At 71.2% G+C, this 55,831-nt stretch carries 52 protein-coding genes and 1 tRNA gene (2 of these 53 running past the window's edge); 25 read left to right on the top strand and 28 right to left on the bottom strand.

Annotation, left to right across the window (positions count from 1 at the left end; genetic code table 11):
- Window positions 1-920, bottom strand: partial view of a DHA2 family efflux MFS transporter permease subunit gene (locus ACYUD3_RS25315; RefSeq protein ID WP_470974020.1) — the 5' end (the start) only. Its footprint begins 1,120 nt before the window's first position; only the first 920 of its 2,040 coding nucleotides appear in the window; its start codon is at window positions 918-920; its stop codon lies off the left edge, out of view.
- A 209-nt stretch (window positions 921-1,129) separates the two neighbouring features.
- Here ACYUD3_RS25315 and ACYUD3_RS25310 point away from each other — a divergent pair, with 209 nt between their 5' ends.
- Window positions 1,130-2,077, top strand: coding sequence for a peptidoglycan-binding domain-containing protein (locus ACYUD3_RS25310; RefSeq protein ID WP_470974017.1), 948 nt, complete (start codon window positions 1,130-1,132; stop codon window positions 2,075-2,077).
- Window positions 2,078-2,168: 91 nt separating this feature from the next.
- On the opposite strand, the gene ACYUD3_RS25305 is transcribed toward ACYUD3_RS25310, so the two are convergent.
- Window positions 2,169-2,819, bottom strand: a complete 651-nt coding sequence (locus ACYUD3_RS25305) for an HAD-IA family hydrolase (protein ID WP_470974014.1) — start codon at window positions 2,817-2,819, stop codon at window positions 2,169-2,171.
- Window positions 2,820-3,057: 238 nt separating this feature from the next.
- Window positions 3,058-3,639, bottom strand: a complete 582-nt coding sequence (locus tag ACYUD3_RS25300; RefSeq protein WP_470974011.1) for a TMEM165/GDT1 family protein — start codon at window positions 3,637-3,639, stop codon at window positions 3,058-3,060.
- A gap of 436 nt (window positions 3,640-4,075) precedes the next feature.
- On the opposite strand from ACYUD3_RS25300, the gene ACYUD3_RS25295 reads away from it, so the two are divergent.
- Window positions 4,076-4,720: an HNH endonuclease family protein gene (locus ACYUD3_RS25295; RefSeq protein WP_470974008.1), complete on the top strand. Its 645-nt coding sequence runs from the start codon at window positions 4,076-4,078 to the stop codon at window positions 4,718-4,720.
- A gap of 397 nt (window positions 4,721-5,117) precedes the next feature.
- Here the strand turns inward: ACYUD3_RS25295 and ACYUD3_RS25290 are convergent, their stop codons facing one another.
- Window positions 5,118-5,303, bottom strand: a complete 186-nt coding sequence (locus tag ACYUD3_RS25290; protein ID WP_470974005.1) for a hypothetical protein — start codon at window positions 5,301-5,303, stop codon at window positions 5,118-5,120.
- Window positions 5,304-5,668: 365 nt separating this feature from the next.
- Between ACYUD3_RS25290 and ACYUD3_RS25285 the strand changes: the two genes are divergently transcribed.
- Complete coding sequence (locus tag ACYUD3_RS25285) at window positions 5,669-8,722, top strand: AfsR/SARP family transcriptional regulator (RefSeq protein ID WP_470974002.1); 3,054 nt, start codon at window positions 5,669-5,671, stop codon at window positions 8,720-8,722.
- Here ACYUD3_RS25285 and ACYUD3_RS25280 read toward each other — a convergent pair.
- The 3 genes from ACYUD3_RS25280 to ACYUD3_RS25270 all read right to left on the bottom strand — a co-directional run bounded on the left by ACYUD3_RS25280 (window position 8,708) and on the right by ACYUD3_RS25270 (window position 11,712).
- Window positions 8,708-9,616 carry a hypothetical protein gene (locus ACYUD3_RS25280; protein ID WP_470973998.1) on the bottom strand — a complete coding sequence of 303 codons (909 nt, stop codon included), beginning with the start codon at window positions 9,614-9,616 and terminating at the stop codon, window positions 8,708-8,710. The two genes, ACYUD3_RS25285 and ACYUD3_RS25280, sit on opposite strands and share 15 nt — an antisense overlap.
- A 311-nt stretch (window positions 9,617-9,927) precedes the next feature.
- The gene (locus tag ACYUD3_RS25275) at window positions 9,928-10,863 is read right to left on the bottom strand and encodes a methyltransferase domain-containing protein (protein WP_470973995.1); all 936 of its coding nucleotides are present in this window, start codon (window positions 10,861-10,863) and stop codon (window positions 9,928-9,930) included.
- Window positions 10,864-11,178: 315 nt separating this feature from the next.
- Window positions 11,179-11,712 carry a helix-turn-helix domain-containing protein gene (locus tag ACYUD3_RS25270; protein ID WP_470973994.1) on the bottom strand — a complete coding sequence of 178 codons (534 nt, stop codon included), beginning with the start codon at window positions 11,710-11,712 and terminating at the stop codon, window positions 11,179-11,181.
- Between the two features lie 516 nt (window positions 11,713-12,228).
- On the opposite strand from ACYUD3_RS25270, the gene ACYUD3_RS25265 reads away from it, so the two are divergent.
- Together ACYUD3_RS25265 and ACYUD3_RS25260 are read left to right on the top strand one after the other, a co-directional pair.
- A complete protein-coding gene (locus ACYUD3_RS25265) occupies window positions 12,229-14,154 on the top strand; it encodes an FAD/NAD(P)-binding protein (RefSeq protein ID WP_470973992.1) in 1,926 nt (641 codons plus the stop codon).
- A gap of 92 nt (window positions 14,155-14,246) precedes the next feature.
- Window positions 14,247-14,696, top strand: a complete 450-nt coding sequence (locus tag ACYUD3_RS25260; protein ID WP_470973989.1) for a DoxX family protein — start codon at window positions 14,247-14,249, stop codon at window positions 14,694-14,696.
- Window positions 14,697-14,819: 123 nt separating this feature from the next.
- Here the strand turns inward: ACYUD3_RS25260 and ACYUD3_RS25255 are convergent, their stop codons facing one another.
- Entirely contained in the window at window positions 14,820-15,353 is a 534-nt protein-coding gene (locus ACYUD3_RS25255) for a superoxide dismutase family protein (RefSeq protein ID WP_470973986.1), read from the bottom strand.
- Between the two features lie 196 nt (window positions 15,354-15,549).
- Here ACYUD3_RS25255 and ACYUD3_RS25250 point away from each other — a divergent pair, with 196 nt between their 5' ends.
- On the top strand, window positions 15,550-16,173 hold the full coding sequence (locus tag ACYUD3_RS25250) for a DedA family protein (RefSeq protein ID WP_470973984.1): 624 nt from the start codon (window positions 15,550-15,552) through the stop codon (window positions 16,171-16,173).
- Between the two features lie 25 nt (window positions 16,174-16,198).
- Here the strand turns inward: ACYUD3_RS25250 and ACYUD3_RS25245 are convergent, their stop codons facing one another.
- Window positions 16,199-16,429 carry a DUF2277 domain-containing protein gene (locus tag ACYUD3_RS25245; RefSeq protein WP_470973982.1) on the bottom strand — a complete coding sequence of 77 codons (231 nt, stop codon included), beginning with the start codon at window positions 16,427-16,429 and terminating at the stop codon, window positions 16,199-16,201.
- A 147-nt stretch (window positions 16,430-16,576) separates the two neighbouring features.
- On the opposite strand from ACYUD3_RS25245, the gene ACYUD3_RS25240 reads away from it, so the two are divergent.
- Together ACYUD3_RS25240 and ACYUD3_RS25235 are read left to right on the top strand one after the other, a co-directional pair.
- Window positions 16,577-17,491, top strand: coding sequence for a ketopantoate reductase family protein (locus ACYUD3_RS25240; protein WP_470973980.1), 915 nt, complete (start codon window positions 16,577-16,579; stop codon window positions 17,489-17,491).
- 85 nt (window positions 17,492-17,576) lie between these two features.
- Window positions 17,577-17,900 (top strand): hypothetical protein, encoded by a 324-nt coding sequence (locus tag ACYUD3_RS25235; protein ID WP_470973977.1) that lies wholly within the window; start codon window positions 17,577-17,579, stop codon window positions 17,898-17,900.
- Window positions 17,901-18,025: 125 nt separating this feature from the next.
- Here the strand turns inward: ACYUD3_RS25235 and ACYUD3_RS25230 are convergent, their stop codons facing one another.
- The 3 genes from ACYUD3_RS25230 to ACYUD3_RS25220 all read right to left on the bottom strand — a co-directional run bounded on the left by ACYUD3_RS25230 (window position 18,026) and on the right by ACYUD3_RS25220 (window position 19,433).
- Complete coding sequence (locus tag ACYUD3_RS25230; RefSeq protein WP_470973975.1) at window positions 18,026-18,721, bottom strand: DUF305 domain-containing protein; 696 nt, start codon at window positions 18,719-18,721, stop codon at window positions 18,026-18,028.
- Between the two features lie 88 nt (window positions 18,722-18,809).
- Window positions 18,810-19,238 carry a DUF6153 family protein gene (locus ACYUD3_RS25225; RefSeq protein ID WP_470973973.1) on the bottom strand — a complete coding sequence of 143 codons (429 nt, stop codon included), beginning with the start codon at window positions 19,236-19,238 and terminating at the stop codon, window positions 18,810-18,812.
- Window positions 19,239-19,361: 123 nt separating this feature from the next.
- Window positions 19,362-19,433 (bottom strand) — tRNA-Val (locus tag ACYUD3_RS25220).
- Window positions 19,434-19,619: 186 nt separating this feature from the next.
- Here ACYUD3_RS25220 and ACYUD3_RS25215 point away from each other — a divergent pair.
- The 3 genes from ACYUD3_RS25215 (at window position 19,620) to ACYUD3_RS25205 (ending at window position 22,573) form a co-directional block, all read left to right on the top strand.
- Window positions 19,620-20,396 carry a DUF4097 family beta strand repeat-containing protein gene (locus ACYUD3_RS25215; RefSeq protein WP_470973971.1) on the top strand — a complete coding sequence of 259 codons (777 nt, stop codon included), beginning with the start codon at window positions 19,620-19,622 and terminating at the stop codon, window positions 20,394-20,396.
- 87 nt (window positions 20,397-20,483) lie between these two features.
- Window positions 20,484-21,968 carry a hypothetical protein gene (locus ACYUD3_RS25210; RefSeq protein WP_470973970.1) on the top strand — a complete coding sequence of 495 codons (1,485 nt, stop codon included), beginning with the start codon at window positions 20,484-20,486 and terminating at the stop codon, window positions 21,966-21,968.
- 83 nt (window positions 21,969-22,051) lie between these two features.
- A complete protein-coding gene (locus tag ACYUD3_RS25205) occupies window positions 22,052-22,573 on the top strand; it encodes a DUF4383 domain-containing protein (RefSeq protein ID WP_470973967.1) in 522 nt (173 codons plus the stop codon).
- A gap of 77 nt (window positions 22,574-22,650) precedes the next feature.
- Here ACYUD3_RS25205 and ACYUD3_RS25200 read toward each other — a convergent pair whose 3' ends face one another.
- The 3 genes from ACYUD3_RS25200 to ACYUD3_RS25190 form a co-directional block, all read right to left on the bottom strand.
- Window positions 22,651-23,835, bottom strand: a complete 1,185-nt coding sequence (locus ACYUD3_RS25200; protein ID WP_470973966.1) for an amidase domain-containing protein — start codon at window positions 23,833-23,835, stop codon at window positions 22,651-22,653.
- A 138-nt stretch (window positions 23,836-23,973) separates the two neighbouring features.
- Window positions 23,974-25,260 (bottom strand): polysaccharide deacetylase family protein, encoded by a 1,287-nt coding sequence (locus ACYUD3_RS25195; RefSeq protein WP_470973963.1) that lies wholly within the window; start codon window positions 25,258-25,260, stop codon window positions 23,974-23,976.
- Between the two features lie 55 nt (window positions 25,261-25,315).
- A complete protein-coding gene (locus ACYUD3_RS25190; RefSeq protein ID WP_470974218.1) occupies window positions 25,316-27,451 on the bottom strand; it encodes a transglycosylase domain-containing protein in 2,136 nt (711 codons plus the stop codon).
- A 325-nt stretch (window positions 27,452-27,776) separates the two neighbouring features.
- Here ACYUD3_RS25190 and ACYUD3_RS25185 point away from each other — a divergent pair, with 325 nt between their 5' ends.
- Window positions 27,777-27,998: an FmdB family zinc ribbon protein gene (locus ACYUD3_RS25185; RefSeq protein ID WP_470973960.1), complete on the top strand. Its 222-nt coding sequence runs from the start codon at window positions 27,777-27,779 to the stop codon at window positions 27,996-27,998.
- Between the two features lie 65 nt (window positions 27,999-28,063).
- Here the strand turns inward: ACYUD3_RS25185 and ACYUD3_RS25180 are convergent, their stop codons facing one another.
- From ACYUD3_RS25180 to ACYUD3_RS25170, 3 genes are read right to left on the bottom strand one after another with little or no spacing between them, the layout of a single operon-like run.
- On the bottom strand, window positions 28,064-28,870 hold the full coding sequence (locus ACYUD3_RS25180) for an HAD family hydrolase (protein ID WP_470973957.1): 807 nt from the start codon (window positions 28,868-28,870) through the stop codon (window positions 28,064-28,066).
- Complete coding sequence (locus ACYUD3_RS25175; RefSeq protein ID WP_470973954.1) at window positions 28,870-31,293, bottom strand: phosphoribosyltransferase; 2,424 nt, start codon at window positions 31,291-31,293, stop codon at window positions 28,870-28,872. The genes ACYUD3_RS25180 and ACYUD3_RS25175 overlap by 1 nt, the downstream gene beginning before the upstream one ends.
- A 28-nt stretch (window positions 31,294-31,321) precedes the next feature.
- Window positions 31,322-32,485 carry an HpcH/HpaI aldolase/citrate lyase family protein gene (locus tag ACYUD3_RS25170; protein ID WP_470973951.1) on the bottom strand — a complete coding sequence of 388 codons (1,164 nt, stop codon included), beginning with the start codon at window positions 32,483-32,485 and terminating at the stop codon, window positions 31,322-31,324.
- Window positions 32,486-32,670: 185 nt separating this feature from the next.
- Between ACYUD3_RS25170 and ACYUD3_RS25165 the strand changes: the two genes are divergently transcribed.
- Window positions 32,671-33,429, top strand: a complete 759-nt coding sequence (locus ACYUD3_RS25165) for a TerD family protein (protein WP_470973948.1) — start codon at window positions 32,671-32,673, stop codon at window positions 33,427-33,429.
- A 57-nt stretch (window positions 33,430-33,486) separates the two neighbouring features.
- On the opposite strand, the gene ACYUD3_RS25160 is transcribed toward ACYUD3_RS25165, so the two are convergent.
- The 6 genes from ACYUD3_RS25160 to ACYUD3_RS25135 all read right to left on the bottom strand — a co-directional run bounded on the left by ACYUD3_RS25160 (window position 33,487) and on the right by ACYUD3_RS25135 (window position 38,053).
- On the bottom strand, window positions 33,487-34,230 hold the full coding sequence (locus ACYUD3_RS25160; protein ID WP_470973945.1) for a TerD family protein: 744 nt from the start codon (window positions 34,228-34,230) through the stop codon (window positions 33,487-33,489).
- A 124-nt stretch (window positions 34,231-34,354) separates the two neighbouring features.
- Complete coding sequence (locus ACYUD3_RS25155) at window positions 34,355-35,503, bottom strand: DUF475 domain-containing protein (protein ID WP_470973942.1); 1,149 nt, start codon at window positions 35,501-35,503, stop codon at window positions 34,355-34,357.
- Between the two features lie 162 nt (window positions 35,504-35,665).
- Entirely contained in the window at window positions 35,666-36,241 is a 576-nt protein-coding gene (locus tag ACYUD3_RS25150) for a TerD family protein (RefSeq protein ID WP_470973939.1), read from the bottom strand.
- Between the two features lie 91 nt (window positions 36,242-36,332).
- Window positions 36,333-36,908 carry a TerD family protein gene (locus tag ACYUD3_RS25145; RefSeq protein WP_470973936.1) on the bottom strand — a complete coding sequence of 192 codons (576 nt, stop codon included), beginning with the start codon at window positions 36,906-36,908 and terminating at the stop codon, window positions 36,333-36,335.
- Between the two features lie 120 nt (window positions 36,909-37,028).
- Window positions 37,029-37,487 carry a peroxiredoxin gene (locus tag ACYUD3_RS25140; RefSeq protein ID WP_470973933.1) on the bottom strand — a complete coding sequence of 153 codons (459 nt, stop codon included), beginning with the start codon at window positions 37,485-37,487 and terminating at the stop codon, window positions 37,029-37,031.
- 140 nt (window positions 37,488-37,627) lie between these two features.
- A complete protein-coding gene (locus ACYUD3_RS25135; RefSeq protein ID WP_470973930.1) occupies window positions 37,628-38,053 on the bottom strand; it encodes a DUF3052 domain-containing protein in 426 nt (141 codons plus the stop codon).
- Between the two features lie 329 nt (window positions 38,054-38,382).
- On the opposite strand from ACYUD3_RS25135, the gene aceE reads away from it, so the two are divergent.
- Entirely contained in the window at window positions 38,383-41,115 is a 2,733-nt protein-coding gene (gene aceE, locus ACYUD3_RS25130; RefSeq protein ID WP_470973927.1) for a pyruvate dehydrogenase (acetyl-transferring), homodimeric type, read from the top strand.
- A gap of 89 nt (window positions 41,116-41,204) precedes the next feature.
- The gene (locus ACYUD3_RS25125; RefSeq protein ID WP_470973923.1) at window positions 41,205-42,005 is read left to right on the top strand and encodes a potassium channel family protein; all 801 of its coding nucleotides are present in this window, start codon (window positions 41,205-41,207) and stop codon (window positions 42,003-42,005) included.
- Between the two features lie 186 nt (window positions 42,006-42,191).
- On the opposite strand, the gene ACYUD3_RS25120 is transcribed toward ACYUD3_RS25125, so the two are convergent.
- Window positions 42,192-43,835 (bottom strand): MFS transporter, encoded by a 1,644-nt coding sequence (locus ACYUD3_RS25120; RefSeq protein WP_470973921.1) that lies wholly within the window; start codon window positions 43,833-43,835, stop codon window positions 42,192-42,194.
- Window positions 43,836-43,901: 66 nt separating this feature from the next.
- Here ACYUD3_RS25120 and ACYUD3_RS25115 point away from each other — a divergent pair, with 66 nt between their 5' ends.
- The 3 genes from ACYUD3_RS25115 (at window position 43,902) to ACYUD3_RS25105 (ending at window position 46,751) form a co-directional block, all read left to right on the top strand.
- Window positions 43,902-44,528 carry a TetR family transcriptional regulator gene (locus ACYUD3_RS25115; RefSeq protein ID WP_470973918.1) on the top strand — a complete coding sequence of 209 codons (627 nt, stop codon included), beginning with the start codon at window positions 43,902-43,904 and terminating at the stop codon, window positions 44,526-44,528.
- Between the two features lie 92 nt (window positions 44,529-44,620).
- Window positions 44,621-45,838, top strand: coding sequence for an alpha/beta hydrolase (locus ACYUD3_RS25110; RefSeq protein WP_470973915.1), 1,218 nt, complete (start codon window positions 44,621-44,623; stop codon window positions 45,836-45,838).
- Window positions 45,839-45,896: 58 nt separating this feature from the next.
- Window positions 45,897-46,751, top strand: a complete 855-nt coding sequence (locus ACYUD3_RS25105; protein ID WP_470974215.1) for a DUF4429 domain-containing protein — start codon at window positions 45,897-45,899, stop codon at window positions 46,749-46,751.
- An 8-nt stretch (window positions 46,752-46,759) separates the two neighbouring features.
- Here the strand turns inward: ACYUD3_RS25105 and ACYUD3_RS25100 are convergent, their stop codons facing one another.
- Window positions 46,760-47,212, bottom strand: a complete 453-nt coding sequence (locus ACYUD3_RS25100) for a MerR family transcriptional regulator (protein ID WP_470973912.1) — start codon at window positions 47,210-47,212, stop codon at window positions 46,760-46,762.
- 86 nt (window positions 47,213-47,298) lie between these two features.
- On the opposite strand from ACYUD3_RS25100, the gene ACYUD3_RS25095 reads away from it, so the two are divergent.
- A complete protein-coding gene (locus tag ACYUD3_RS25095; RefSeq protein ID WP_470973909.1) occupies window positions 47,299-48,138 on the top strand; it encodes a serine hydrolase domain-containing protein in 840 nt (279 codons plus the stop codon).
- A gap of 50 nt (window positions 48,139-48,188) precedes the next feature.
- Window positions 48,189-49,889, top strand: a complete 1,701-nt coding sequence (locus ACYUD3_RS25090) for a serine/threonine-protein kinase (RefSeq protein ID WP_470973906.1) — start codon at window positions 48,189-48,191, stop codon at window positions 49,887-49,889.
- On the opposite strand, the gene ACYUD3_RS25085 is transcribed toward ACYUD3_RS25090, so the two are convergent.
- Window positions 49,883-50,539: a pirin family protein gene (locus tag ACYUD3_RS25085; RefSeq protein ID WP_470974213.1), complete on the bottom strand. Its 657-nt coding sequence runs from the start codon at window positions 50,537-50,539 to the stop codon at window positions 49,883-49,885. The two genes, ACYUD3_RS25090 and ACYUD3_RS25085, sit on opposite strands and share 7 nt — an antisense overlap.
- A 103-nt stretch (window positions 50,540-50,642) precedes the next feature.
- Here ACYUD3_RS25085 and fasR point away from each other — a divergent pair, with 103 nt between their 5' ends.
- From fasR to fabF, 5 genes are all read left to right on the top strand, one after another.
- Window positions 50,643-51,842: a fatty acid biosynthesis transcriptional regulator FasR gene (fasR, locus tag ACYUD3_RS25080; RefSeq protein ID WP_470973903.1), complete on the top strand. Its 1,200-nt coding sequence runs from the start codon at window positions 50,643-50,645 to the stop codon at window positions 51,840-51,842.
- An 89-nt stretch (window positions 51,843-51,931) separates the two neighbouring features.
- On the top strand, window positions 51,932-52,843 hold the full coding sequence (locus tag ACYUD3_RS25075) for an ACP S-malonyltransferase (RefSeq protein WP_470973901.1): 912 nt from the start codon (window positions 51,932-51,934) through the stop codon (window positions 52,841-52,843).
- Between the two features lie 12 nt (window positions 52,844-52,855).
- The gene (locus tag ACYUD3_RS25070; protein ID WP_470973898.1) at window positions 52,856-53,857 is read left to right on the top strand and encodes a beta-ketoacyl-ACP synthase 3; all 1,002 of its coding nucleotides are present in this window, start codon (window positions 52,856-52,858) and stop codon (window positions 53,855-53,857) included.
- 79 nt (window positions 53,858-53,936) lie between these two features.
- Entirely contained in the window at window positions 53,937-54,185 is a 249-nt protein-coding gene (locus ACYUD3_RS25065; RefSeq protein ID WP_470973895.1) for an acyl carrier protein, read from the top strand.
- 97 nt (window positions 54,186-54,282) lie between these two features.
- Window positions 54,283-55,554 (top strand): beta-ketoacyl-ACP synthase II, encoded by a 1,272-nt coding sequence (gene fabF, locus ACYUD3_RS25060; RefSeq protein ID WP_470973892.1) that lies wholly within the window; start codon window positions 54,283-54,285, stop codon window positions 55,552-55,554.
- A 114-nt stretch (window positions 55,555-55,668) separates the two neighbouring features.
- On the opposite strand, the gene ACYUD3_RS25055 is transcribed toward fabF, so the two are convergent.
- On the bottom strand, window positions 55,669-55,831 hold the 3' end of the coding sequence (locus ACYUD3_RS25055; RefSeq protein WP_470973889.1) for a DUF3145 domain-containing protein. It continues 332 nt past the right edge of the window; 163 of the gene's 495 nt are visible here — the last part of the coding sequence; its start codon lies beyond the right edge, outside the window; its stop codon occupies window positions 55,669-55,671.

The raw sequence follows: 55,831 nt of genomic DNA, 5'->3' as shown, positions 1-55,831 counted from the left end.
CCCTGCACGACCTGGAGGAACGTCGGCAGGTACGTCATCGCGCCGAACATCGCGAAACCGACGATGAAGCTGATGACGGCGGCCAGGGTGAAGGTCCGCACCCGGAACAGCTTCAGCGGCAACACCGGTTCCGCCGCCCGGCGTTCGACCGCGACGAAGGCCACCGCGAGCACAACTCCCAGCGCCAGCAGGCCGATCACCTGTACCGAGCCCCACGCCCAGGTGGTGCCGCCGAGCGAGGCGACCAGGACCAGGCAGGTCGCGACGGCGGCGATGAGGAACGTGCCCAGGTAGTCGATGACGTGATGGGTCGTGCGGCGCGGGATGTGCAGGACGGTCGCGATGACGGCGAGCGCGACGACACCGACGGGCAGGTTGACGTAGAACACCCAGCGCCAGCTGAGGTGTTCGGTGAACAGTCCGCCGAGCAGCGGGCCGAGGACGCTGGTCGCGCCGAAGACCGCGCCGAACAGGCCCTGGTAGCGGCCTCGTTCACGGGGCGGGACGAGGTCGCCGACGATCGCCATCGACAGCACGATCAACCCGCCGCCGCCCAGGCCCTGGAGAGCGCGGAAGCCGATCAACTCGGCCATGTTCTGCGCCATTCCGCACAGCGCGGAGCCGACGAGGAAGATGACGATAGCGGTCTGGAACAGACGTTTGCGCCCGTACTGGTCGCCGAGCTTGCCCCACAGCGGGGTCGCGGCGGTCGAGGCGAGCAGATAGGCGGTGACCACCCACGAGAGGTGTTCGAGGCCGCCGAGGTCGCTGACGATCGTCGGGAGGGCCGTCGAGACGATCGTCTGGTCGAGGGCGGCGAGCAGCATGCCGAGCAGCAGGGCACCGATGGAGACCATGACGTTTCCGCCAACATGCTCCTGACCGGGAGCCTGTGCGGGCGTCTGTTCGTCCAAGGTCATGGAGACCTCCCGGGTCTCTCGCGGCCACCATGGGCCCGGTTGTCCTCACCCCATGGTGGTCGGTGTGCCCGGTTATGGCCTGTCGAGGCAGGTCCCGGAGTCAGGAAGGGGAGGGTTTCGGCCACCGCGGGGCGCGGTGCCGTGCCGTCGTGCCGGGCGGGTGAGGGATCTGCATAATTTCTGGAGTTCCGATGGGGAGGGGCGAACAGGTGAACGAACCGACGCCGTACGGGCATCCCTGCCCGGAGTGCGGGGCCCTGCGCGCCGCGGACTCCACACCGGCCTGCGACTGCGCCGAACGCGCCACCGAGGCCTTGCGCGAGACCCGCCTGGCCGAAGCGGCGGCGGCCGAGGACTTCGATCCCCTACGGATACGCCCCTACGTGGAGCTGGGGCCACGGGAGGAGACCCCCGTAGAGGCGACCATGACCCTGCGCCCGATCCCGGCACCCCCCAAACCGAACCCCGGCCCCGAACCGACCCCCGAGCCCGCAACGAACCCCCACCCCGACCCCGAGTCCATCCCTGACCCCGACGACGAGAAACCCGACAACTGGCGCCGCCGCTCCATCCTGATCGCCGCCGGCGGCGCGGTCGTAGCGACGATCACCGCCATCGTCTTCGCCGGCGGCCTCTTCGCGTACGACGCCCCCACCCGCGGCGCCTCCGCCCCGGACGACATCCGCGCGGCCGTCCCCGCCCCGTCGAGCCCGCTCACCACCCCGTCCGCCCCGGCGGAACGATCCGCCACCATCCCCCGTACGACCCCGACACCTCCCGCGAACGCGAACGCGAGCGCGCCCCCGGCCCCCTCCCCCACCCCTTCCTCCGCGACGGCCCCTTCACCCACGGCCTCCCCCAGCCCCAGCGCCTCCCCCACCTCCGACTCCATGGAGAGCCAGCGCCAGAGCGCCACCTCGTCGGCGGCCCCGGTCCTGCGCAGAGGCGACACGGGAACCGCCGTGAAGGAACTCCAACTCCGGCTGAAACAGGTCTACTTGTACACCGGCGAGGCGGACGGCACCTTCGGCGAGGACGTGGAGAACGCCCTCAAGAACTTCCAGTGGTCCCGCAAGGTCACCGGGGACGAGCTGGGGGTCTACGGGGCAGCGACGAGGGAGAAGCTGGAGAGCGAGACGGAGACACCGTCCCCCTAAGGGACATCCCTCCCCCTAGGGGACGCTCCCCTTACGGGACAGCCCTCCCCTTAAGGGACACCCCCGAGAACCCCCAGAACCCCCAGAACCCTCAGAACGTAAGCCGAACCCCCCCGCCCCACTCCTCCACCCGCACCTCACGCAGATCCCGCACCCCCACATCCACCGCATGCCCCGCAGCCCGCTCCCCCACCCCCACCACCCGCATCCCCGCCGCGACCCCCGCGGCTATCCCCGCCCCGGAGTCCTCGAACACGACACACTCCCCCGGCTCGACCCCCAGCTCGGCCGCCGCCTTCAGGAACCCCTCGGGATCCGGCTTGCTGGCGCTGACCGACTCGGCGGTGATGCGCAGGGCGGGGAGGGGGAGGCCGGCGGCGGTCATGCGGGCCGTGGAGAGGGGGACGTCCGCCGAGGTGACCAGGGCGTGCGGGAGGCCGGCGAGGGCGGTGAGGAAGGCGAGGGCGCCGGGGACGGGGACGACACCGTCCATGTCGGCGGTCTCCTCGGCGAGCATGCGCGCGTTGTCCGCGAGGTTCTCCGCCATCGGCCACTCGGGCAGCAGCGCGGCCATGGAGGCGTGCCCCTGACGGCCGTGCACGACGCTCATGACGTGGTCGCCGTCGAGTCCCTGCCGGTGCGCCCAGCGGCGCCAGACGCGTTCGACGACGGCGTCGGAGTTGACGAGGGTGCCGTCCATGTCGAGCAGGAGGGCGCGGGCGGTCAGGGCGGTGGCCGGCATGCACAGCTCCAGGCGAGGGGGCGGCGAAGGACAAGGTGGCTCCGCCCGCCGGTCAGGGAAAACGGGCGGAGACCACTTTGTTTCTCCACGGTACAAAACGAAGCGGGGTTCCCGCCAGCGCCCCGGGGAAGCGTTCATTTCCCGTTCAGTACGGCACGGCGCCGACCTGCCCGTACGCCCCCGGGGCTCGCGCGGCGTTCAACCGGGCCGGGACCGGCGGGCCCCGCGCAGCGCCCGGTCACCCGGCGATCGCCTCCCACAGGCTCCACACGCCGAGCGCGAGCATGAGGACGGCCGCGATCTTGGTGATGAGGGCCAGCGGGACCTTCTTCATCAGGGCCTTGCCGCCGACGATGCCGAGTCCCGCGACGGCCCACAGGCCGAGGACGGCGCCGAGGCCGACGGAGAGCGGGTCGTCGTAGCGGGCGGCGAGGTTGGCGGTCATGATCTGGGTCAGGTCACCGAACTCGGCGACGAGGATGAGCATGAACCCGGCGCCGGCGACCTTGAAGAAGGACTGGTTCTCGGGGCGGCGCACCTCTTCCTCCCCCTCGTCCTTCTTCAGCAGCAGCATCGCGGCGCCGCCGAGGAAGAGCACGCCGGTCACGGCGGACACGAGCTGCTTGGGCAGGAGGGTGAAGACGCTGCCGGCGGCCACCGCGAGGACCACGTGGACGGCGAAGGCGGCGGCGACGCCGGCGAAGACGTAGGAGGCGCGGTAGCGGGTGCCGAGGACGAGGCCGGCGAGGGCGGTCTTGTCCGGCAGTTCGGCCAGGAAGATGACGCCGAAGACGAGCGCCGTGACGCTGATGCTGATCAAGGTTCCTCAATCGGTCGGGGCGGCCCGGCCGAGAGCGTCGATCTTGCGATCAGGGGTCACCTCGGCAGGACAGCACACATAGGCATCCGCGCCGTGGGGCACGGATGTGCACTGCTTGCCGAAGGTCTCGCTGGCGGGTCCCTCGCGGGCCTGCCTCCGGGCGCCGGCTCAGCTGAGCTGAGCAGTATGTCGACGGTCCGGCGAAGAGCTACTCCCCTTCTGCGCCGCCCATCGTACGCGACGGTGCGGACAGGGCCGTAGGGGCGAAAGTCCCGGAGGTCCCGGGGGCGGATTCACACATCACCCGCGCACCCCCCTTCCTTTGTCATGGATGCGTCACTAGCTTCTTACCGCTCGCTCACCTTCCGGCAACACGGCACCGCGAGCATTCCCTCGCTCGCACTCCAACACCCCCACCTCCCCAAGGGAGTTCGCTATGCGAAAGCTCTACGCGCGTGGACGGCTCGGCGTCCTCGCCGCTCTTACCGGTCTCATAGCCTCGGTCGGCGTCCTCAACGGCCCGACCGCGTCGGCGGCGCTCCCCACCCCCGTCAGCGCCGCGACCGCCCGCAGCTACCTCTCCCAGCTGACCGTCGCCACGGAGAACCGCACCGGCTACAGCCGGGACCTCTTCCCGCACTGGATCACCATCTCCGGCACCTGCAACACCCGCGAGACCGTCCTCGTGCGGGACGGCGACAACGTGGTCACCAACTCCGCGTGCGCCTCGACCAGCGGTTCCTGGTACTCCCCGTACGACGGCGCCACCTGGACCGCCGCCTCCGACCTCGACATCGACCACCTGGTCCCGCTCGCCGAGGCCTGGGACTCCGGCGCCAGCGCCTGGACGACCGCCCAGCGCCAGGCGTTCGCCAACGACCTGACCCGCCCGCAGCTGATCGCGGTGACGGACAACGTCAACCAGTCCAAGAGCGACCAGGACCCGGCCGAGTGGATGCCGCCGCTGGCCTCCTACCGCTGCACCTACGTCCGCGCCTGGGTCCAGGTGAAGTACTACTACAACCTCTCGGTCGACTCCGCCGAGCGGACCGCCCTGACGAACTACCTCAGCAGCTGCTGAACTCCGGCCGCCTGAACGGGTCGTAGACATGCCCGCGGGCCGGTCACATAAGAGGTACGCGACGCCGTACGTCTTATGCGGACCGGCCCGGACGGGTACAGCCTCGGGTTACGGGCGCGTTTCGGGCAGGGGGAATCCCCGGCCTGTGCCGCTGATGAGGTCACTGATGATCTCGCCGAGGAGGGAGATAGGTGAGGCTTGCCTCGGTCGGTGCGCCAGGTCCGCTGTGCGGACGGCCTTCCGTCAATCACCGAGGAGACGGGCGGCGGAAAGGTTCGACAGAAAGCTGTCGGAACGCTGTTACGCCCGGCCGGCTATTTTCGGCATTTTTGCGCTTGATTTCCCGCAGTCGTGCCGCCAGGCGGCACGGACAAGGAAATCCGGCATTGCCCGCGGGTCAGGAACCGGTGCTGTTCCAGTCGTCCGTGGTGTAGGTGACGGAGTCGTCGCCGGCCGCGCTGACGTGCGTGGCGAGGGCCGGGCCTGCCACGCCTGAGAGGGTGAGCGCGAGGGCCGCGGCGCCGAGCAGACCAGCCATGGCGCGGTGCGTGCGATTCCCCAACTTGCTTTCGCTGTAAGGCATTTGACTTCCCCTGTCACTGCTGGAGCGGGTTGACGGGATTACCTTCGCGAGAGCCCGTCAGCGCTCGATCAGCGCGGAATGAGATGCCGATCTACAGCCGATGAGTGACCTTGTGATCCGCGTGCGGCAGAGGGGGTGTCCGGCATTCCGGACCGGGGCAGCATGTGCCCGGGTCACTTACCGGAAGTCAGAAAGTACGGCGCAGAATTCATCACTTACCGGTGATCTTCACGCCATCTCGACCCGGCCCCAAGAAAAAACCGAACGCCCTGCTTGAACCTGCAAGCACTCAGCTAGGATGATCATCCGATCCGGCTCCGCTCGGATGCCCAGGACAGGCGGATTCAAACAGTGAGGTGACCCCGGTGGCGGTCCTCTACGTGTCCCTTCTCGGCCCTCTGGAAGTGCACCGGGACTCGACGAGACTGGACCTGGGCAACCCGCAGCAGCAGGCGCTGTTCACCGCACTCGTGCTGCGCCGGGGCAGGACCGCGTCGGCCGCCGATCTGATGGAGGCGATCTGGGGCGAGGAGGTTCCCGCCTCGGCCCTGACGACCTTGCGCACCTACGCATGGCGGCTGCGCAAGATCCTGGAGACCAACAGCAAGTCCCCCCAGTTCCTGGTGTCGGTGGGGGACGGCTACCGGCTCGCGGTCACCGACGAGCAGGTCGACTGGTCCCAGGCAAAACGATTCAGCCGCGCTGCGGGAACCGGCATCGCCGAAGGCGACCCGCAACGCGCCCTGAGCCGGCTCGAACAGGCCCTCGCCCTGTGGCGCGGCGAGCCCCTCGCCGGCATCCCCGGCCCCTACGCCGCCCTCCAGCGCGACCGGATCACCGAGACCCGCCTCGCCCTGGAGGAGGAGCGCCTCGACATCCTCATCTCGCTCGGACGCGGCCAGATGAGCATCCCGGAGCTGGTCGAGCTGGTCGGGCGCTACCCCTTACGCGAGCGGCTGTACGCGCTGCTGATGCGCGCCCAGGCCCAGTCGGGGCGGCGGGCGGACGCGCTGACGACCTTCCACGACGCGCGCCGGCTGCTCATCGACGAACTCGGGGTCGAGCCGGGCGCCGAACTGGCCGCCGTGCACCAGCAGGTGCTCAGCGGCGAGCTGGACGCCGTACCGGAACCGCCGCCGCCGGCGGATCCCGGGGCCGGACCGCTCGCCGACCCGCCCCCGCCGGCGCCCGCGTCCGCCCACTTCCTGCCCGCCCAACTCCCGCCGGAGCCCGCCGACTTCATCGGGCGCGCGCATGTCGCGGGCGCGCTCACCTCGGCGATGAACGCCGACCGCAGAGCGACGCTGCCCGTCGTGGTGCTGGCCGGGATGGGCGGCGTCGGCAAGTCCTCGCTGGCCCTGCACGTCGCCCACCGGGTGCGCGAGGCCTACCCCGACGGCCAGTTGTACGCCGACCTCGGCGCCTCGCAGACCCCGACCGCGCCCGAGGTCGTCCTCGCCGGTTTCCTCAAGGCGCTCGGGGCGCGGGCGGAGGACATCCCCGAGTCGCTCGCCGCCCGAACGGCCATGCTGCGTACGGTCCTTGACGGCCAGCGCGTGCTGATCGTGCTGGACGACGCCAAGGACGCCGCGCAGGTACGGCCGCTGCTGCCGGGCAGCGCGCTGTGCGGGGTGCTGATCACCAGCCGGGCCCGGCTCGGCGGCCTGCCGGCCTCGCTCCAGGTGGAGCTGGACGCGTTCTATCTCGACGAGGCGCTCGAGCTGCTGACGCACGCCATCGGCACCGAGCGGGTGCAGGCCGAACTCGGCGCCGCCTCGGCCCTGATGGAGTCGTGCGCGTTCCTGCCGCTCGCCGTGCGGATCGTGGCCGCGCGGCTCGCGGCGCGCCCCCGCTGGAGCATCCGGTCGCTGGCGACCCGGCTCGCGGACGAGCAGCGGCGGCTGAGCGAGCTGAAGGCGGGCGACCTCACCGTGTCGGCCGTCTTCGATGTGACGTACCGTCAGCTCACCCCGGAGCAGGGGCACGCGCTGTCCCTGCTGGCCTGCGTCAGCAGTCCGGACCTGGCGCTGGCCAGCGCGGCGGCCCTGCTGGACCTCGAACTCCTGGACGCCGAGGACCTGTTGGAGTCGCTGGTCGACGCGGCCGTGCTGGAGGCGGCGGCGGCCGGCCGGTACCGCTTCCACAGTCTGCTGCGGACGTTCGCGCGGGAGAAGCTGCCGAGCGACGAGCACCACGACCCGATGTGGCGGCTGCTGCACTCGCTGCTGGCGTCGGCCGTGAACGCCTTCGGGCACGCCGTGCCCGGCGATCCGGTCGAGGACGTGCTGTCGATGGGCGTGATGCCGGGGCTGCGCTTCGACGATCTCGCGCAGGCGCGGGAGTGGGCGGTCACCGAGGCGCCGACCGTGCTCGCGGTGGTGGGGCAGATCTCGGCGTGCTGGGTCCACCCGACCCAGGGCTCGAGGGCGTGCGAGCGGGAGTGGCTGATCTCGGCGGCGAATCTGCTGATCTCGCTGAGCGCCTACTGGGCCGACACCAGCCATATCGACTGGGCCGCCGCCATCAACGTCCTCACCCAGGCCGCCGGGGACGGATTCGACCTGCGGGCCGAGGGGCGGGCCCGGTTCCTGAACGGCAACATCCACCTCGCCAAGGCCCAACTCGCCGAGGCCGTCCAGCAGTCCACGCTCGCCGTCGGGCTCGCGCGGCGCACCGAGGACCATGTGATCCTCCGCCAGGCCCTCAACGACCTCGGTCTGGCACACCAGTTGAGGGGCGAGTTCGCGGAGGCGATCAGCTGCTACAACGAGGCGATCGAGCTGGCGCGGCGGCTCGGGCATGTCACCGGCGAGGTGGCGACGACCCTCAACTCCGCTCTCCTGCACGTCCATTCGGGGCATCCGAAGCAGGCGATCGCCGTGTGCGAACGGCTGCTGTCCGACCCGCACGCGCTGCGCGGGGACGACGCCGGGGCCTCGTACTCCTTCTATGTGCTCGGGCTCGCGCACCACACGCTCGGGGAGCATCAGCAGGCCGTCTTCTGGTACGAGAAGTCGCTGTCCGTCGCCATGGAGCTGGGGCTCGCGATGCGGGAGGCGTCGGCGCGGTTCCGGCTCGCCGACTCGCTGCGCGCCCTCGGCCGCGCGGAGCTGGCCGCCGTCGAGGCGCAGCGCGCGGTGGAGATGTGCAAGAAGGCCCGCGACGCCCGCAATCTCGCACAGGCGCTGATGATCCAGGGCCGGGTGCGGCTGGACCTCGCGGACGCGCCGGGGGCGCGGGCGGCGCTGGTGGAGGCGCACCGGCTGATGGCGGAACTGCGGCTGCCGGAGGAGCAGCAGGCGGCGGATCTGCTGCTGCTGGCGGAGGAGCTGCTGGCGGAGGCGGTGCGGGAGGAGGTCGCGGAGCGCACCGTGGGAGCGGTTGCAAAGGTCTACGGCACCCCCTCACCCCCGCCGTGAGGCGACCGCCAGCAGGTTGACCCCGCGCGCGCCCGAGTCGGGGTCGATCAGCAGTTCGCGTTCCATCTTGAGGACGTTGGCGTACACGTTCTCCTCGCTGAGGGCGTCCTTGTAGCCCTCGCTGGAGGCGGGCAGGACGAGGCAGGGGAAGCCGGCCAGGGCGTCCAGGTCCAGGTCCAGGGAGAGGTGGAGCAGGCGGAGCTGGCCCGGGGTGAAGAGGTGGGCGTGCGGGGTGTCGGGGGCGTGCGGGTCGAGTCCCGCGAGGCTGCGCAGGGCCGCCTGGAAGTCGCCGGTGCCGAGGTACTCCAGGGCCGTGTGCCAGCGGCTGGGCAGCAGGGACACCAGCAGGCCGCCGGGCGCGAGCAGCGCCGCCAGGGTGCGCAGCCCCTCCTGCGGATCGGCGAACACGCTCAGCGGCGAGCGGTCGTGCAGGACCAGGTGGTGGACGCCGGCGCCGAGTACGTCGGCCAGGTCGCGCGGCGCGGCGGCGACATGGCGGACCCGGTGGTCGTAGCCGGCGCGGACGGACAGCGTGTGGGCGGTGCGGGCGGCCTCCGGGGTCGCGGCGAGGAACACGCCGTTGCTGTAGGGGTGTTCGGCGGTGATGCGGCGGGCCCACCGGTCCGCGTGGACGCCGGTGACGACGAAGGCGAACGACTCGGGGAGGCGGGGGAAGACGGACTGTTCGAGCGCGGTCCACAGTAAGGCGTCGGTGAGCCGGTCGTAGAGGCCCCGCGCGAGGCCTTCGCCGTCCGGGCGGCGCTCGCTCCGACTCGCCTGGGCGGAAGGGGAGTTGTGGAGGTCGAGGGGGCGACTGGGCTTGCCCGTACCGGGGTTGGGGCTCCCGGCGTCCCAGCCCGCCCCGCCCGTAGCGGAGTTCAGGCCTGCGCCCACCCCAGTTCCCCGACTGTTCATGTGCCGCCGGACGCTGTCCACGCCGCCGCCTCCCCTGCTGTCACGGTCCACCCCGTTGCCCCGACTCACCACGGCACACCGGCCGTTGCCTTTGACACCCCCGGGCTCCCCCGCCGTCCCGGACGTCATGGAGTCGGAGGTCCGCCGGTGCGCGCGGGGTTCGTCCGCCCCGGCACGCCGGCCACCGCTCTCAGTGGGTCTTCGCGGGGAAATCCTATGGCCGCACCGCCTGTCCCCTGACGGTCGGGGCCCCTGGTACGGGCGCCGGAGCGGACCCGGGAGCCCGCCCCTCACGCCCGGCTCCGGGCCGCCACCAGACGCCGGACGCCCGAGCAGGACGCGACGACCGAGAGGTCCAGGTCGGCGAGGAATCGCGTCAGTCCGGACCGGTCCGGGAGGAACAGCACCGAGTGATGGACCTCGACGGCGGCCGGATCGGCGGCGGGCACCGTGAGGAAACGCCGGACCACGTACCGCCCCGCCGCGGCTCGGGGCAGCACGAAGCTCTCCGCGAGGAGCAGGTGGTCGCCGGCGCGCAGGAGGGAGCCTCGCGGGTGGTGGACGGCGCTGCGCGGGGCGCCGAGGCCTGCGCCGGCGTCCTCGGCGAGCAGCAGGCCGAACAGGACCGCTCCGCCGGGGGCCAGCCGGGTCAGGAGCGGGGCGAGCAGCGCGCGGGCGGCGTCCGGGGCGAGGGTGTTGAAGGTGTCGTGCGACAGCAGCAGCGTGTCGAACTCCCAGTCGGGCGGCAGGAGTCGGGGGTCGGTGGCGGTGCCGAGGCGGAAGGTGTAGCCGGGGGCGTCCCGGAAGGAGTCCACCGCGTGCGCGACGATCGCCGGGCCGGGGTCGGTGCCGAGGTAGCGCCGGACGCCGAGGGCGCGCAGGGCGGCGGCGTACCGGCCGGGGCCGCACACCGGGTGGTGGACCGCGGTCGGCGTGCGGTCCAACACCTCGGTGTACCAGTCGAGTTGGCGGCGGATCAGGCGGTGCGGTGCCGGATCGACTTGCCCGGTGCTCAACAGGCTTGGCCTGTCGGCGAGTTGGGCGCTCAGCAGGCGGCGGCTGAAGGCGGGGTCGGTGAAGGGCGGCGCCGGTAACCGGGTGAGCGCGTGCGGGGACAGGGAGCGCGGATCGGGGGCGTCAGGGAGGATCGCCTGGGCGCCGTACCGGAGGAAGTGCCCGGACAGGCGGCGCAGTTCCTCGGGGGTCCGCTCTGTTTCCGCTCGCATGTTCCTGGCGTTTCCGCTCGCGTTTTCCGGGTGTGCCATCGTTCCTTTCGCGCGCGGGCCGGGTCAACGGCGTTGCGCGATCGCGTACTTGGGGTGGTCGCACCTCTTTCTCTGGAGGGCGTCGCCGCCGGTCAGGGGAAACCCGGCGGCGACGCCGGCTGGTGGGGGCCCGGGGGCCCGGCCCGCCCGCCGCGTGGGGACGACGGGCGGACGGATGGGGTGAGGGCTTGCTCAAGGCCTCACGCGGGGCTCGCTCAGGGCTGCTCGGAGCCCCGCCCGGGCAGGGCTCGCCCGGAGCCTCGTACAGGGGCTCGCTCAGGGCCTCGGCCGGGGATCTCGCCACGGGTCCGGGGCTCTCGCCGTCCGCTGCTGGGGCAGTCCGTCCCGCTGCGGACGGGCGGCGGCGGGGGTCGGGCGGGCGGGTACTACCGAGCCGGGGGGCCGGGCGGCGCCGAGCGGGCGGCCGGGGCCCTGCGGTAGTAAGGGTCGCCTGAGCGGCTGCGGCCCTCCTGTCATCGGTGGCCGCGCGGCCGTCGGGGGCATCCCGCTCCGGTCGGGCAGCCGCAGCCGGGAGCCCAGCGCCATGCCCAGCTGGAACCGGTTGTCCACGCCGAGCCGGTCCATCAGCGAGCGCAGGATGTTCGTCACCGTCCGGGGGCTGATGCCCAGGCGGTGCGCGGCGCTCGCGTCGGTGTGGCCTGCGTAGAGGAGGCTGATCAGCTTGCGCTGTCGGTCGTCGAGGTTGAGGGCCGGCGGCGCTGCCGCGTCGGGCGCGCGCCCCGGTCCCCGGCGGGGGCGCGCGTCCGGCGGAACGGGCCTGACGGCCGCCGGAAACTCAGGAGCTGCCATGGCGCTTGCCTCTTCCCTTCGTCCGGGCAACCCGGTCGTCCGGGCTCCGTGGGGGGCGAACTTCGGTGGGGTCAGGCAACCTGACGCCTTCACCTTGGGGCAGGCCGATCGCAGCAGGATCAGCGCCGGATCAGCGAACGCTTGCAGTGCAGCGTGCGGGGGCCGCGGACGGAACGGGGACAGCGCGGGGCGGGCGCCGGCGAGGCTCCCCAAGCCCCCTAGGGAGGCTCCCCGAGCACCCCCCACCCCGCCAACTCTTCACAACTCACCCCCACTCACCCCCACCCCTCGCGAACTCCCCACCCCCAGCGCCGCGTTGGCAAAGGTTTGCGCGCGATCCCCCGGCCCGGGAACCGTGACGCGCGGGGCCCGCGTTGGCTTCCGTGACGGGCGAGGGCAATGATGTGGCGGACCGTCCGCCGCCCCGGTCGACGGCCCGTTCCCCTACCGGGGGTGCCAGCGGGGCGTTCCGCTCCCTTGCGCCCCCACACGCCCGGGAGTTCACCTTTGTCCTCTGTGTTCTCTGTGCCGCAGCAACGGGCGAACGCCGAACCGGCGTCGCTCCAGGTCGCCCTCGTGGGCGCCGGACCGCGCGGCACCAGCGTCCTGGAACGCCTCTGCGCCTCCGCGCCGCAACTGCTGCCGCCGGGAGCGGCGCTGACGGTGCACGTGGTGGACCCCGCCCCGCCGGGCGCGGGCCGGGTCTGGCGCACCGGACAGCCGGGGGAACTGCTCATGAACACGGTCGCCTCCCAGGTGACCCTGTTCACCGACGACAGCGTGACCTGCGCGGGCCCGGTACGGCCCGGCCCGAGCCTGCACGAGTGGGCGGACGGCGCGATCGGCCCCGACGACTACCCGACGCGCGCGCTGTACGGCCGCTACCTGGAGTGGGTCTTCGCCCGCACGGTCCGCGAGGCGCCCTCTTCCGTGCGCGTCGAGACCCACCGCGCCCGCGCGGTACGCCTGGCGGACGCCGGTGACGGCCGGCAGATCCTGACGCTGGACGACGGCCGCGTACTGAAGCCGCTCACGGCCGTCGTCCTCGCCCAGGGCCACCTCCCGCTGACCCCCGGCGCCGAACAGCGCCGGCACGCCGGGTACGCCGAGCGCAACGGACTGCGCCACATCGCGCCCGCCAACCCGGCGGACGTCGACCTGACCGTCATCTCCCCCGGCGAGCCGGTGCTGTTGAGAGGACTCGGGCTCAACTTCTTCGACCACATGGCCCTGTTGACGACCGGCCGGGGCGGCAGGTTCATCAGGGAGGACCCCGAAGACCCGGACACCCAGGGCGTGTTGAGGTACGTCCCCTCCGGTGCTGAGCCCCGCCTGTACGCCGGTTCGCGGCGCGGAGTCCCGTACCAGGCGCGCGGCGACAACGCGAAGGGCCCGTACGGCCGGCACATGCCGCTGCTGCTGACGCCGGAGGTGATCGCGGGGCTGCGGGAGCGGGCGGAGCAGGGGGACGCGCCCGATTTCCTCACGGACATATGGCCGTTGGTCGCGAAGGAGGTCGAGACCGTCTATTACGCGGCCCTGCTGGGGCACCCGGACTTCGCCGGACGGTTCCTCGCCGCCGGGCACGGTTCGCCCGAAGAGGCCCTGATCCTGGACGAGTTCAAGGTGACGCCGGACGTCCGCTGGAGCTGGGAGCGGATCTCCCGCCCTTATACGGAACGGGAGTTCAGCGGTCCGGAGGCCTGGCGGGCCTGGCTGCTGGGGTACTTGAGGCAGGACGCGGCGCAGGCGGCGCTGGGGAACGTGGCCGGTCCGCTGAAGGCGGCGCTGGACGTGCTGCGGGACCTGCGCAACGAGGTGCGGCTGATCGTGGACCACGGCGGGCTGCGGGGCGCCTCCCGGCGGGACCACCTCGACCGCTGGTACACGCCGCTGAACGCGTTCCTGTCGATCGGCCCGCCGCGCCGCCGGATCGAGGAGCTGACCGCGCTCGTGGAGGCGGGCGTGGTGGAGGTGCTGGGGCCGGGGCTGGCGGTGCGGGAGGCGGACGGGGCGTGGCTGGCGCACTCCCCGGAGGTACCCGGGTCCTCCGTCCGTGTGACCACCGTCATAGAGGCCCGGCTGCCGGAGCCGGACCTGCGGACGACGGCCGATCCGCTGCTCGCGCGGCTGCTGGCGGACGGCGATTGTCGGCCATATGTGACGGGCGGTCACGACACCGGCGGACTCGACGTGACCCCCCGCCCCTATCACCTGATAGACCGTCAGGGCAAGCCGCATTCAAGGAGGTTCGCGTTCGGGGTGCCCACGGAGGGCGTGCACTGGGTGACGGCCGCGGGCGCGCGGCCGGGAGTGGATTCGGTCACCCTCGCGGACGCGGACGCGATCGCGAGGGCGGTGCTACGTGCGGCGACGGGACGGGCGGAAGAGAAGTCCGAGGCGAGCCCGTGGCCAAATGTTGAACTTGCAACTATCGATTAGGCATGCCTAACGTGGGTGACTCATTCGGTATCCCCTTCCCCTCGGCCGGACCCTGACCGGGCCGGCCGGACAAGACCGAAGGAGTCCCCCACATGACCGGACGCATCCACAGCGCCCAGCCATATGCCATCGGCCTGTTCCGTGTCGTCGTCGGCCTGCTCTTCGCCTGCCACGGCGCCGCCTCGCTCTTCGGTGTCCTCGGCGGTGCCGTCGGCACCAAGGGCGGCACCATCGACGCCGGCGTCTGGCCCGGCTGGTACGCCGCCGTCATCCAGCTCGTCTGCGGCACCCTCGTCCTGCTCGGCCTCGGCACCCGCGTGGCCGCGCTGATCGCCTCCGGCTCGATGGCGTACGCGTACTTCAACGTGCACCAGTCGATGGCCCTGTGGCCGATGGAGAACGGCGGTGAGGCGTCGGCGATGTTCTGCTGGGCGTTCTTCATCCTGATCTTCACCGGCGCCGGGGCGTTCGGCCTCGACACCCTCATCGGCCGCAAGCCGGCGGAGCGGGGCGGGGCCGAGCGGGAGAAGGTCGCGGCCTGACCCGCCGGTGACGATCCGTCCCCGGCCCAGCGCCGTGCCGGGGGACTTCAGCCACGAGGGCGCCCCCTGCCACGAACAGGGGGCGCCCTCGTCGTCGTAGGGGTTCAGCGGGTCGTACGCGGCTCAGCGCGTCGTCCAGGCGAACGGGACCGTGAAGCAGCCCACGCGCGCGCCGTGCGTGCCCGGGACGTCGTGGATGACGACCGAGCCCGCCTCGCCCTCCCGGAAGCCCCAGCCGTGCTTGGCGACGGCCCTGGCGTCGCCCGCGCGGTCGGTCGTGAAGTCCAGCCAGACCTCGTTGTCCGCGTTGACGTGCGCCGCGTCCGTGCCCGGCACGTGCTGGTAGTGCCCCCCGGCCGCCGCCGGGTCGGCGCCGCAGGGCTTCTGGTGGACGTGGACGCCGTACGCGTGCCCGGCGGGGAAGCCATGCACCTTGATGCCCACGACGGTGGCGCCGGCGTCGGCCGTGCGCTGGAAGACCTGGACGTACGCGCCGGCCGGGACCAGCTCCTGGTCGTAGGTGAGGGCATTCGAGGGGACGAGGGCGGTCGGGGGCGCGAACCGGGCGTCGGTGCGCAGGGTGAGATCGCGGGCCTCGCCGGGCCCGGCCGCGAGGAGGGCCGCCGTGAGGGCTCCCGCGGTGATCGCTGCCAGCATGGTCGTTCACCGTTCCTGGGGTGTCGTGATGGGTTTCCCCCTGTCGTCCGTGCTACGGGATCAACGAGCGGGCCGCCGCCAGGGCACGCCATTCGGATGAAGATCACGGGTTCGTCACATCCGCCCCCGATGAACCTCCTGTCACTCCTTGGGCGTACGCTGTATGGCTGTCATCGGGGGGAATCAGGGAGTCACGGTGTTGGAAAGTGTGGGGTCGCTGACCAGCGGCCCTTGGATCTACGCGCTGGTCGCCCTGTCCGTGCTCCTCGACGTCTTCCTGCCCGTGCTGCCCAGCGGAGTTCTCGTCATCACGGCGGCGACGGCAGCGGCGGCGGGCTCCGGGGCGGCCGTCGCGGGACAGGTCCCCCAGCACGTCCCCGACATCCTCTTCCTCATCCTCTCCGCGTCCTGCGCGTCCGTCCTGGGCGACCTGGTCGCCTACAAGCTGGCCTCGCGCGGCGGGGAGCGGCTGGACCGCGCGATCGCCCGTTCGCGGCGCCTGACGACCGCCCAGGCGCGCCTGGGCGACGCCCTGGCGCGCGGCGGCGGCCCCCTCTTCGTCCTCGCCCGCTTCGCCCCCGCCGGCCGCTCGGTCGTCTCCCTCGTCTCCGGCGCCGCCCACCGCCGCGTCCGCGACTTCCTCCCCTGGTCGGCCCTCGCGGGCGTCTGCTGGGCGGGCTACAGCGTGGCGCTCGGCTACTACGGCGCGCACTGGCTGGGGGCGAGCTGGCTGTCCACGGCGGTGTCGCTGCTGGCGCTGTTCGGGGCGGGGTCGGGGGCGGTCTTCTTGATGCGGCCCAGGGCGGCCTCGGCGTCGTAACGGGGCTCGGGAATTCGTACGACGGTCAGCTCGCGCTGGTCCTCCTGCCTCCCCGTATCTCCAGGCCGTCCAGCAGCTCGGCGGTGGCGCGGGCGATCGTCCGCACGGCGTGGTCGAAGACCTCTTGGTTGTGCGCGGCCGGGGCGCGGAAGCCGGAGACCTTGCGGACGTACTGGAGGGCGGCGGCCTGGATCTCGTCCTCGGTGGCCCGTTCGGGGAGGACGGGTGGGCGGAGGGTCTTGATGCTGCGGCACATAGGGCCAGTGTCGCTCTTGTGCCGCCGGTGAGGGGGCTCACCTAGGGAGCTTCCTTCGGGGCCCTTCCCGCGCGCGGGAGACGCTGGGACGATCATGGGCATGGCGGCCACCGTCTCGGGGCCGACCGGCGAAAGGACTTGTTCACCATGACGGACGACAAGCTGACCGTGGCGGTACTGGGCCCCGGCGGGGTGGGCGGCCTCCTGGCCGGCCTGCTGGCGCGCGAAGGACACCGGGTGGTGTGCCTGGCCGGCGAGGGAACGGCAGGGGTGCTGCGCACCGAGGGACTCCGGGTGCGCAGTGGGCAGTTCGGGGACTTCCACGCGCGCGTGGAGGCCGATACGGAGTTGCGGGTTCCGGTGGACGCGGTCCTGGTCACCGTCAAGCACACGGCCCTGGAGCCGGCCCTGGCCCGCGTACCGGCGTCCGCCCTGGGTGACGCTCTCCTGGTCCCGTTCCTGAACGGCGTGGAGCATCCGGCGGCCCTGCGCGCGCATCACCGGGAGGACCTGGTGGCGCCCGGGGTGATCCGCGTGGAGTCGACGCGGGTGTCCCCGGGGGTCGTCGAACACACCAGCCCCTTCACGGAGATCGACCTCACGGGCGTCCCGGAGTCCCGCCTGCTCCCCCTGACGACGGCCCTGTCCGAGGCGGGCCCGCGTACGAGGTTCCTGCCCGGCGAGACCGAGGTGCTCTGGGCGAAGCTGGCGTTCCTGGCCCCCTTCGCCCTCCTCACGACCCGCCATGCCGCCCCCATCGGCGACGTCCGCACCACCCACCGGGCCGAACTGGCGGCCCTGACCGAGGAGACGGCGGCGATCAGCACGGCGGCGGGCGCCCCCGCGGACCCGGCGGCCACCCTGGCCCGCTACGACGCGGTCCCGCCGGGCATGAAGTCCTCGATGCAGCGCGACGCGGAGGCGGGCCGCCCCCTGGAACTCGACGCGATCGGGCGGGCGTTGCTGAGGGCGGCGGAGCGGTACGGGGTGGCGGCGCCGGTGGCCGCGCGGGTGGTGGGTGAGCTGGAGGAGGCCCACCCGAAGCGGAATCGCATCCCGTAAAGCGAACAGTCGTACGACTCACTCGTTCGCGTGAACCCCTCGATGAACTCGCTTCTGAAAATCGAACAGGCGTAGCATTAGCCTCGTGGCTGAGACCTATGACTTTCCGAGCGACCTGCGCGCCGGTCAGGAGGAGCTGCATCAGGTCAGGGCCGAACTGTCGGCCCTGCTGAAGCGGTTGCCCTGGTCGGTCGAGCCGCTCGACGGCTTCAAGGACGGCGGGGGCTGGCGCAAGGTGGAGCGCCCCGCCTCCCCGGGCTGGTCGGCCGACGAGCAGGCCGAGGTGGAGAAGCTGCGCCGCCGGGAGCATGAGCTGGCGGTCTTCGTGACCGGCCACCGGTTCTGGACGGAGGTCGGGGCGGGGGACCGGGTGGAGGCCCGGATGCGGTTGAAGCGGGCGGAGGGGTGATGAGGGCCGGCTCCGGAGCTGTGGGGCCGGCCCTGGACTGTGGGGCCGGCCCGGAGTCAGGGCCGGCCCAGAGGAGCCGGCCCTGGGGAGCCGGCCTCGCATGGCCGGCCCCCCTCACCCAAGGGCTACAGCAGCCCCTTCATCTCCTTGATCTCCGCCTCCTGCGCGCTGATGATCCGCCCGGCGAGCGTCAGAGCGGGACCGTACTTCCCCTTGTCCTTCTCGACGGTCGCCATCGCGACGGCGCCCTCATGGTGCTCGACCATCATGGCCAGGAACTTCCGGTCGAACTCCGCCCCGGACGCCTTCTCCAGCTCCGTCACCTCGGCGGCGCCCATCATCCCGGCCATCCCGGAACCGCCGGTCATCCCGGAGCCGGTCATCCCCGAGCCGGTCGCCCCCGACCCGCCGGTCATCCCCGAGTGCCCGGAGTGATCCGCCCCGGCGGAAGCCGCCGGCACCTCCTCGCCCCACGCCTTCAGCCACCCGCTCATGGTCTCGATCTCCGGGTCCTGAGCCTTCTTGATCCGCTGCGCGAGATCCTTGACCCGCGCCGACGAGGCCCGCCCGGCGGCGAGTCCGGCCATCTCGACGGCCTGCCGGTGATGCGGGATCATCCCCTGCGCGAAGGCGACGTCCTGCGCGTTGTGCGCCCCGGCCGCCACGGAGGCCGAGGGAGAGGCGGAACCGGAAGCGGAAGCCGACGCGGACTCACCGCCACCGCCGCCACAAGCGGCGAGCGCGAGCGCGGCGGTCACCGCGACGGCCGCGTAACGGACCGGGCGCAGCCGCCCGTTGATGCTGTTGTCGATGCTGCTCATGCGTGAACTCCTGCATGTGAAGAGACCGTTCGGACACGACGGCGCACCGCACCACCCGAAAGGGGGCGGCCCGGCGCGCGAACTGTCTCTAGATCCGCAGGAGTTGGAGTTCAGCAAGGGAGGGCGGCGCCCGCGCCCCCTCGGGGTCCCCGGCGAGTCCGGCGCACCGGACTTCCTGCGGTACGCCGACGGCGACCGGGTCGGCGACCAGCGCCCCCAGTACCGGCGCCCCGCTCAGCCCCGCCGCCGAACAGGTCGGGTCGGCGTGCATGACGTGTCCGCCGCCGCAGTGCCCGTCCCCGGCACAGCCGCCGTGGACAACCTCACCGGAGCCGACGGCAACTCCGCCCATCGCAGGGCCACTTGCCGCCATGGCCGACGTACCGCCGCCGTGCCCGGTGCCGTGCGCCCCGCCGGGCGCCAGCCCGTGCATCGCGAGGAGTCCGGCCAGCACCCCGAGGACACAGAACGCGCGCCGCAGGACGGCGGCGGGGCGGTGTCGCTGGGGTCGGGTCACGGGGTCATCCTAGGGAACGCCTGTGCGCGCCACGGCGACCGACCCCCCGCTCGGCGCACCCGGCCGCCCCGCCGGACCCACGGCAAAGGCCCCCACCAGCGACGATGAGGGCCTTGCGACATGTGGGCGCGGACGGTTTCGAACCGCCGACATCCTGCTTGTAAGGCAGGCGCTCTACCCCTGAGCTACGCACCCGTCCCCGGAGTTCACGCACCCGGGACGAGTCGACAGCCTACCCTGCCGGGGGCGCGGTCCCGCAAACCCGTGCCGCCGGGGGTTATCCCCACCCCGGAGACGGGAGCGGGCCGGATCGCCCCGCACCCTCAACCGGCCTAGTTTCAGGGGCAGATCACGCCGACTCCGCCCAGGGGGACCCCCGCCATGACGGCCCGCACCCGCACCACCGCCCGCACCCTCCTCGCCACCACCGCGGCAGCCCTCCTCGCCCTCACCGCCACCGCCTGCGGCGCGCGGCCCTCCGACGACAAGGACCCCGACCACCGCACCTTCACCTTCAGCGGCCCCACCCTGACGATCGACTCCGACAACTCGGCGCTGGAGGTCGTCGCGGCCGACGGCAACAAGGCGGGACAGGTCGAGGTCACCCGCTGGTTCACCGGCTCGGTCCTGATCGGCAGCGACCCGAGACCCACCTGGTCCATGGACAGGAGCACCCTCACGCTGCGCCGGCACTGCTCCGGCATCGTCGTCGACTGCGCCGCCAAGCACCGTGTCCAGGTGCCACGCGGTGTCTCCGTGAAGCTGATCGGCGAGGACGGCGGCATCAAGGCCACCGGGTTCCGCGACCCGCTCGACATCCGCTCCGAGGACGGCTCGGTCCGCGTCAGCGACACCTCGGGCCCGCTGAACGTGCGCACCGACGACGGCTCCGTACGCGCCGAGGTCTCCTCCCGCGAGATCACCGCCCGCACCTCCGACGGCTCGCTCCGGCTGACCCTGACCGCCGTACCGGACCGGATCGACGCCCAGGGCGCCGACGGGAGCGTCACGATCGAGGTGCCGGCGGCGACGTACAAGGTGAGCGCGAAGGCCGACGACGGCAGTACGCGGGTGTCGGTGCCGCGCTCCGGCGACAGCGCCCACGAGATCACCGCCCGCGTCTCCGACGGCAGCCTCACCATCCGGCCGCGCCCCTGACCCGTATCGCGAACCGACCGCCCCGTGTGTTCGTCCTTCACCGGTGGGACAATGAAGTCCGGGCCGACGACTGCACGGGAGAGGGATGTGACGGCGACACCATCACAGCCGAGTTCGCCGCCGAGCGCACAGGACCGCCCCTACAGATCACACCCCCTAAGGGACGCCGCTCCCCTAAGGGCCACCCTTCCCCTAAGGGACGCCCTCCGCCCCCTAAGGGCCCCCCTCCCCGTAAGGGCCGCCCTCCGCCCCCTAGGGGACACCCTCGCGCTCCTCGCCGCCCTCCCCCTCCTCAGCGCCCTCGCCCTCCCCGCCGCCTTCGCCGGTGGCGGCACCCGGCGCTGGTTCGGCGGCCGGGCCGAAGGGCAGCGGGCGGAGGCGCAGGCCGCCAAGGACGCCGCCGCAGCCGCCTTCTACGAACTGGACACCGCCCAGCGCGACCTGCGGATCTCCATCGAGACGATCACCGCGGTCGACGACTCCCCGGCGGCCCGCCGCGCGATCACCGACTTCCAGCAGCTCGGCCGGCGCATCGACGAGGTCAGCGGCCAGTACATCACCGCCGTGGACGCCCACGACCTGGACCGCGACGACCTGGAGGCGTCCGCCGCCGCGCAGGCCCGCACCCAGCTCACCCGGGCCAAGGACGAGCTGGTCCGCGCCAAGCAGGACCTCGACCGGTACGCGAGCGGCCTGGGCCCGCTGCTCGGGAAGGCGGAGACCCAGCTGGCCCGGCTCGCCCCGGCCGTCGAACGCGGCCGGCAGGCGCTCCTTGCCGCCTCCAACGCGCTGGACGCCGTACGCGAGAGCGGTCTGAAGGCCGACGATCTCGCCGCGCGGCTGGCGGCGCTGGGGCCCGAGCTGACGAAGCTGAACCAGGGGGCCGGGCAGCACGGGGTCGCGGAGACCCTGGAGCGCGCGGAGCGGGTCGCGCGGGACGCGGAGGCGATCCGCGCGCAGGCCGGGCGGCTGCCGCAGCAGGCCGCCGACATCGATCACCGGCTGGTGTCGCTGCGCACCCGCGCCCAGGCGCTGACCACCCGTGCCGCGCAGGTCGACCCGGTGCTGAGCGAGCTGCGCCGCCGGTTCGCCGCCGCCTGCTGGCAGGACCTCCAGCGGGTGCCGCAGCAGGCCGCCGAGAACGTCCGGCAGGCCGAGGCGAAGCTGACGGAGGCGCGGGCCGCGCGGGAGGCGCAGCGCTGGCCGGACGCGACGGCGCTGCTGACGACCGTGCGCGCACTGCTGAACGCGACGGACGAGTCGGTGTCGGCCGCCGGGGAGCGGCTGACCAGGCTGAACGCCGTGCAGAAGGATCCGCAGCAGGAGATCGAGCGGACCCGGTTCGCGATCCGGGACGCGCAGCGGCTCGCGATGACCGGCCGCAGTACCCCCGATCCGCGGCACGCCCGGCCGCTGGACGACTCGGTGGCCCGCCTGGACCGCGCGATCGCGGGTCTTGAGGGGCGTCACCCGGACTACTGGCACTTCCTGACCGAGACGGAGGGGGTGCGGGAGACCGTGGCGGGCGTCGTCTCGCGGATCAGGGAGGAGCGGGGGACGCCGGGGCACTGAGCCGGCCCCGGTGACCTGGGGCGTTGCCCTCGCGGAGGGGCGGGCGGACACTGAAAGAGCCGCACCGAGTCGAGGAGGCGGAGATGGCTCTTCACCTGCCGCACGCCCACGGACCCCGTTTCCACTTCGACCGCCGCCGTGTCCGCCTCGACGACCGGCTCCCCGTCGACCACCGGCTGAACCAGGTCTACCGGGCCGGCGCCGGCCTGATGGGCGTGTTCCTGCTCGCCTTCGGCATCCTGGGCGTCATCGACAGGATCGGTTTCTTCGACACGGGCGGGGACACCGTGTGGGGGCTGAGCACCAACGGCGCGCTGAGCTGGCTGTCGATCGCGGCGGGGCTGCTGCTGCTCGCCGGGATGACCGTCGGCGGGAACTTCGCGTCGACCCTGAACATGACACTCGGCGCGCTGTTCGTCCTGAGCGGCTTCCTCAACCTGGGCCTGCTGGGGACCGCGCAGAACTTCCTGGCCTTCAAGATCCAGAATGTGCTGTTCAGCTTCGCGGTCGGGCTGCTGCTGATGGTCTTCGGGATGTACGGCCGGGTCGGCTCGGCGCTGCCGCACGACAACCCCTACTGGAGAGCCCGCCACCCCGGAAGGTGACGGGCTCTCGCACCCCGTAGACCCTTGGGTCCCCTAGGACCCCCAAGTCCCTCAGGTCCCCCAGGGCCCTCAGGGGATCAGGTGCGGTACGCGTAGTAGTACGCGTTCGGGTACGACGCGAGGACGCTCGACAGGGAACGCCGGTAGGTGTTCGTCGAGTGGTACGTCAGGTACGGCATACCGTTCGAGACGTACGAGACGATCATGGTGTGGTCCTTGGAGCCGTCCCGGTCGAAGTCGACCTGGAGGACGTCGCCGACCTGCATCTGGTAGACGTTCGCGAGGGCCGTGGTGCGCTTGGAGTTCTGCGCGTACCAGGACCACTCGTTGACACCGACGAACGAGTACGACTGGATGTCGCTGTTGCCGAACCACTTGGTGTAGTCGTACACGTACCCGGGCTCGTGCTTCCAGCCGCCGGCCTTCAGGGACTGGCTGACGAAGTTGGTGCAGTCGCCGCCCGCGCCCTGCCCGTTGAAGTTCGGGTAGGCGGTGTTGTAGTTCGACCAGTACTGCTCCGCGTACGTGGCCATCGCCTTGTAGTCGTACGTGCCCGAGGTGAGGTTCTTCGGGACGGCGGCCGGGTTGCGGGTGGTCGCGGCGCGGGCGGCGGCCGGCATGTCGGTCGCGGCGGCGGCCGGCTTGACGGTGGCGACGGCGGGGGCGGCGACCTGGTTGACGGCCGTGCCGCCGGTGTCGGTCGCGCGGACGCCGGTGAGCTGCCAGTCGCCGTTCGGGCCGGCCTGGAAGGTCAGCTGGTGGTGGGCCTGGAAGCCGGTGGTGGCGGGCTCCTTGCCGGTGACCTTCTCGTAGGTCAGCGTGGTGGTCTCGGTGACGTCGGCCTTGGCGGTGCGGCCGGTGACCTTGACCTTGTCGAGGGCGACGCTGGTGGCGCCCTTGCTGTACTTCTCGCCGAGCTTGGCCAGCTGCGTCTTGCGCTGGGTCAGCCGGCCGAGGGTGCTGCTCTCGGCGCTGTTCTGCTGGGACGACAGCTTGACGCGCCCGTGGAAGCCGTGGGTCAGCGGCTTCGGGGACGTACCGGTCTTCGTGTCGTCGACCAGCGCCTCGGTGCGGTCGGTGAAGACCGCGTCGGCGAGCTTCTGGAAGGTCGCCCGGGTCCTGGCGTCCACCGTCGGGTCGGCCGGGGTGGCCGCCCCGGCGGACCAGTTCGGGAGCAGCGCGACACCCGCGGCGACCGAGGCGGCGGTCGCCGTGAATATGGTGACGCGACGCCGCGAACGGCTCAATTTCCTTGACTTCACTGATAGTTCCCCTCTTGCCCCGGCGGGAGGGATGCCGGGGTAGCGGAATCCTTGCATGCCGTGTGTGGCTCTTGTGAAGAAGGTCGGCCCGGCGGGCGGGAGAGTTATCAGACCGTCACTGGGCCGCACGCGAAACGGTCATTGCACCACCGTCGACCAGTCCGGCGACTGGGCCGGGTCCAACGTCCGCAGCCGCGCCAGGGTTTCGGGGCTCTGGACGTCCATCCAGTCGGCCAGCTCCCTGAAGGACACGCACTTGACGTCCTTCTTGGTGCACATGTTCTTGATGGCGTGGTCGACGGCCTTCATGTAGATGCCGCCGTTCCAGTCCTCGAAGTGGTTGCCGATGAACAGGGGCGCCCGGCTGCCGTAGTAGACCCGGTTGAAGCCGGCCATGTAGGAGTCGATGGTCTGCTGCTGCCAGCCGGCGTACTTCGCGGGGTCGCCCTCGGTCTCGCCGTTGCTCTGGTTGTAGAGGAAGTTGAAGTCCATCGACAGCGCCTGGATGTCACCGAACGGCAGCCCCTGGAGCGGGAAGTCCCACATCCCGTCCTTCTTGGCGGGCCAGATCTGGAAGCCGCCGGGCGAGGAGGCGTCGTAGCGCCAGCCGTAACTCTTCGCGGCCTTCAGCAGGTTGTCCTGGCCTTCGAGGCAGGGCGCGCGGCCGCCGGTGACTTCTTTCCTGAAGTCGAAGGGCAGCGGGTCGATGCTCTTGAAGCCGGTGTTGGTCTTCCAGTTCTCGACGAACGAGTAGAACTGGTCGATCTCGCTCTTCCACTCCTCAACGCTCCAGTCGCCGCCGCCCTTGGCGCCGCAGAAGTGCCCGTTGAAGTGGGTGCCGATCTCGTTGCCCTCCTCCCAGGCCCGGCCGAGCTGTTCCAGCGTGGTGCGGATGTGCTCGTCGGTGGCGTAGCTGATCGCCGCGCTGCCCTGGGAGTGCATCGGCGGGTTGTAGAGGTTCTTCTTGCTCTTGGGCAGCAGGTAGATGCCGGTGAGGAAGAACGTCATGTGCGCGTTGTACTGCTGCGCCATGCTCCGGTAGTGGGAGAAGAGCTGGTCGTCGCCCTGGAGGGCGCCGTCCCAGGAGAAGACGACGAACTGGGGCGGTTTCTCACCGGGCTTGAGCGGCTCGGGCTTCAACTGCCCGGTCTGCGGGCCGGTGTAGGACGTCGAGCCGTCCCCGAGCACCTTGGTCTTGCCGTCCCAGGGCTCCTCGCCGGCCTTCACCCCGCTCTGTCTCCCGGCCTGTTCGACCGCGGTGGGCGTGGTGCGGTCGGTGCGGGAGAGCACGAGGTAGCCCGCGAGCAGCGAGGCGACGACGAGGAAGGCGGCCAGGGAGAGGAAGCCGGCCCGGGGACGCGCGGCGGCAGCGGGGTTCGGCCGCGGCTTCGGGGGCTTGCGGCGGCGGCCCGACGGTTGTTTCATGTGCGGCTCATTCTGCTGGGGGACGACGGCTGGTCACGGTGGTCCGGCCCGGTGGTCAGCCGAGCGAGCCCACGGCCCGTGACCAGATGCCGTACGGGACGCTGCCGGCCGGGGTGCCGGCGACGCCCTCCAACGGCAGGGGTTCGAGGCTCTTGGTGAGGTCGATGCGGTAGACGACGACCGCCGTGGAGACCTTCGCGGCGGTGCCGACGTACCAGGAGGCGGTGTCCTTCTCGTTGCCGCCGGACTTGCCGGCGATCCGCGCGGCGGACGGGGCGGCGCCCGGGTGCGCGGCCTGGAAGGAGTCGGCGAGCGCGGCGGTCACCTCCTCGGCGACCTCCGCCCGCACGGCCCGCCGCGCGTCGGCCACGGTCAGCTCGACGGGGCTGCCGTTGCGGGTCAGTCTGCTCACCGAGTACGGCTCGGTGTGCATCCCCTCGGCGGCGAACGTGCTGTACCCGCTGGCCATCCGGATCGCGCTCGGCGTGGAACTCCCCAGCGACAGCGCGGGCACCTGCGCGCCGATGCTCGACGACAGCAGCCCGGCCGCCTCGGCGGTCCTGCGGACGTTCTCCAGACCGGTGTCCATCCCCAGCTGCATGAACGGCGTGTTCACACTGAGCGCGAGCGCCCGCCGCAGCGAGATCGACCCGTACGACTTCCCGTCCTCGTTCTTGGCCGCGACCGGCTTCCCGCTGCGGTCCCAGTACGGCCCCTCGGGCGTGCGCAGCAGCACCTTGTCGTCGCCGTCGTACACGGTCTGCGCGGTGACCGACTCGACCGGTCCCTCCCGCGTCTTGCGCACCCCGTGTTCGAGGCCGGCCGCGTACACGAACGGCAGGAACGCCGAACCGGCGGGCACCGTCGTCGCGTTGGACTCGTTGTAGCCCTGCGTACGGTGGTCGGGGCCGCCGTAGACGGCGAGGATCCGGCCGTCCGAGGCGACCGAAGCCGCCCCGTAATGAGCCGACCTGGCGGCGGCCGGGTCGTCCTTCTTCGCCTGCTCGCGGGCCTTGGCGACCGAGTCCGTCAGCTGGGTCTCGCGGTTCTTGTCGAACGTCGTGTAGATCTGGTAGCCGCCGAGGTCGAAGTCCTTGTCGGAGATGTTCGCGGCCTTCTTGGTGTACTGGACAGCCAACTCGACCAGGTAGTCGGTCTGTTGACCGGTGTCATAGAGCGGGTTGGTCTTCAGCGGCTCGGGGAACGTCGTGTACTTGGCGCGTTCCGTCTTCGACAGCTTGCCGATCTCGACCATGCGGTCCAGGATCCACTTCCAGCGCTCCTCGGCGCGGGCGTGGTTGGCCTTGGACAGCGTCGGGTCGTACAGGCCCGCGCCCTTGAGCAGCGAGGCGAGCAACGCGCCCTCGCTGGCGTTGAGTTCGCCGACGTCCTTGCCGTAGTAGGCCTGGGCGGCGCGCTGGATGCCGTACGTGCCCCGGCCGAACCAGCTGGTGTTGAGGTAGCCCTGGAGGATGTCGTCCTTGCTCATCTGGTTGTCCAGCTTGAGCGAGATCATCGCCTCGGTGAACTTGCGGCTGAGGGTCTGGTCCTGGTTCAGGTAGACGTTCTTGACGTACTGCTGCGTGATCGTCGAGCCGCCCTGGGTGTCGCCCGAGCCGATCGTGCGCAGCAGGGCCCGGCTGATGCCCTTCACGGAGATCCCGGGGTCGCTGTAGAAGCTCGCGTTCTCGGCGGCGAGGACGGCGGAGCGCACGTCCTCGGGGACGTCCTTCAGCGGCATGTCCTGGCGCTGGACCCAGCCCGTGCGGGCCATCGGGGTGCGGTCGGACCAGAAGAAGACGTTGTCCTGCTGCTTGGCGTAGGAGTTGAGGTCCGGGATGTCGGTCGTGGCGTAGGCGACGCCGAGGAAGAGGAAACCGAGCCCCGCGCCGGTGAGGAGGCCGACGGCGCCCTGCCGCCGGGAGGGCACCCAGCGGCGCCAGCCCTGCCGGCCCGGACGGGGGTACTGGGGGCGCAGTCTGTGAAGATACGGGGCGAGCGGGGCGAGCCGGACCTTGAGGGCGGCGAGGAGCCGCCGCACCGGGGACGGCCGGAGCTCTTTGCGCCGCTCCAGCCGGCTGCGCCCCTCGGGTATCTCCTCGGGTATCTCCTCGGGTATCTCCAGGTCGGCGATCCGCAGCTGCATCGTCTCGTCGGCCTTCGGAATGCCGGCGGGAATCTTCAACTGCATCGTCTCGTCGGGCCGTTGCCGCCGCTGCTGCTCCGGCTCCCGGGGCTCCTCCCCCTCCCCCCGTCTGGTCACGACAGCGTCTCCCTCCGCACTCGTGGCTGCCGCGCGCGGTGGGCGCACAGGCGAACGGGGGTCACTCTGTCGCCCTGGTCACGGCTGCGAACCCCCCGCGTCCCCCCGACCTCACGGTGCTCGCGGCCCGCTCAAACTACCAGTGGCCTTCGCAAGTTCTCCACACGCGAAAGCGACAGAAATGAACGCAATCACTGACCACGGCGGGAAAGAGGGGGGTGGTTCTTGGTCACACCTCACTAGTGTGACCCTCATGCCTCGATACGAATACCGCTGCCGCACCTGCGGGGACACCTTCGAACTGTCCCGCCCGATGTCCGAGTCCAGCGCCCCGGCGAACTGCCCCGCCGGGCACGGGGACACGGTGAAGCTGCTGTCGGCGGTGGCGGTGGGTGGCACGGCGAGTGCGGCGCCGCGGCCGCAAGGGGGCGGCGGGGGCGGGGGCTGCTGCGGCGGAGGGTGCTGCGGGGGTTAGCCCTCGCATAGACCCCCAAAAAGAACCCGGCCGCTCAAGCCCCCAGCCCCGCAAGCCCCCAACCCTCACCCTTTGGCCGCCCCCAAAAACTCCCGCAATATCCGCTCCCCCGCCAGCACCCCCCGCTCCGGCAGCGCCACAACCCCCTCCGCCACCCACCCGCTGTCCGCCAACTCCCCATGCCCGGGCCGCCATCCCCGGTCCACGGCCTCCAAGAGGTCCGCGTCCAGCAGAGAATCCCCGGCCCCCACCGACAGCTCGGCCCCCACCCGCCGCACGACCTCCCGCACCGCCGCGCTCTTGGTCAGCGGGCGGGGGACGACGTACAGCTTGCGGCCCTGCAAGGACACGCCCCAGCCCAACTCGTCCGCCCAGGCCGTCAGTTCCTTCACCCAGGACTCCGGCAGCAGCTCCCGCTCCACCACCAGGTAGGCGAACAGCTCCTCGGCGACGCGCTGTTTGCGCAGCCACACGGGGTCCGTGACGGACGTCAGGTGGGCCTCTATCTCCGCCAGCGGGGCGCACTCCGAGGACAGCCGGGACATCACCCGCCGGCTCCAGTCGGCGTCGCTCACCCCGTCCACCAGGAGATGGCCGCCGTTCGCGCAGATCGCGTACTTCGGGGCCGGGCCCGGCAGGTTGATGCGCAGGTACTGCTTGCGGGTCCGGGTCGTCGTCGGCACGAACACCGACACGTCCCCCAGCTCCGTCAGCAGCCGGGCCGCCGTCTCGGTCATGAAGGACAGCGGACGGCTCTCGTGCACCTCCACGCACAGCAGGCGCGGCGCGCGGGCGTCGGGCATGGTCAGCGCGAGGGCCGACGGGGAGTAGATGAGCGTACGGTCGAGATCGCTCGCCACGAGGACCGGCATCAGACCGTCACCGCCTTGCCGTCGGCGCCGGTGGCGCCCCGGGTGTACTGGGGGTGGATCAACCCCATGCAGGTGTACGGGAGTTCACCGACCTCCTCGACCGGCACCCCGCGCTGCGCGGCCAGCAGCCGGACGTGGTCGAGGTCCGCGCCCGCCCCGGCCCGCGCGAGGATCTTCCACGGCACCCGCCGCAGCAGCACCCGCGTCGTCTCCCCCACCCCGGGCTTGACGAGGTTCACGTCATGGATCCCGTACTCGGCGCTGATCCGCTCGACGGCGGCCCACCCCTCCCAGGTGGGCGTACGGTCGCTGGCCAGCAGCTCCTTGACCGCCACCGCGACCGTCTCCACCACCTCGGGGAACCGCGCCGACACCGCGTCCAGGAACCCGACGGAGACGTCGGCCCCGGCCAGCTCGCGGTAGAACTTGGCGCCGTGGAAGTCGTCGGGCCCGACCAGGTCCGCCCGCAGGACAGTTCGCGAGATCAGCCCGGACACGGTCGAGTTGAGGCACGCCGAGGGGATCAGGAAGTCCTCCCGGGTGCCGTACGTCCGGACGCAGGAGCCGGGGTCGGCGAGCACCGCGATCTCCGGGTCGAAGCCCGTCGCGCCCCCCGCCTCCTCGAACTCCCTTACGGCGGCGGCGAGTTCGCGGGTGATCGCGCCCTTGCCGGTCCAGCCGTCGACGAACACCACGTCCGCCGGGTCGTGACGGTCGGCCAGCCAGCGCAGCGCGTTGGCGTCGATGCCCTTGCCCCGCACGATCGACACGGCGTAATGCGGCAGTTCGAGCCCGTACCGGAAGCCGGCCCAGCGCCGCATCAGCACCCCGACCGGGGTCCCCGCGCGGGCCAGCGAGACCAGCACCGGACGCGGCGACCGCTCGGCGAGCACCGTCTCCGTGACCACCCCGACGGCCTGCGCGAGCCGCGCCGAGGAGGCGTCCAGGGCCGTCTGGAACAGGTCCTGGTAGGACTCGTTGGGCTGGTACTCGATCGGCAGGGACTCCGCGTAGTGCGCGCCCCCGCTCTGCACGGCCTCCTCCCGCTCCTCGGTCGGCGCCTCCAGGACCACCTCGGAGAGGTCCTGGAGCAGCCAGCCGACCTCCTCCGGCGCGTACGAGGAGAACGCGGGTCCGCGCAGGGGCTCGGGCAGCATGGAGGGCCTTTCGGAGACGTACGGGGGGACGTACGAGGGGACGACCGCGAGGACGACGTGCGGGGCGGCGGCGGCGAGCTGGGCCAGCAGGCCGCCGGGGGCGTGGAGTTGAGGGGTGTCGGCGGTGGAGTCGACGACGAGGACGACCGCGTCGAAGCCGGCGCCGGCGATGTTGTAGACGAAGCGGTCGCCGGGGCCGTCGGCCGGGTCGTCGTGCGCGGGGAAGGTCAGCCGGGTGCGGATCGCGTACCCGGGGTCGTCGACGGCGAGCACGGGTGAGCGGGTCGTCGTCGAGTAGCGCACCTCCGCCGCGATCACCGCCTCCAGTTCGCGGGCGATCCGCAGCGGGGTGTACATCAGCTCCTCGAAGCCGAGCACCGACACCCGCCGGGCGTCCTGCGGCAGCGCCTCGGCGAGCCGGGCGGCCATGGCGGGCAGCGCCGCGTCCAGCCGTACCCGGTGCTGCGGGGTGAAGCCGTGCCGCCCGCCGTCGGGCAGCCCGCGCGGCCACAGCAGCTCGACGCGGCCGACGCGGCCGTACGGCGGCTGCGGCGCGCGGCTCTCGTCGTGCCGCTCGACCAGCGCGCGGCCCTTCTCCAGGACGTCCTCCGGGAGCGTGACCGTGCCCGAGGCCGCCGCGACCAGGTCGACGCTCGCGCCGATCTCGCGGGCGAACTCCGCGAGCCGGCCCGCGTCCTGGGCGGAGCGCATGTCGACCAGGGCGACCACCACGTACCGGCGTCTGGGGTAGCGCTCGTGGAGGTCGCGGATGGTGTTGAGGACGGTGTTGCCGGTGGAGAACTCGTCGTCGACGAGGACCAGCGGGCCGGCGCCGGCGAGCAGGGCGGTGTCCTCGGGCAGCAGCAGGTGGGACGTGGCGTGCGAGTGGGCCTCCTCGAAGCCGCCGGCCGGGGCGACTCCGGCCACCGGGCGGCGCGTCGAGTGCAGATACGTCACCCCGCCGAGGCCGTCGGCGACCGAGTGGCCGAGGCTCGTCGCGGTCTCCGCGTAGCCGAGGACGACCGCAGAATCCGCGTCGGCGCCCAGGAGTTCGCGCACCCGGCGGCCCAGCGCGATGCCCTGGCCGTAGACCACGGACGGGGACTGCGGGACGTGCTTGCCGAGCACGTTGGAGACGAGGAGATGCGCGCGCCGGGGGTTGCGGCGCAGGGCGAGCCCCAGCATGCCGGGCAGCGCGGCGTCTCCCGCCAGCTCGACCCCGAGCCGCCGCGCGACCCAACTGCCGGACCAGACCTGGTCGTTCACTTCGTTCCTCACCGCTCGATACACCGAATTACGCCGGGATCCCGGCGGCCAGCAGCTCCACGAACCCGATGTCCTCGCGCGCCACCCCGAAGACCTCCGCGCGCAGCATCGTCCGCTCCGCCCACGCGCGGTGCGGCTTCACCTCGTTCATCTTGTTCGTGTACTGCGAGCGCAGCACGCCCCCGCCGCCCTGCTCGGGCCGCAGGATGTCGACGGCGTCGCTGTACTCCTCATGGCTGACGACGGACAGCGCGTGGACGGCCGGCACGTGCGAGGGGTGGATGCAGGTCTTGCCGAGGAGGCCGTTGGCGTGGTCGAGGGAGATCTCCCGCAGCAGTCCGTCCATGGCGTGCTCGATGAGCCGTTCGCGCAGGTCCCCGGCGTGGCCCTCCAGGAAGGGGCTGGCGCGCAGCTGGGGCTTGAACATGCGCTGGGGGACGCGGAAGTACTCCCAGACGGGTCCGGTGACGGTGAACCCGCTGCCGTCGGCGCGGCCGAGCATGTTGACGACGTCGGCGATGACGGAGGCCACGATCTGGACGTCGTAGGCGGTCATGTCGGGGGCGCGGCGCAGGCCGTAGGAGGAGCAGAAGTCGGTGACGCCCAGGCGCAGGGCGAGGACGCGGTCGCGGTATTTGTCGACGGCGCGGGCGATGCCCTCCAGGGCCTCCACGCGGGACTCGCGGTACATCAGCTCGGGGGTCTCCAGGACGGGCATCCCGAAGAGGCGCCGGCCGCTGTCCTGCTCGGCGGCGCTGAGGGCTTCGAGGAAGGCGGTGCCGCGCTCCTCGGTGAACTTGGGGAAGACGAAGCCGCTGAGGAGGCGGACGTCGGCGCCGAGGCGGCGGACGAGGTCGGGGATCTGTTCGGCGGTGCGGACCCGGATGAACAGCAGGGGGAGTTCTTCGGGGCGGGTGGCGAGGTCGGCGAACTGGCGGACCAGGTTCTCCTCGCCGGCGGCCACGTCCTCGTCACCGATGGAGTCCTCCAGGCACAGGACCATCGAGACGACGCCCTGGGCCGCCTGCTTGAGTATGTCGTCGGCGAGGCGGGGGCGGGTGGCGGGGCTGTAGAGCGTGGCGCCGAGGGCGGCGGCCAGCAGGCGGGGCCCGGAGTCGGGGCCGAACCGGCAGGGCTGCTGGTGAAAGAGGCGCTCTCGCTCGCCGGGGGCGATATGCCCGAAGTGCCGCATTGATCTCCCCAGTTACGGACGGTAATCCTGTGCCGTGTGTGGACGGGTGGCCGGTAATAGTACGTACCGATCCCCCCAAGAAGTTCCCGCCCGGAATGAATTTCTGGTAACGCCCCGGGCCGGCGGGGGGTGCGACGGGGTCCGCCACGTTGTCCTGACCAGGGCCCAGAGGGCAGGATGACCGCATGACGCACGCGATGCTGAAGGGGGCGAACGTCCCGCTGGAGGCCACCACGGTACGCGCCGTGCTGCGCTGGAACCCGGGCGCCGGGGTGCCGGACATCGACGCCTCCGCCCTGCTGCTCGGCGAGCGCGGCCGGGTGCGCTCCGACGAGGACTTCGTCTTCTACAACCAGCCCCGCCACCCCTCGGGGAAGGTCTGGCGGCTGGGCAAGAAGCGGGTCGCCGACGCGCTGACCGACACCATCCAGGCCGACCTGTCCGGCGTCGAGCCCGCCGTCGGCCAGATCATGCTGGTCGCCTCGACCGACGACATCCCCTTCGACCGCGTGACGTCCCTGAGCATCCTGCTCTACGACGCCCTCGCCGCCGGCTCCGAGCCGCTGGCCACCTTCGACGTCCGCCCCGAGACCGGCGAGGAGACCGCCCTCATCTGCGGCGAGCTGTACCGCAGGGGCGAGCGCTGGAAGTTCCGCGCGATCGGCGAGGGCTACTCCAACGGGCTCAAGGGGCTCGCCACCAACTTCGGCATCTCGGTCGACGAGCAGTCGGCCGCGCCAGCAGAGGAGCCCGCCGCGTCCGCGCAGACCTTCTCCCAGCCGCTCCCCCCGGAGCAGCCCCCGGCCGTCCCGGCCCAGCCGCCCCACCAGCCCGCGTACGGCTACCCCGCGTCGCTGCCGACGTACGGCCACGCGCAGCCGGCGTACGGCTACCCCCAGGAGTTCACGATGCCGCCGCAGGGGCCGCAGTTCATCGGCAGGTAGTTCGGCTGCCGCGCCGTCGTGGCTGGTCGCGCAGTTCCCCGCGCCCCTTACGGGGCGCTACTTGTCGACCTTCTTATAACCCCGCCCCCACTGCAACCCCCACCCGTACAGCCGGTCCAGCTCCGCCTGGAACCCGTACACGAACCGCACCTCGCGGCGGACGATCAGTTCGTTCTTGACGTTCTCGATCATCACGACCGCGCAGGAGCGGGCCTGCGGATGCCGCTCGTCGAGACCGACCTCTATGCGCGGCCCGTTGCTCGGATAGAGCGTGACCATCGCGTGGGTACGGTCGAAGGCGGGCGTCTGGTCGTAGATGTACACGAAGACCAGCAGCCGCCTGATCTGCTCGCGGTGGTCGAGGTTGACGTACATCGTCTCCCCCGACGCCGACCCGAACCGGTCGTCCCCGCTGAGCTTGACGTAGGGCGGCCCGTTGACGTCCCCGAGCAGATTGCCGAGCGGCTGTACGACGCCCCGGGAGCCGTCGGTGAGTTCGTAGAGGCAGCCGAGGTCGAGGTCGACGTTGACCATGCTCTGGCTGTGGCCGATGACCTCCGGGGGCTTGAGCGCCTTGAAGGGGTGGCGCAGCAGGCTCTCGCGCTGGCCGCCGCCGAAGCCGAAGTCGTCCGAGGTCCGCATCCGCCAGGTCAGGTTGACGCGGAGGTTGCCGGTGGCCGCGCCCTGTTTGGTGAGGGAGACCTGGGCGTGCCGTTTGGTGAGTTCGATCGCGTTGCTGCCCGAGGTGCCGGAGTCGAACTCGGCGGAACGGCTGCCGAGTAGCCCGTCGAAGAAGCCCATGTCCCGCCCCCAGTAGGTGTCTTGGATACGTCTGGCGGGGCGGCCGTAGCGAACAGCCGCCCCGCACAGAAGCGTTCCTCTCCGGGAAGGTGATCACACCCCCCGGAGGGTTTTCATGGTGGTCTCAGACTCCGGACGACACCTCAGCCCGCTCGTCCGAGCCCGCCGCTTTTCCCTCGGCCGCCGCGAGGGCGCGGTTGCGCCGGACCGAGGACCAGAAGGACAGGCCGATCAGGACGACGCCGACGAGGCCGGTGATGACCTCGTTGATCTGGTACTGGATCGTGATCAGCAGGATCGCGGCCAGGGCGCCGATCGCGTAGTGGGCGCCGTGCTCCAGGTAGACGTAGTCGTCCAGGGTGCCCTGGCGGACCAGGTAGACGGTCAGCGAGCGGACGTACATCGCGCCGACGCCGAGGCCGAGGGCCATGAGAACGATGTCGTTGGTGATGGCGAACGCGCCGATGACACCGTCGAAGGAGAAGGAGGCGTCGAGGACCTCCAGGTAGAGGAACATGAAGAAGGCGGCGCGGCCGGCCATCAGGATCACCGGCTTGCTCTTGCCGGTGCGCTGGGCCTCTTCCTCCTCCTCGGCCTCGCGTTCCTCGTCCTCCTCCAGCTTGTCCTCGAAGTAGCCGGACAGCCCGCCGACGACCAGATAGGTGATCAGGCCCGCGATGCCGGCCAGCAGCACCGTCTCGGTCTTGTCGACATGTCCCCCGCCGTGGATGTGGGCGTGCGGGGCGACCGTGAACGCGGCGATCAGCAGGACGACCAGGGAGACGCAGACCGACAGCATGTCGACCTTGCCGAGCTTGGCCAGCGGGCGCTCCAGCCAGCCGAGCCACTTGATGTCCCGCTCCTCGAAGAGGAAGTCGAGGAAGATCATCAGCAGGAACATCCCGCCGAAGGCGGCGATCGACGCGTGGGCGTCGGTGACCAGCTCCTGGTAGCGGTCCTTGTTGTTGAGCGCGAGGTCGACGGCTTCGATGGGCCCGAGTTTGGCGCTGATGGCGACGATGACGACGGGGAAGACCAGCCGCATGCCGAACACCGCGATGAGGACGCCGACGGTGAGGAAGATGCGCTGCCAGAAGGCGTTCATCTTCTTCAGGATTCCGGCGTTGACCACGGCGTTGTCGAACGACAGCGAGATTTCGAGGATGGACAGGATCGCCACGACCCCGAGCCCCGTCCACCCCCCGTACAGGACACCGGCGACCAGGCCGAGCGCGGTCACCGCGAACGACCAGCCGAAGGTTTTCAGAAGCACTGGCTACCCAATCGTGTTAGTACGGGGCTCCCCCGCGCCGTATCTGGCTTTACTCACTGTTGACCACGAAATTCTAGGCCGTGACCGTCAGCCCCGGCCAGGTGGGGCTGAGGGATGAGATAGATCCAGGTCGCGGGGTCACGATCGGGCGTCCGCCCCGGATTACGAGACGTCGACGCCGAAGTCCAGCGCGATGCCCCGCAGCCCCGACGCGTACCCCTGTCCGACCGCGCGGAACTTCCACTCGCCCTGGTACCGGTACAGCTCGCCGAAGATCATGGCGGTCTCGGTGGAGGCGTCCTCGGAGAGGTCGTAGCGGGCGAGTTCCTGGCCGTCGGACTGGTTGACGACTCTGATGAACGCGTTGCCGACCTGGCCGAAGGTCTGGCCGCGTTCGTCGGCCATATGGATGGAGACCGGGAAGACGATCTTGTCGCAGTGGGCGGGGACCTTGGGCAGGTCGACGATCAGCGACTCGTCGTCGCCCTCGCCCTCACCCGTGAGGTTGTCGCCGGTGTGCTCGACCGAGCCGTCGGGGCTCTTGAGCTGGTTGTAGAAGACGAACCACTCGTCGCCCAGGACCCGGCCGCCGGCGCACAGCAGGGCGCTGGCGTCGAGGTCGAAGGGGGCTCCGGTGGTGGATCGAGCGTCCCAGCCGAGCCCGACCATCACCTGCGTGAGGTTCGGCGCGGCTTTGGACAGGGAGACGTTTCCTCCCTTGGCGAGCGTGACGCCCATGTGCTGGTCCTCCCCTGGTGGTGCGGTGCTTCTGCGGGTGTCCCTGCCCCTGCGGCGCCGGCCTCGAACGGCCGGCGCCGTGAGCGGGACGTCAGACGTTCACCCCGAAGTCCTGCGCGATCCCGCGCAGCCCCGAGGCGTACCCCTGGCCGATCGCGCGGAACTTCCACTCGGCGCCGTTGCGGTACAGCTCGCCGAAGACCATGGCCGTCTCGGTGGAGGCGTCCTCGGAGAGGTCGTAGCGGGCGATCTCGGCGCCGCCGGCCTGGTTGACGACGCGGATGAACGCGTTGCGGACCTGACCGAAGGACTGCTGGCGGTTCTCGGCCTCGTAGATCGAGACCGGGAAGACGATCTTGTCGACGTCGGCGGGCACGGTGGCGAGGTTGACCTTGATCGCCTCGTCGTCGCCCTCGCCCTCACCGGTCAGGTTGTCGCCGGTGTGCTCGACCGAGCCGTCGGGGCTCTTGAGGTTGTTGAAGAAGACGAAGTTGCCGTCACTGGCGACCTTGCCCGCGCTGTTGAGCAGGAGGGCGCTGGCGTCGAGGTCGAAGTCGGTCCCCGTCGTCGTACGCACGTCCCAGCCCAGACCGACGATGACGGCGGTCAGGCCCGGGGCCTCCTTGGTCAGGGATACGTTGCCGCCCTTGCTGAGGCTGACTCCCACGAGTCCTCCATTGGGTTTCGGGGGCGGGGAGCCCCGTCGTGCTTCGGATGTCGGATCAACGATCCGATCCTAGTGACGGGTTCCCGGCCCCCGCAGTCCCGGCGGACGGATATTCGGCGATCAGAGGGTGTCGAGCGCCTTCACGTACTCGTTCAGGTCACGCGCGTCGGGCAGGGCGTTGACGACGGTCCAGCGCACCACGCCCTCCTTGTCGATGACGAAGGTGCCGCGCACCGCGCAGCCCTTGTCCTCGGCGAAGACGCCGTACGCGCGGGAGACCTCGCCGTGCGGCCAGAAGTCGCTCAGCAGCGGGTACTCCAGGCCCTCCTGCTCGGCGAAGACCCGCAGGGTGTGGATGGAGTCGTTGGAGACGGCGAGCACCTGGGTGTCGCGGCCTTCGAACTTGGGGAGGTTGTCGCGCACCGAGCACAGCTCGCCCGTGCACACGCCGGTGAAGGCGAAGGGGTAGAACAGCAGGACGACGTTCTTCTCACCACGGAAGTCGGAGAGCTTGACGCTCGCTCCGTGGTTGTCCTTGAGCTCGAAGTCAGGGGCCTTGTCGCCGACCTGGATCGCCATCGGGATCTCTTCCCTTCGGTGGGGCTGTTCGGGGGAGGCCAGCCTACGGCGGCGGGGGCGGCGCGCATCCTCCAGGGGCGCCGCCCCCGCCCACGCTCACCTGCGGGAAACCCGGGGAATACCGCGATTGCGGGAAACCGTCACCGCTTGGCGGCCTTGGGGCTCAGCAACTTCGTCGCGACCCAGTCCTTGCCCGCGTTGACGCTCTTGGTCTGGGAGAGACCGGCGGTCTGCGCGGCGTCGTTGATCTCGCTGGGCTCGATGTAGCCGTCCCGGCCCGTCTTCGGCGTGAGCAGGACGATGTTCCCGTCCTCCTCCAGGTATCCGATGGAGTCGACGAGGGCGTCCGTCAGATCGCCGTCCTCGTCCCGGAACCACAGGACGACGGCATCAGCCACGTCGTCGTAGTCCTCATCCACCAGCTCGGTGCCGATGACTTCCTCGATGGACTCGCGGAGCTCCTGGTCTACGTCTTCGTCGTAGCCGATCTCCTGGACCACCTGGCCGGGCTGGAAACCCAGCCGCGTGGCCAGGTTTGTCTCCGCGTGGTCCGCGGTCGCGCTCACGGTCTGCCTCCTGATCATGTTTTCGGTAACTACTCGGACGCGCGCGTGCGCGCGGTGCCTGGCCGTAGTCCACACGGGCGGGGCGGATCGCGCAAGTACCCGGCGGTTCGGACCGCCTAAACGGTGACGATCCGGGCCGTGTCGCCGCAACTCCAGGCACCGATTCGGCGAGAAGAGTGACACAGACCACACCGTTACGGCCAGTTCTCGCGTTTGAAATACGGGGGGCGGCAGAAGATGCGGGTTACCCCGGAGTAGAGATGACGTCCACCGCCCCGGGGTACACGATGGACGACGGTGCAGGCAATACCCGACAGCTAAGGAACAGCGTGGCTTCCGGAACCGATCGCAATCCGATCATCATTGGCGGCCTTCCGAGTCAGGTTCCTGACTTCGACCCCGAGGAAACCCAGGAGTGGCTCGACTCGCTCGACGCCGCGATCGACGAGCGCGGCCGGGAGCGGGCCCGCTACCTGATGCTCCGGCTGATCGAGCGGGCGCGGGAGAAGCGCGTCGCCGTCCCGGAGATGCGCAGCACGGACTACGTCAACACCATCCCCACCAAGAGCGAGCCGTTCTTCCCCGGCAACGAGGAGATCGAGCGCAAGGTCCTCAACGCCACCCGCTGGAACGCGGCCGTCATGGTCTCGCGCGCCCAGCGCCCCGGCATCGGCGTCGGCGGCCACATCGCGACCTTCGCGTCCTCCGCGTCCCTCTACGACGTCGGCTTCAACCACTTCTTCCGCGGCAAGGACGACGGCGACGGCGGCGACCAGGTCTTCTTCCAGGGTCACGCCTCCCCGGGCATCTACGCCCGCGCCTACCTCCTCGACCGGCTCGGCGAACAGAACATGGACGCGTTCCGGCAGGAGAAGTCCAGGGCGCCGTACGGGCTCTCGTCGTATCCGCACCCCCGGCTGATGCCGGACTTCTGGGAGTTCCCGACCGTCTCCATGGGGCTCGGGCCGATCGGCGCGATCTACCAGGCGCGGATGAACCGGTACATGCGGGCGCGCGAGATCGCCGACACCTCCAAGTCGCACGTGTGGGCGTTCCTCGGCGACGGCGAGATGGACGAGCCGGAGTCGCTCGGCCAGCTGACCATCGCCGCCCGCGAGGGCCTCGACAACCTGACCTTCGTGGTGAACTGCAACCTCCAGCGCCTCGACGGGCCCGTACGCGGCAACGGCAAGGTCATCCAGGAGCTGGAGTCGGTGTTCCGGGGCGCCGGCTGGAACGTCATCAAGCTGATCTGGGACCGCAGCTGGGACCCGCTGCTGGCGCAGGACCGCGACGGCATCCTCGTCAACCGGATGAACACCACCCCCGACGGCCAGTACCAGACCTACGCGACCGAGTCCGGCGGCTACATCCGCGACCACTTCTTCGGGGACGACCAGCGGCTGCGGGCGATGGTCGAGGGGATGACCGACGACCAGATCCTGCACCTCGGGCGCGGCGGCCACGACCACAGGAAGATCTACGCCGCGTTCAAGGCGGCCGTCGAGCACAAGGGGCAGCCGACGGTCATCCTCGCGAAGACCGTCAAGGGCTGGACGCTGGGCCCCAACTTCGAGGGCCGCAACGCCACCCACCAGATGAAGAAGCTGACGGTCGCCGACCTCAAGGGCTTCCGCGACCGCCTGCACCTGCCCATCTCCGACCGCGAGCTGGAGTCCGGCCTGCCGCCGTACTACCACCCGGGCCGCGACTCGGAGGAGATCCAGTACATGCACGACCGCCGCAAGGCGCTGGGCGGTTACGTCCCGACCCGCGTCGTGCGCGCCAAGCCGCTCGCGCTGCCGGACGACAAGGTGTACGCGAGTGTGAAGAAGGGCTCCGGGCAGCAGTCGATCGCCACCACCATGGCCTTCGTCCGGCTGCTCAAGGACCTCATGCGGGACAAGGAACTTGGCCGCCGCTTCGTGCTGATCGCGCCCGACGAGTACCGCACGTTCGGCATGGACTCCTTCTTCCCGAGCGCGAAGATCTACAACCCGCTGGGCCAGCAGTACGAGTCGGTGGACCGCGAACTCCTGCTCGCCTACAAGGAGTCCCCGACCGGCCAGATGCTGCACGACGGCATCTCCGAGGCCGGCTGCACCGCGTCCCTGATCGCGGCCGGCTCGGCGTACGCCACCCACGGCGAACCGCTGATCCCGGTGTACGTCTTCTACTCGATGTTCGGCTTCCAGCGCACCGGCGACCAGTTCTGGCAGATGGCCGACCAACTGGCGCGCGGCTTCGTCCTGGGCGCCACCGCCGGCCGCACCACCCTGACCGGCGAGGGCCTCCAGCACGCCGACGGCCACTCCCAGTTGCTGGCGTCGACCAACCCGGGCTGCGTGGCGTACGACCCCGCGTACGCGTACGAGATCGCCCACATCGTCCAGGACGGGCTGCGCCGGATGTACGGCCCCGACAGCGAGGACGTCTTCTACTACCTGACCGTCTACAACGAGCCCATCCAGCACCCGGCGGAGCCCGCCGACGTCGACGTCGAAGGCATCCTCAAGGGCGTGCACCGGATCTCGGCCGGCGCGGCCGGCGCGGTCCCGGCGCAGATCATCGCCTCCGGTGTCGCCGTGCCGTGGGCTCTTGAGGCGCAGCGGCTGCTGGCCGAGGAGTGGAACGTCCGCGCGGACGTCTGGTCGGCGACCTCCTGGAACGAGCTGCGCCGCGACGCCGTGGAGACCGAGCGGCACAACTTCCTGCACCCCGAGGAGGAGCAGCGCGTGCCGTACGTGACGCGCAAACTCTCCGGCGCGCAAGGGCCGTTCGTCGCCGTGTCCGACTGGATGCGGTCGGTGCCGGACCAGATCTCCCGCTGGGTGCCGGGGAGTTACCAGTCGCTGGGCGCCGACGGGTTCGGGTTCGCCGACACCCGGGGCGCGGCCCGGCGGTTCTTCCACATCGACGCGCAGTCCATCGTCGTGGGCGTCCTCACCGAGCTGGCGAAGGAGGGGAAGGTGGACCGGTCGGCGCTCAAGCAGGCGATCGACCGGTACCAGTTGCTGGATGTGGCGGCGGCCGATCCGGGGGCGGCGGGCGGGGACGCGTGACGCTGTCCATACGTAAGAGACCGTAAGAGTCCGGGCGTTGAGGGTGACGGGAGCCGTCACCCTCCGTGCGGTTTCCTTACGATGCGGACATGCAGGAGCAGCCGTCGGCCCAGGCCCGCTGGGAGCAGTACACCCAACGTCCGTTACTGGCACTGGCGTTGGTGTTCGCCGCCGCGTACGCCGCCCCGATCGTGGACAGTTCGGCGGGACACCGGCTCACCTCGGTGTGCACGTACGCGGAGTGGACGGTGTGGATCGCGTTCGCGGCGGACTACGTGGTGCGGCTGGGGCTGACCCCGCACCGCCGCGCCTTCGTCCGCGCCCACTGGCCGGACCTGTGCGCGGTGGTCCTCCCGCTGCTGCAACCCCTGCGGCTGCTGCGGATGGTGGCGACCCTGATACTCGTGGGCCGGCGCGCCCGCATGGCCTCGCAGATCCGGCTGACGACCTACGTGGGCGGCACGATCGTCGGCCTGCTGATGTTCGGCTCCCTGGCCGTCCTCTCCGTCGAACGCGACGCCCCGCACGGCAACATCCGCACGCTGGGGGACGCCGTGTGGTGGTCCTTCACGACCATGACGACGGTCGGCTACGGCGACCACGCCCCGACGACCGGCCTCGGCCGCATGATCGCCGTCGGCCTGATGCTCTCCGGAATCGCCCTCCTCGGCGTCGTCACCGCGAACATCGCCGCCTGGTTCATCGCGCGGTTCGACCAGGATGACGCGGAGGAGCGGCGGCGGACGGAGGCGATCGAGGAACTGGCTCGGGAGGTACGGGAGTTGCGGGCGGAGGTGCGGGTCCTGACCGGCGGCGGGGCCGCTTACGGGGACACCCCAGAGCGCGGCCCGCTGCCCCCCTCCGGCAGCGCGCCGCACCCCTGGGCTTGACCCACTGTGACGTGCGGCGCGCACCGGGCGCGAGAGACCTTTAGGAAACTCACCCTGATTGGGGAATTTCCTTGACGATACGTCAACTTGACGGTATGTCAGCTCGGGATGAGCTAGGGCGACTGCCCGGCGGCGGCCCGCCGCGGCTCTGCCAGCCCGCGCGAGCCCCGTCAGCCCAGCCCGGCTCTAGATATGCACCCCACCCCCCGCCGCCCCCGCGTTCTCCCCCTTCTTCGTCAGCATCGCCACCAGCACCGCGAACACCGCCACCCCCGCCGCCACCAGCGAGGCGAGGCTCATCCCGGAGATGAACGTCTCGTGCGCGACGTCGGCGATCCGCGCGGCCACCGCGTCCGGCGTACCCGGCGCCACCGGGGCGACCCCGACCTGCACCGCCTCCGCCGTCCGCGCCAGCTGCGCGGGGCTCAGCGGCGGCAGCCCCGCCGCCTTCCAGTTGCCCGCGAGGTCGCCGTCCACCTTGGAGGCCATGACGGCGCCCAGGACGGCCGTACCGAGGCTGCCGCCGATCTGCATCGCGGCCTGCTGGAGGCCGCCGGCGACGCCGGAGAGCTCCATGGGGGCGTTGCCGACGATGACTTCGGTCGCGCCGACCATGACGGGAGCGAGGCCCAGGCCCAGCAGGGCGAACCAGAGGGACATGACGGCGCTGCCGGTGTGCGTGTTCAGTGTGGACATGCCGTACATCGCGACGGCGGTGGCCGCCATGCCGCCGGCGAGCGGGACGCGCGGGCCGAGTTTCGTGATCGCCATGCCCGCGAGCGGCGAGCCGACGATCATCATGCCGGTCAGCGGCAGCAGGTGCAGGCCCGCGTCGATGGGGCTCAGCCCGTGGACGTTCTGGAGGTAGAACGTCACGAAGAACAGGCCGCCCATGAACGCGATGGCCATCAGGACCATGAGGACGACGCCCGCCGACAGCGGTACGGACCGGAAGAGGCCGAGCGGGATCAGCGGTTCCTTGACCCGCTTCTCCCAGAACGCGAACAGCGCGAACGCGAGCACCGAGGCCGCGAGGAACCCGAGCGTCTTGGCGTCGCCCCAGCCCCAGGCCGGCGCCTTGATGAGCGACCAGACGAGGCAGAACATCGCGCCGGAGAGCAGCGCGATGCCCAATAGGTCGAAGGACTTTGGCGCGCTGTGTTCATTTTCCGGGCTCCGCCCGAGGACAGCCCGGTGGTCGACCAGGATCAGCACGCCCAGGACGACGGCGATGATCCCGACCGGCACGTTGATGAAGAACACGGACTGCCAGCTGACGTGCTCGACAAGGACGCCGCCGAGGATGGGCCCGCCGGCGGTGGAGGCGCCGATGACCATGCCCCAGATGCCGATGGCCATGTTCAGCTTCTCGGCCGGGAAGGTGGCCCGCAGCAGCCCGAGCGCGGCCGGCATCAGCAGGGCGCCGAAGAGGCCTTGCAGGACGCGGAAGAGGACGACGGCGGAGATGGACGAGGAGAGGCCGATCGCGCCCGAGGCGAGGGCGAAGCCGGCCACGCCTATCAGGAAGGTCTGGCGGTGGCCGAAGCGGTCCCCGAGCTTGCCGGCGGTGATGAGCGCGACCGCGAGGGCGAGGAAGTAGCCGTTGGTGATCCACTGCACGTCGGCGAAGGTCGCGCCGAGGTCTTTCTGGATGGCCGGGTTGGCGATGGCGACGATGGTGCCGTCCAGCGCCACCATCATCACCCCGACGGCGACGGTGATCAGCGTGAACCAGGGGTGTCCGCGTAAGCCCGCGGGAGACGGCCGGCCAGCGGGCGCCGACGGCACCCCGCCCCCCGCACCAGCCGTATGAATGGTCTGACTAGTCATGTGTTCGAGGCTAGTGACAGCCTCTGACAGTTGACAAACAAAATCAGATGTCAGTATCTGACAGTTATGGAGTCACTGCGCGAACGCAAAAAGCAACGCACCCGCGACGACCTGCTGCAAATAGCGCTCGTGCTGTTCACCACCCAGGGGTACGACCGCACGACGGTGGACGAGATCGCGGAGGCCGCCGGGGTCTCGCCGCGCACCTTCTTCCGCTACTTCGCGAGCAAGGAGGAGGCGGTCTTCTTCGTCACCCGGCTCACCCAGGACAGCTATGTGCGGGCGCTGGAGCGCCGCCCGCCGGACGAGGCCCCGCTGGAGGCGCTGCGCCGGGCGGTGCTGGAGGGCTGGGACGCCATCGCGGACGCGGTCGAGAGCGTCGTACCGCTGGAATTGCACATGCGTACGTACCGGACGATCGAGGAGACACCGGCGCTTCTGGCGGCGCACTTGCGGCGCTCGACGGAGCTGGAGGAGCGGATCGCGCGGATCGTGGCCGTGCGGGAGGGGCTCGACGTCAGGAGCGATCCCCGGCCCCGGCTCGTGGTCGCCGTGTTCGGCGGGGTGATCCGGGTCGCGGAGCGGATGTGGGCCGAGGGCGGGGAAGTGAGTTTGGCGGCAATGCGGGAGCGCACCGCGCTGTACCTCGATCAGGCGAGCCCTGCCCTGCTGGGGAGTTGGCGCACGGGGTGAGATCACCGCTGTCCACGTCGGCTTTTACCGAAACGTGATCCCTGTCACTCCGGGTCCGCGAGACCCTTCCGTTCTCCTAGTGTGTCCTCCCAGTGACTTCCTTCGACACCTCCCCTCAGATCGGCGTCTGGCGCATGACTCTCGCGCTGGCCGTGGTGTTCGTGATGCTCGCGACGACCGGCTGGACCGCGCTGCGCCATCAACGCGACACCGACGCCCTGCGCGCCGACCGCGCCTCCTGGAGCCACGGCCGCATCGACGGCCGCAGACTCCCGGACCTGACCGCGACGCCGACGGTCCTCGCCCGGTTCTTCGCCTCCTTGACCGCGCAGGAGCAGGGCAAGCTGGCGCTGGACCACCCGTTCACCGTCGGCAACATGAACGGCGCCCCGGTGAAGCTGCGCTACCGCGCCAACCGGATCGCGCTCGGCAAGACGGTCGTGCTGGAGCGGGGGCGCATGCACGACGCGCGGCTCAGCGCGGACGGCCAGCAGGAGGCGGGGCGCCGGATGCACCGCTTCGAGGCGATGGCGTCCGGCGGCCGGCAGATCCTCGCCTTCGACCCCGACGGCGCCGGCCGGGCGGCGGAGGTCTTCGGCGACCTCACCACCGCCCAGCGCGTCTCGGTCATAGTCCCCGGCGTCGACACCGACCTGCTCACCTTCGAGCGCACCAACCGCAGGTACTCCGCGCCCGTCGGCATGGCCCAGGCCCTCTACGCCGCCGAACGCCAGGTCGCCCCGAAGACCCGCACGGCCGTCATCGCCTGGGCCGACTACACCTCCCCCGCCGGGCTCGGCATCGACTCGGCGACCGCGATGCGCGCCGAGGAGGGCGCCGTACGGCTGACCGCGCTGGTGCGGGCGCTGCCCGGGAGCACGCCGGTCGCGCTGGTCTGCCACAGCTACGGCTCGGTGGTGTGCGGGGTCGCCGCGCACACGCTGCCGGGCCGGGTGACGGACATAGCGGTGGCCGCGAGCCCGGGGATGCGGGTCGCGAAGGCCTCGCATCTGGGCACGTCGGCGCGGGTGTGGGCGATGCGCAACGCGGACGACTGGGTGCAGGACGTGCCGCATCTGGAGGTCGGCGGGCTCGGGCACGGGCAGGATCCGGTGGCGGCGGCGTTCGGCGCGCGCGTGCTGTCGGCGGCCGGGGCGCACGGGCACGCGGGGTACTTCGAGCCCGGCACGGTGAGCCTGCGCAACCTCGCCGAGGTCGGCTCTGGCGCGTACCGCTCGGTGGTCTGCGCCGACGATGACAAGGCGTGCCGGGCGGATTTGTCCGGCACCACGACGGCCGGACGCGCGTAGAGACAGCAGGAAGTGCGGTGCGCGCGGGGAGGGGACGAAGATGCGGGTCCCGCATACGATGAGCCGCATGGGTGACGTACTGGCCGGATTTCATGCCGCCTGGGAGTTCGGGTCCGACTCCGTGCTCATCCGCTACGAACGGGGGATGCGCACGCCCAAGCTGCTGGCGGCGCTCGGTGAGCGCCGGGTCCCGCTCGCGGCGGTCGAGGGGGTCGAGCTGGTGCCGGGCAGACGCGGGAGCGTCGTACTGCGGCTCGTGCTGCGCGCGGGCGCCGATCCGCTGCTGGAGGCGGCGGGCGGGCAGCTGAAGGAGGCCTGCGACCCGTACCGGCTGGTGCTGCCGGGGGAACGGGACGCGCTCGCCGAGTACTACGCGCAGGAGCTGCGCGGCCTGCTGAGCGGTCCGGGAGAGGCGGAACGGTTCCTCTTGGAACCTCCGCGCGGCCCGCAGTCGTTCAAGGCGTACGACGCCAAGGTGTCCTTCGACGGGCGGGCCGTGCGGTTCCGCTGGTTCTGGACCGGGGCGTCGTCGGCGAAGTGGAAGGCGGGCGACCAGAGCTTCCCCGTCGCCGAGCTGACCGGCGTCGAGTGGCGCTCGCCGGAGGTCTTCGAGGGGTATCTGCGGCTGCTGCGCGGCGAGGCCGGCGGGCTCCCGCCGGACCAGGACCCGGCGGCGGTGGTCTTCGGGCTCGGATACGGGCCGGTCCACGAGTCGCTGCCGTTCGCGGCGGCGGTGCTGGCGGTGGTGCGCGGGCAGCGAGGGGCCGCATCGGTGGCGTCGGCCCCGGCCGCCCGCCGCGAGCCCTCCGAGGTGGCCGAGCGGATCAGACACCTCGGGGAGCTGCACAGCGCGGGGCTGGTGACCGACGAGGAGTTCTCGGCGAAGAAGGCGGAACTGCTCGCCGAGCTGTAGCTGTAGCTCTAGCTCTTGCTTCCTGAGTAGTGCTGGATCTTCCTGTTCAGTACCGCCAGCGTCCCGTTCAGCTCCGCGATCCGCGCCTGCACGTCCCGCCGGGTCGACTCCAGCAGGTCCCGCCGCTCGCCGTAGGTGTGCTCCCCCTCGCGGGCCAGTTCCGCGTAGCGGACCATGTCGGCGACCGGCATCCCGGTCAGCCGCAGCTTGCCGACGAAGTCGAGCCAGTCGAGGTCGCGGTTGGTGTAGCGGCGCTGGCCGGTGTGGGAGCGGTCGACGTGGTCGAGCAGCCCGATGCGCTCGTACCAGCGCAGCGTGTGCGCGGTGAGCCCGGTCAGCGCGACGACCTCGCTGATCGTGTAGCTGTCCTGGCCGTCGGGGCGGGGGTGGGGCGGTGGCGGTGCGGAGCAGACGTCCAGCGGGCTGAGCTCGGTCACGGGCGAGGTCTGCATCACCGTCATGGACTCCACGCTATGACCTTGGAGTGGGCTCGAAGCAAGCGGAAACGGTAAGAATGACGAAGCCGCGCCGAAGGTAGGCTCACCTCATGTCGCTGAGCAGCCTCACCCAGACCGAGAACTGGCCGGTACCGCACGCCGCGGCGGGCGTGATCCGCGCCGACGGCACCGTCCTGGGCACCCACGGTGACACCGCCCGCCCCTTCCCGCTGGCCTCGGTCACCAAGCCGCTCGCCGCGTACGCGACGCTGATCGCGTACGAGGAGGGCGCCGTCGAGCTGGACGAGCCGGCCGGGCCCGAGGGCGCGACCGTACGGCATCTGCTCGCGCACACCTCCGGGCTCGCCTTCGACGAGCACAAGGTGGTGGCCTCGCCCGGTGAGCGCCGCCTGTACTCCAACTCCGGTTTCGAGCAGCTCGGCGACCACCTCGCGAAGGTCACCGACATCCCGTTCCCGGAGTATCTGCGCCAGGCGGTCTTCGAGCCGCTGGGCATGACCGGTACGGCATTTGAGGGGTCACCGGCGCGGGACGGGGTCTCGACGGTGGCCGATCTGCTGAAGTTCGCGGCGGAGGTGCAGGCGCCCCGACTCCTCGATCCGCGTACGGTCCTTGAGGCGATGACGGTCCAATTCCCGGGCACGAAGGGCGTGTTGCCGGGCTTCGGACACCACAACCCCAACGACTGGGGCCTGGGCTTCGAGATCCGCGGCACCAAGTCCCCGCACTGGACCGGGAGTTCGTCCTCCCCGCGTACCTTCGGGCACTTCGGGCAGGCCGGTACGTTCCTGTGGATCGACCCCGACGCGGGGCTGGCCTGCGTCGCGCTGGCCGACCGGGCGTTCGGGCCGTGGGCCGCCGAGGCGTGGCCGGCGCTGACGGACGCGGTCCTCGCGGAGGCCAACACCCTCCTGGCACAACCCCGTTGATCCTTCTCCGTTAGTCTCGCCCCCATGGCAGGTCGACCCCGGGGGCGGGCATGAGTGAGGGACAACTGGGCGGGCAGCCGCGTCCGTTGGGCGACGGCGATCCTCAACAGGTCTCCGGTTACCGGCTGGTGGCCCGGCTGGGCGCGGGCGGCATGGGGACCGTCTACCTCTCGTACACGCCCGGCGGGCACCCGGTCGCGCTGAAGACCGTACGGCCGGAGCTGAGCGAGGACCCGGCGTTCCGGCGCCGGTTCCGGCAGGAGGTGGAGGCGGCGCGGCGGGTGCAGGGGCCGTACACGGCGGCCGTGCTCGATCACGACGTCGAGGGCGAGCGGCCCTGGCTCGCGACCGCCTATGTCCCCGGGCCCTCGCTGGCGGCGGCCGTCGAGGTGCACGGGCCGCTGCCGGTGCCGTCGGTGCTGCTGCTTCTGGCCGGGATGGCCGAGGCGCTGTCGGTGATCCACCGCGCGGGGATCGTGCACCGGGACCTGAAGCCGTCCAACGTCCTGCTCGCCGCCGACGGACCGCGCGTCATCGACTTCGGCATCGCCCGCGCCACCGACGCCACCGCCCTCACCGGCACCGGCGTCTCCATCGGCACCCCGGCGTTCATGTCCCCGGAGCAGGCGGAGGGCAAGCCGGTCACCCCGGCGGCGGACGTCTTCTCGCTCGCCCAGGTCGCGGTCTTCGCGGCGACCGGCGCGGGCGCGTACGGCGACGGCCCCTCGCACGCGGTGCTGTACCGCATCGTCCACGAGGAACCGGACTTGTCGGCGCTGCCCGCCGAACTGGGCTTCATAGCGCGCTGCTTGGCGAAGGACCCGATCCAACGCCCTTCTCCGGAAGAGATAGTGACGCTGTGTCAGCAGGCGTCGCCGGTGCCGCTGCGGCAGTCCGGTGACTGGCTGCCGGCGGCGATCAGCGCGGACATCACCCGCCGGGTCTCCGTCTCCGCCGAGCTGGGCCGGCCCACGGCCCAGGCCCCGGTACAACTCCCGCCGCCCACGGTCCCGTTGACCCACCTGGACCAGCACCCGAACCCGTACGTCCCGCCGCCCTACGCGCACCCCACACCGCCCCAGCCGCCGTACCGGCACCCCGTGCCACCGCCCCCGGCCTACGGCTACCCCCAGCCGCACCCCCCGCTCTGGCGGCCCCCGCAGCCCTCAAAAAACAGCGGGCGCAGGGCACTTGGGATCATCGCGGCGCTGCTGCTGCCGATCGCCGGCTGCGGCGGGCTGCTGTACGCGATCGGGACGTCGGCGGAGAGCGGTGCCGACTCGTTCGAGGAGACGGAGAGTCCGGCCCCCGAGGACAGCCCGCCGCCCGACCCGGTCCCGGTGACGTACGAGAAGATCGACATCCCCGTCGACTACTACGTCACGTTCGCCGACTCGCCGCCGAAACCGGTCAAGGACGAGTACTCGCTGACCCGTTACGCCGACGGCGCGGACTTCTTCTACGTGGCCGACAGCGACGGCGACGCGGTCGGCAGCCGCGGCGAGAAGGTCGTCCTGCTGAACAACTCCCAGCAGGGCAGCCTGAAGACGTGCCGGGCGGAGACGCGGTACACCACGACCGTCTCGCTGGACCAGCTCTCCGAGGGCGCGCAGATGTGCGTGCACACCACGTCGGGGCACATCGCGCTGGTGACCTTCCAGGGGCAGGCCGACGACGACGATCCGAGCGACTACGTCCGCGTCGACCTGACGATCTGGCGGGGCGCCGAGGAACCGTCGGACAGTTACTGAGCCATCTCCCAGAGCAGCACCTCGACGGGCCCGTGCACGCCGGTCAGTTCGAGGTCCTTCTCGCCGCTCAGCCGCGCCGCGTCCCCGGCCGCCAGCTCGTGCGGCCCGAGCCGGACGGTCCCGCGCACGACGTGCGCGTACACCGACTCCGCCGCCGGCACGGCCGTGCGCTCCCCTTCCTGGAGCCTGCGCACGTGCAGCATCGCCCCGGCCTCGGGGACGGCGTACGGGGTGGAGTCGGCGATGCCGGGGACGATCTCGTACGCGGGCGGGCCGCCGGGGGTGAGCGGGGCCAGCCACATCTGGACGAAGGCCAGGGGGACTTGGGCGTCGTTGCGCTCGACGTGCCGGACCCCGGCGCCGGCCGAGAGGCGCTGGACGTCGCCGGGGCGGACCTTCGTCTCGTGTCCGGCCGAGTCGCGGTGGGTGAGTTCGCCCTCGACGACCCAGGTGACGATCTCGGTGTGGCTGTGCGGGTGCTCGGTGAAGCCGGCGCCGGGCGCGAGGCGTTCCTCGTTGCAGGCGATCAGCGCGCCGAAGCGCAGGTTGTCGGGGTCGTAGTGCGGGCCGAAGGAGAACGCGTGCCGGGTCTCGATGCCTGCGGCCGGCTCCCCGCCCGGGTAGCGCGTGCGCGCGCGCCGTACTTCCATCACGCCTCCACGGTAGACCCGGCTCTTACCTTTCGCGCCGCCGCCGCTGCGCACTCCCGTACGTCCGGCGAGCGGACCCCCGGGGTCAAATAGGCTTGGGCGCGTGCCCGAACCAGAAGCCAGCAGTCCGCCCCCGCAGTCCGCCCATCCGCATGCCGCGACCCTGAAGCGGCTGGAGAAGTCCTCCGGCTCGCTGGCGGCGCAGGCCATCGCGCGGATGGACGAGTCCCTGCCGTGGTACCGGGCCATGCCCCCGGAGAACCGGTCCTGGATCGGCCTGGTCGCGCAGGCGGGCATCGCCGCGTTCACCGAGTGGTTCCGCCGCCCCGACGCCCCGCAGGCGATCTCCACCGACGTGTTCGGCACCGCCCCGCGCGAGCTGACCCGGGCGATCACGCTGCGCCAGACGGTCGAGATGGTCCGTACGACCATCGAGGTCATGGAGTCGGCGATCGACGAGGTGGCCGCGCCCGGCGACGAGCGCGTGCTGCGGGAGGCGCTGCTGGTGTACGCGCGGGAGATCGCGTTCGCGACCGCTCAGGTGTACGCGCAGGCCGCCGAGGCACGCGGTGCCTGGGACGCGCGCCTCGAGTCGCTGGTCGTGAACGCGGTGCTGAGCGGCGAGGCCGACGAGGGGGCGGTGAGCCGGGCGGCGGCGCTGGGCTGGAACTCCCCCGACCATGTGTGCGTGGTGCTGGGGACGGCTCCGGACGGTGACTCGGAGCTGACGGTGGAGGCGATCCGGCGGGCCGCGCGGCACGCCAAACTCCAGGTGCTGACCGGGGTGCTGGGCAACCGGCTGGTCGTCATCGCGGGGGGCCGCAACGATCCGCTGTCCGTCGCCAAGTCGCTGATCGGTCCGTTCGCCGCAGGTCCGGTGGTCGCCGGGCCCGTGGTGCCCGATCTGCTGAGCGCGACCCGGTCCGCGCAGGCCGCGGCGGCGGGGCTGCGGGCGGGTTCGGCGTGGCAGGACGCGCCGCGGCCGGTGCTGGCCGACGATCTCCTTCCGGAGCGGGCGATCGCGAGCGATCCGTCGGCGCGCGAGCAGTTGGTGGAGGAGATCTACAGACCGCTGGAAGAGGCCGGCTCGGCGCTCCTGGAGACACTCTCCGTCTATCTGGAGCAGGCGAGCAGCCTCGAAGGTGCGGCACGTATGCTCTTTGTCCATCCGAACACCGTGCGCTACCGGCTTCGACGTGTGACTGACGTCACCGGATGGTCACCCTCCGATGTACGCTCCGCTTTCACGCTGCGGATCGCGCTGATCCTGGGACGTCTGGCCGACGGAGATCTCCAGCCCTAGGCTTTTGTCGAGGCTCCACAAAACCGCCTGCTGTTCTTCGTCCCTGTCCCCACGGGCGGCTGTGCCCGTCCCCAAGAGAGAGTGTGAGAGTGCTCGTACTCGTCGCTCCCGGCCAGGGCGCCCAGACGCCCGGCTTCCTGACTCCCTGGCTCGAACTGCCCGGTGTCGGTGACCGTCTGCGTGAATGGTCCACCGCCATCGGCCTCGACCTGGTGCACTACGGCACGAACGCCGACGCGGACGAGATCCGTGACACCGCCGTGGCGCAGCCGCTGCTGGTCGCCGCCGGACTCGTCTCCTACGCGGCACTGGGTGCCACGCCCGGTGCCGTCGCCGGTCACAGCGTCGGTGAGCTGACCGCCGCCGCCTGGTCCGGTGTGCTGTCCGACCTGGACGCGCTGACCCTCGTACGCAAGCGGGGGCTCGCGATGGCCGAGGCCGCCGCCGTCACCGAGACGGGGATGGCCGCGCTGCTCGGCGGTGACCCCGAGGTCACCGTCCCGCATCTGGAGAAGCTGGGGCTGACCCCGGCGAACGTGAACGGCGCCGGCCAGATCGTCGCCGCCGGCACGGTCGCGCAGATCGCCGCGCTCGCCGAGGACAAGCCGGAGGGGGTGCGCAAGGTCGTCGCCCTCAAGGTCGCGGGCGCCTTCCACACGCACCACATGGCGTCGGCCGTGTCCGTGCTGGAGAAGGCCGCCGCCGAACTGTCCCCGGCCGACCCGCGGCTCACCTACGTCTCCAACAAGGACGGCGCCGTCGTCGCGTCCGGTACCGAGGTCCTGGACCGGCTCGTCGGCCAGGTCGCCAACCCGGTCCGCTGGGACCTGTGCATGGAGCGGTTCAAGGAACTGGGCGTCACCGCGGTCATCGAGGCCGCGCCCGGCGGCACCCTGACCGGGCTCGCCAAGCGCGCCCTGCCCGGCGTCGCGACGCTGGCCCTGAAGACCCCCGACGACCTCGACAAGGCCCGCGAGCTGATCGCGGAACACGGCGCCTGAAAGGAGATCCCGATGGCGAAGATCCAGCCCGGCAAGGGGCATCCGTACGCGCGCATCCTCGGGGTGGGCGGCTACCGGCCGACCCGTGTCGTGCCGAACGAGGTCATCCTGGAGACGATCGACTCCTCCGACGAGTGGATCCGCTCCCGCTCCGGCATCGAGACCCGGCACTGGGCGAACGCCGAGGAGACCGTGGCCGCGATGTCGGTGGAGGCGTCCGGCAAGGCGATCGCGGACGCGGGCATCAGCGCGGCGCAGATCGGCGCGGTCGTCGTGTCGACCGTCTCGCACTTCAAGCAGACCCCGGCGGTCGCGACCGAGATCGCGGACAAGCTGGGCACGGACAAGGCCGCCGCGTTCGACATCTCGGCGGGCTGCGCGGGGTTCGGCTACGGGCTGACCCTCGCGAAGGGCATGATCGTCGAAGGCAGCGCGGAATACGTGCTGGTGATCGGCGTGGAGCGGCTGTCCGACCTGACCGACCTGGAGGACCGGGCGACCGCCTTCCTCTTCGGCGACGGCGCGGGCGCGGTCGTCGTCGGCCCCTCGGCGGAGCCGGCGATCGGTCCGACGGTGTGGGGCTCGGAGGGCGACAAGTCCGAGACCATCAGACAGACCGTGCCGTGGACGGACTACCGTGACGGCCGGCCCGAGAAGTTCCCCGCCATCGCGCAGGAGGGCCAGGCGGTGTTCCGCTGGGCCGTCTTCGAGATGGCGAAGGTCGCCCAGCAGGCCCTGGACGCGGCCGGGATCACCGCCGCCGACCTGGACGTCTTCATCCCGCACCAGGCCAACGAGCGGATCATCGACTCGATGGTGAAGACGCTGAAGCTGCCGGAGCACGTCACGGTCGCGCGTGACGTACGCACCACCGGCAACACCTCGGCCGCCTCGATCCCGCTCGCGATGGAGCGGCTTCTGGCGACCGGGGAGGCGAAGAGCGGCGACACCGCGCTCGTCATCGGTTTCGGGGCGGGTCTCGTGTACGCCGCGACGGTCGTTACCCTCCCCTAGGCACACCGTCACCGGATCTTCGGTTCCGGCGGACGGGAAGCACAGCCAAACCCTCTGGAAAACAAGAAGGAGCGCCATCATGGCCGCCACTCAGGAAGAGATCGTCGAAGGTCTCGCGGAGATCGTGAACGAGATCGCCGGCATCCCGGTTGAGGACGTCCAGCTGGACAAGTCCTTCACCGACGACCTGGACGTCGACTCGCTGTCCATGGTCGAGGTCGTCGTCGCCGCCGAAGAGCGCTTCGACGTCAAGATCCCGGACGACGACGTCAAGGGCCTCAAGACCGTCGGTGACGCCGCGTCCTACATCCTCAAGCACCAGGACTGAAGTCCCCTGGGCTGATCCCGGCCCGGTGGGCTGATCTGCCCCGCCACCCGGCGGTGGCGCCGCTTCATCCCTCGTAGTCATGGAGAGAGAAATTCCCGTGAGCCCGACCAATCGCACCGTGGTCGTCACCGGTATCGGCGCAACCACACCGCTGGGTGGCGACGCGAACTCGACCTGGGAGGGTCTGGTGGCCGGCAAGTCCGGTGTCCGGCCCCTGCCGTTCGAGTGGGCGGCCGACCAGGCCGTCAAGATCGCCGCGACGATCGCCGTGGAGCCCTCCGAGGTGCTCCCCCGGCCGCAGGCCCGCAAGATGGACCGCTCGGCGCAGTTCGCGCTGATCGCGGCCCAGGAGGCCTGGAAGGACGCCGGTTTCACCGCCCGCGCCGGCGACGACACCACTGTCGCCCCCGACCGGCTCGGCGCGGTCATCGCCTCCGGCATCGGCGGCGTCACGACCCTGCTCGACCAGTACGACGTGCTGAAGGAGAAGGGCGTCCGCCGCGTCTCCCCGCACACCGTGCCGATGCTGATGCCCAACAGCCCCTCCGCCAACGTCGGTCTGTACGTCGGCGCCCGCGCCGGTGTGCACACCCCGGTCTCCGCCTGCGCCTCGGGCGCCGAGGCCATCGGCTACGGCATCGAGATGATCCGCACCGGCCGCGCCGACGTCGTCATCGCCGGCGGCACCGAGGCGGCGATCCACCCGCTGCCGATCGCCGCGTTCGGCAACATGATGGCGCTGTCCAAGAACAACGACGACCCCGAGGGCGCCTCGCGTCCGTACGACGTCGCGCGTGACGGTTTCGTCATGGGCGAGGGCGCCGGTGTGGTCGTCCTGGAGTCCGCCGAGCACGCCGCCGCCCGTGGCGCGCGCGTCTACGCCGAGGCGCTCGGCCAGGGCATCTCCGCCGACGCGCACGACATCGTGCAGCCGGAGCCGAGCGGGCGGGGCATCTCCGCCGCGCTGGAGCACCTGATGGCCAACACCGGCCTGGACCCGGCGGAGATCGTCCACGTCAACGCGCACGCGACGTCCACCCCGGCGGGCGACCTCGCCGAACTGAAGGCGCTGCGCAAGGTGTTCGGGGACCACGCCGACCACATGGCGGTGTCCGCGACGAAGTCCATGACCGGTCACCTGCTGGGCGGCGCGGGCGGGGTGGAGACGGTCGCGACCGTCCTCGCCCTCTACCACCGCATCGCCCCGCCGACGATCAACGTCGACAACCTGGAGCCGGAGGCCGAGGCCAACGCGGACGTCGTCCGCGGGGAGGCCCGCAAGCTGCCGGTCGAGGGCCGCATCGCCGCCCTGAACGACTCGTTCGGGTTCGGCGGGCACAACGTGGTGCTGGCGTTCCGGAGCGTGTGAGTTCTCGGTACGACGACGTAGGGCCCCGCCTCTGGGAGGCGGGGCCCTATGTGTGTGCCGGATGCGGGAGTTACCGGTTTCTTGGGAGCCGGTCAGGCGTGGGTCAGGGGTGGGTCAGACGACTTGGTGCAGCCAGCGCACCGGGGCGCCCTCGCCGGCGTACCGGAAGGGCTCCAGCTCGTCGTCCCAGGGCTTGCCGAGCAGTTTGGCGATCTCCGCCTGGAGGTCGGTCTCGCCGCGCTGGGCTCGGGTGAGGGCGGCGCGCAGGCGGTCCTCG

The organism is Streptomyces sp. AMJ-169 (genome assembly GCF_055597585.1).
The sequence above is the reverse complement of the archived record's forward strand: the minus strand, read 5'-3'. Positions and strand labels throughout refer to the sequence as shown.

Bases quoted from the DNA above. Each gene is read 5' to 3' on its own strand.
- ACYUD3_RS25230 (WP_470973975.1), bottom strand. From the start codon at position 18,721: ATGAGCAGCATCGACAACAGCATCAACGGGCGGCTGCGCCCGGTCCGT.
- ACYUD3_RS25170 (WP_470973951.1), bottom strand. From the start codon at position 32,485: ATGCGGCACTTCGGGCATATCGCCCCCGGCGAGCGAGAGCGCCTCTTT.
- ACYUD3_RS25215 (WP_470973971.1), top strand. From the start codon at position 19,620: ATGACGGCCCGCACCCGCACCACCGCCCGCACCCTCCTCGCCACCACC.
- ACYUD3_RS25190 (WP_470974218.1), bottom strand. From the start codon at position 27,451: ATGCAGTTGAAGATTCCCGCCGGCATTCCGAAGGCCGACGAGACGATG.
- ACYUD3_RS25185 (WP_470973960.1), top strand. From the start codon at position 27,777: ATGCCTCGATACGAATACCGCTGCCGCACCTGCGGGGACACCTTCGAA.
- ACYUD3_RS25255 (WP_470973986.1), bottom strand. From the start codon at position 15,353: ATGCTGGCAGCGATCACCGCGGGAGCCCTCACGGCGGCCCTCCTCGCG.
- ACYUD3_RS25125 (WP_470973923.1), top strand. From the start codon at position 41,205: ATGCAGGAGCAGCCGTCGGCCCAGGCCCGCTGGGAGCAGTACACCCAA.
- ACYUD3_RS25090 (WP_470973906.1), top strand. From the start codon at position 48,189: ATGAGTGAGGGACAACTGGGCGGGCAGCCGCGTCCGTTGGGCGACGGC.
- ACYUD3_RS25305 (WP_470974014.1), bottom strand. From the start codon at position 2,819: ATGCCGGCCACCGCCCTGACCGCCCGCGCCCTCCTGCTCGACATGGAC.
- ACYUD3_RS25275 (WP_470973995.1), bottom strand. From the start codon at position 10,863: ATGCGAGCGGAAACAGAGCGGACCCCCGAGGAACTGCGCCGCCTGTCC.
- ACYUD3_RS25120 (WP_470973921.1), bottom strand. From the start codon at position 43,835: ATGACTAGTCAGACCATTCATACGGCTGGTGCGGGGGGCGGGGTGCCG.
- ACYUD3_RS25165 (WP_470973948.1), top strand. From the start codon at position 32,671: ATGACGCACGCGATGCTGAAGGGGGCGAACGTCCCGCTGGAGGCCACC.
- ACYUD3_RS25140 (WP_470973933.1), bottom strand. From the start codon at position 37,487: ATGGCGATCCAGGTCGGCGACAAGGCCCCTGACTTCGAGCTCAAGGAC.
- ACYUD3_RS25290 (WP_470974005.1), bottom strand. From the start codon at position 5,303: ATGCCTTACAGCGAAAGCAAGTTGGGGAATCGCACGCACCGCGCCATG.
- ACYUD3_RS25240 (WP_470973980.1), top strand. From the start codon at position 16,577: ATGACGGACGACAAGCTGACCGTGGCGGTACTGGGCCCCGGCGGGGTG.
- ACYUD3_RS25100 (WP_470973912.1), bottom strand. From the start codon at position 47,212: ATGACGGTGATGCAGACCTCGCCCGTGACCGAGCTCAGCCCGCTGGAC.
- ACYUD3_RS25105 (WP_470974215.1), top strand. From the start codon at position 45,897: ATGAGCCGCATGGGTGACGTACTGGCCGGATTTCATGCCGCCTGGGAG.
- ACYUD3_RS25150 (WP_470973939.1), bottom strand. From the start codon at position 36,241: ATGGGCGTCACGCTCGCCAAGGGAGGAAACGTCTCCCTGTCCAAAGCC.
- ACYUD3_RS25160 (WP_470973945.1), bottom strand. From the start codon at position 34,230: ATGGGCTTCTTCGACGGGCTACTCGGCAGCCGTTCCGCCGAGTTCGAC.
- ACYUD3_RS25295 (WP_470974008.1), top strand. From the start codon at position 4,076: ATGCGAAAGCTCTACGCGCGTGGACGGCTCGGCGTCCTCGCCGCTCTT.
- ACYUD3_RS25205 (WP_470973967.1), top strand. From the start codon at position 22,052: ATGGCTCTTCACCTGCCGCACGCCCACGGACCCCGTTTCCACTTCGAC.
- ACYUD3_RS25270 (WP_470973994.1), bottom strand. From the start codon at position 11,712: ATGGCAGCTCCTGAGTTTCCGGCGGCCGTCAGGCCCGTTCCGCCGGAC.
- ACYUD3_RS25180 (WP_470973957.1), bottom strand. From the start codon at position 28,870: ATGCCGGTCCTCGTGGCGAGCGATCTCGACCGTACGCTCATCTACTCC.
- ACYUD3_RS25115 (WP_470973918.1), top strand. From the start codon at position 43,902: ATGGAGTCACTGCGCGAACGCAAAAAGCAACGCACCCGCGACGACCTG.
- ACYUD3_RS25095 (WP_470973909.1), top strand. From the start codon at position 47,299: ATGTCGCTGAGCAGCCTCACCCAGACCGAGAACTGGCCGGTACCGCAC.
- ACYUD3_RS25070 (WP_470973898.1), top strand. From the start codon at position 52,856: ATGGCGAAGATCCAGCCCGGCAAGGGGCATCCGTACGCGCGCATCCTC.
- ACYUD3_RS25195 (WP_470973963.1), bottom strand. From the start codon at position 25,260: ATGAAACAACCGTCGGGCCGCCGCCGCAAGCCCCCGAAGCCGCGGCCG.
- ACYUD3_RS25260 (WP_470973989.1), top strand. From the start codon at position 14,247: ATGACCGGACGCATCCACAGCGCCCAGCCATATGCCATCGGCCTGTTC.
- ACYUD3_RS25245 (WP_470973982.1), bottom strand. From the start codon at position 16,429: ATGTGCCGCAGCATCAAGACCCTCCGCCCACCCGTCCTCCCCGAACGG.
- ACYUD3_RS25065 (WP_470973895.1), top strand. From the start codon at position 53,937: ATGGCCGCCACTCAGGAAGAGATCGTCGAAGGTCTCGCGGAGATCGTG.
- ACYUD3_RS25085 (WP_470974213.1), bottom strand. From the start codon at position 50,539: ATGGAAGTACGGCGCGCGCGCACGCGCTACCCGGGCGGGGAGCCGGCC.